General features: G+C 57.7%; 57 protein-coding genes and 1 pseudogene (2 of these 58 only partly in view). 34 read left to right on the top strand and 24 right to left on the bottom strand.

Going from position 1 to position 55,372, the window contains the following annotated elements:
* Positions 1 to 319, bottom strand: partial view of a response regulator gene (locus tag JQR86_RS19050; protein WP_434154081.1) — the 5' end (the start) only. The gene continues 407 nt to the left of window position 1, outside the view; 319 of the gene's 726 nt are visible here — the first part of the coding sequence; it begins with the start codon at positions 317 to 319; its stop codon lies beyond the left edge, outside the window.
* Positions 320 to 599: 280 nt separating this feature from the next.
* On the opposite strand from JQR86_RS19050, the gene JQR86_RS19055 reads away from it, so the two are divergent.
* Genes JQR86_RS19055 through JQR86_RS19095 form a run of 9 tightly spaced genes read left to right on the top strand, consistent with a single transcriptional unit; the run spans position 600 to position 8,352 of the window.
* Complete coding sequence (locus JQR86_RS19055) at positions 600 to 2,000, top strand: efflux transporter outer membrane subunit (RefSeq protein WP_434154082.1); 1,401 nt, start codon at positions 600 to 602, stop codon at positions 1,998 to 2,000.
* Positions 1,997 to 3,133 carry an ABC transporter permease gene (locus tag JQR86_RS19060; protein ID WP_122041162.1) on the top strand — a complete coding sequence of 379 codons (1,137 nt, stop codon included), beginning with the start codon at positions 1,997 to 1,999 and terminating at the stop codon, positions 3,131 to 3,133. Before JQR86_RS19055 ends, JQR86_RS19060 begins: the two co-directional genes overlap by 4 nt.
* A gap of 4 nt (positions 3,134 to 3,137) precedes the next feature.
* Positions 3,138 to 3,878 carry an ABC transporter ATP-binding protein gene (locus JQR86_RS19065; protein ID WP_010796416.1) on the top strand — a complete coding sequence of 247 codons (741 nt, stop codon included), beginning with the start codon at positions 3,138 to 3,140 and terminating at the stop codon, positions 3,876 to 3,878.
* The gene (locus JQR86_RS19070; protein ID WP_434154083.1) at positions 3,878 to 4,783 is read left to right on the top strand and encodes an efflux RND transporter periplasmic adaptor subunit; all 906 of its coding nucleotides are present in this window, start codon (positions 3,878 to 3,880) and stop codon (positions 4,781 to 4,783) included. Before JQR86_RS19065 ends, JQR86_RS19070 begins: the two co-directional genes overlap by 1 nt.
* On the top strand, positions 4,776 to 5,525 hold the full coding sequence (locus JQR86_RS19075; protein WP_083397800.1) for an MtnX-like HAD-IB family phosphatase: 750 nt from the start codon (positions 4,776 to 4,778) through the stop codon (positions 5,523 to 5,525). Before JQR86_RS19070 ends, JQR86_RS19075 begins: the two co-directional genes overlap by 8 nt.
* Positions 5,522 to 6,370, top strand: coding sequence for an alpha/beta hydrolase (locus tag JQR86_RS19080; RefSeq protein WP_434154084.1), 849 nt, complete (start codon positions 5,522 to 5,524; stop codon positions 6,368 to 6,370). The genes JQR86_RS19075 and JQR86_RS19080 overlap by 4 nt, the downstream gene beginning before the upstream one ends.
* On the top strand, positions 6,367 to 6,741 hold the full coding sequence (locus JQR86_RS19085) for an EamA family transporter (protein WP_286787297.1): 375 nt from the start codon (positions 6,367 to 6,369) through the stop codon (positions 6,739 to 6,741). The genes JQR86_RS19080 and JQR86_RS19085 overlap by 4 nt, the downstream gene beginning before the upstream one ends.
* Positions 6,738 to 7,121: a DMT family transporter gene (locus tag JQR86_RS19090; protein WP_010796411.1), complete on the top strand. Its 384-nt coding sequence runs from the start codon at positions 6,738 to 6,740 to the stop codon at positions 7,119 to 7,121. Before JQR86_RS19085 ends, JQR86_RS19090 begins: the two co-directional genes overlap by 4 nt.
* Positions 7,102 to 8,352 (top strand): DegT/DnrJ/EryC1/StrS family aminotransferase, encoded by a 1,251-nt coding sequence (locus tag JQR86_RS19095; RefSeq protein WP_434154085.1) that lies wholly within the window; start codon positions 7,102 to 7,104, stop codon positions 8,350 to 8,352. The genes JQR86_RS19090 and JQR86_RS19095 overlap by 20 nt, the downstream gene beginning before the upstream one ends.
* Here the strand turns inward: JQR86_RS19095 and JQR86_RS19100 are convergent.
* The 3 genes from JQR86_RS19100 to JQR86_RS19110 are packed head-to-tail and all read right to left on the bottom strand — an operon-like array spanning position 8,325 to position 11,683.
* Complete coding sequence (locus JQR86_RS19100) at positions 8,325 to 9,224, bottom strand: arginase family protein (RefSeq protein ID WP_434154086.1); 900 nt, start codon at positions 9,222 to 9,224, stop codon at positions 8,325 to 8,327. The genes JQR86_RS19095 and JQR86_RS19100 overlap by 28 nt on opposite strands.
* The gene (locus JQR86_RS19105) at positions 9,196 to 10,308 is read right to left on the bottom strand and encodes a GNAT family N-acetyltransferase (RefSeq protein WP_434154087.1); all 1,113 of its coding nucleotides are present in this window, start codon (positions 10,306 to 10,308) and stop codon (positions 9,196 to 9,198) included. Before JQR86_RS19105 ends, JQR86_RS19100 begins: the two co-directional genes overlap by 29 nt.
* 4 nt (positions 10,309 to 10,312) lie before the next feature.
* The gene (locus tag JQR86_RS19110; protein ID WP_312271225.1) at positions 10,313 to 11,683 is read right to left on the bottom strand and encodes an aspartate aminotransferase family protein; all 1,371 of its coding nucleotides are present in this window, start codon (positions 11,681 to 11,683) and stop codon (positions 10,313 to 10,315) included.
* Positions 11,684 to 11,901: 218 nt separating this feature from the next.
* On the opposite strand from JQR86_RS19110, the gene JQR86_RS19115 reads away from it, so the two are divergent.
* Both JQR86_RS19115 and JQR86_RS19120 read left to right on the top strand, forming a co-directional pair.
* Positions 11,902 to 12,384, top strand: coding sequence for a GNAT family N-acetyltransferase (locus JQR86_RS19115; protein WP_150348347.1), 483 nt, complete (start codon positions 11,902 to 11,904; stop codon positions 12,382 to 12,384).
* Positions 12,385 to 12,625: 241 nt separating this feature from the next.
* Positions 12,626 to 14,284, top strand: coding sequence for a diguanylate cyclase domain-containing protein (locus JQR86_RS19120; RefSeq protein ID WP_434154088.1), 1,659 nt, complete (start codon positions 12,626 to 12,628; stop codon positions 14,282 to 14,284).
* Positions 14,285 to 14,292: 8 nt separating this feature from the next.
* Here the strand turns inward: JQR86_RS19120 and JQR86_RS19125 are convergent, their stop codons facing one another.
* Entirely contained in the window at positions 14,293 to 14,916 is a 624-nt protein-coding gene (locus JQR86_RS19125) for a glutathione S-transferase family protein (RefSeq protein ID WP_404626852.1), read from the bottom strand.
* A 173-nt stretch (positions 14,917 to 15,089) separates the two neighbouring features.
* On the opposite strand from JQR86_RS19125, the gene JQR86_RS19130 reads away from it, so the two are divergent.
* A complete protein-coding gene (locus tag JQR86_RS19130) occupies positions 15,090 to 16,481 on the top strand; it encodes an aspartate aminotransferase family protein (RefSeq protein WP_434154089.1) in 1,392 nt (463 codons plus the stop codon).
* Between the two features lie 22 nt (positions 16,482 to 16,503).
* Positions 16,504 to 17,871, top strand: a complete 1,368-nt coding sequence (locus JQR86_RS19135; protein WP_434154090.1) for a glutamine synthetase family protein — start codon at positions 16,504 to 16,506, stop codon at positions 17,869 to 17,871.
* A gap of 201 nt (positions 17,872 to 18,072) precedes the next feature.
* Here JQR86_RS19135 and JQR86_RS19140 read toward each other — a convergent pair whose 3' ends face one another.
* The 4 genes from JQR86_RS19140 to JQR86_RS19155 form a co-directional block, all read right to left on the bottom strand.
* Entirely contained in the window at positions 18,073 to 18,615 is a 543-nt protein-coding gene (locus JQR86_RS19140; RefSeq protein ID WP_434154091.1) for a DUF6630 family protein, read from the bottom strand.
* 23 nt (positions 18,616 to 18,638) lie between these two features.
* The gene (locus JQR86_RS19145; RefSeq protein ID WP_407362608.1) at positions 18,639 to 18,842 is read right to left on the bottom strand and encodes a WGR domain-containing protein; all 204 of its coding nucleotides are present in this window, start codon (positions 18,840 to 18,842) and stop codon (positions 18,639 to 18,641) included.
* Between the two features lie 28 nt (positions 18,843 to 18,870).
* Positions 18,871 to 19,293 (bottom strand): hypothetical protein, encoded by a 423-nt coding sequence (locus tag JQR86_RS19150; protein WP_407362607.1) that lies wholly within the window; start codon positions 19,291 to 19,293, stop codon positions 18,871 to 18,873.
* 108 nt (positions 19,294 to 19,401) lie between these two features.
* Positions 19,402 to 20,160, bottom strand: a complete 759-nt coding sequence (locus tag JQR86_RS19155; RefSeq protein WP_197872439.1) for an SDR family oxidoreductase — start codon at positions 20,158 to 20,160, stop codon at positions 19,402 to 19,404.
* A gap of 97 nt (positions 20,161 to 20,257) precedes the next feature.
* On the opposite strand from JQR86_RS19155, the gene JQR86_RS19160 reads away from it, so the two are divergent.
* Positions 20,258 to 20,902 (top strand): HAD family hydrolase, encoded by a 645-nt coding sequence (locus tag JQR86_RS19160; RefSeq protein ID WP_434154092.1) that lies wholly within the window; start codon positions 20,258 to 20,260, stop codon positions 20,900 to 20,902.
* A 478-nt stretch (positions 20,903 to 21,380) separates the two neighbouring features.
* On the opposite strand, the gene JQR86_RS19165 is transcribed toward JQR86_RS19160, so the two are convergent.
* Together JQR86_RS19165 and betC are read right to left on the bottom strand one after the other, a co-directional pair.
* Complete coding sequence (locus JQR86_RS19165) at positions 21,381 to 22,301, bottom strand: choline ABC transporter substrate-binding protein (RefSeq protein WP_197872441.1); 921 nt, start codon at positions 22,299 to 22,301, stop codon at positions 21,381 to 21,383.
* 68 nt (positions 22,302 to 22,369) lie between these two features.
* Positions 22,370 to 23,881, bottom strand: a complete 1,512-nt coding sequence (betC, locus tag JQR86_RS19170) for a choline-sulfatase (RefSeq protein ID WP_434154093.1) — start codon at positions 23,879 to 23,881, stop codon at positions 22,370 to 22,372.
* Between the two features lie 112 nt (positions 23,882 to 23,993).
* Between betC and JQR86_RS19175 the strand changes: the two genes are divergently transcribed.
* The 3 genes and pseudogenes from JQR86_RS19175 to JQR86_RS19185 all read left to right on the top strand — a co-directional run bounded on the left by JQR86_RS19175 (position 23,994) and on the right by JQR86_RS19185 (position 26,663).
* Complete coding sequence (locus JQR86_RS19175; RefSeq protein WP_434154094.1) at positions 23,994 to 24,935, top strand: choline sulfate utilization transcriptional regulator; 942 nt, start codon at positions 23,994 to 23,996, stop codon at positions 24,933 to 24,935.
* A 156-nt stretch (positions 24,936 to 25,091) separates the two neighbouring features.
* A pseudogene (locus tag JQR86_RS19180) lies at positions 25,092 to 25,532 on the top strand (MCP four helix bundle domain-containing protein); the annotation flags it as partial.
* Between the two features lie 72 nt (positions 25,533 to 25,604).
* On the top strand, positions 25,605 to 26,663 hold the full coding sequence (locus JQR86_RS19185) for a methyl-accepting chemotaxis protein (protein WP_434154965.1): 1,059 nt from the start codon (positions 25,605 to 25,607) through the stop codon (positions 26,661 to 26,663).
* 64 nt (positions 26,664 to 26,727) lie between these two features.
* Here JQR86_RS19185 and gloA2 read toward each other — a convergent pair whose 3' ends face one another.
* Positions 26,728 to 27,111, bottom strand: a complete 384-nt coding sequence (gene gloA2 / locus JQR86_RS19190) for an SMU1112c/YaeR family gloxylase I-like metalloprotein (RefSeq protein ID WP_150348358.1) — start codon at positions 27,109 to 27,111, stop codon at positions 26,728 to 26,730.
* On the bottom strand, positions 27,111 to 28,280 hold the full coding sequence (locus JQR86_RS19195; protein ID WP_434154095.1) for a lactonase family protein: 1,170 nt from the start codon (positions 28,278 to 28,280) through the stop codon (positions 27,111 to 27,113). The genes gloA2 and JQR86_RS19195 overlap by 1 nt, the downstream gene beginning before the upstream one ends.
* Positions 28,281 to 28,474: 194 nt before the next feature.
* Here JQR86_RS19195 and JQR86_RS19200 point away from each other — a divergent pair, with 194 nt between their 5' ends.
* Together JQR86_RS19200 and JQR86_RS19205 are read left to right on the top strand one after the other, a co-directional pair.
* A complete protein-coding gene (locus JQR86_RS19200) occupies positions 28,475 to 29,491 on the top strand; it encodes a zinc-dependent alcohol dehydrogenase family protein (RefSeq protein WP_434154096.1) in 1,017 nt (338 codons plus the stop codon).
* Positions 29,492 to 29,494: 3 nt separating this feature from the next.
* Complete coding sequence (locus JQR86_RS19205; protein ID WP_010796390.1) at positions 29,495 to 29,854, top strand: DOPA 4,5-dioxygenase family protein; 360 nt, start codon at positions 29,495 to 29,497, stop codon at positions 29,852 to 29,854.
* A gap of 99 nt (positions 29,855 to 29,953) precedes the next feature.
* Here the strand turns inward: JQR86_RS19205 and JQR86_RS19210 are convergent, their stop codons facing one another.
* Positions 29,954 to 30,460, bottom strand: coding sequence for an anti-virulence regulator CigR family protein (locus tag JQR86_RS19210; protein WP_185749669.1), 507 nt, complete (start codon positions 30,458 to 30,460; stop codon positions 29,954 to 29,956).
* Between the two features lie 279 nt (positions 30,461 to 30,739).
* Between JQR86_RS19210 and pbpG the strand changes: the two genes are divergently transcribed.
* Positions 30,740 to 31,660 (top strand): D-alanyl-D-alanine endopeptidase, encoded by a 921-nt coding sequence (gene pbpG, locus JQR86_RS19215; RefSeq protein WP_074821005.1) that lies wholly within the window; start codon positions 30,740 to 30,742, stop codon positions 31,658 to 31,660.
* A gap of 179 nt (positions 31,661 to 31,839) precedes the next feature.
* Here pbpG and trpA read toward each other — a convergent pair whose 3' ends face one another.
* Positions 31,840 to 32,649: a tryptophan synthase subunit alpha gene (trpA, locus tag JQR86_RS19220; protein ID WP_010796387.1), complete on the bottom strand. Its 810-nt coding sequence runs from the start codon at positions 32,647 to 32,649 to the stop codon at positions 31,840 to 31,842.
* Positions 32,646 to 33,854, bottom strand: coding sequence for a tryptophan synthase subunit beta (trpB, locus tag JQR86_RS19225; protein ID WP_122041186.1), 1,209 nt, complete (start codon positions 33,852 to 33,854; stop codon positions 32,646 to 32,648). Before trpB ends, trpA begins: the two co-directional genes overlap by 4 nt.
* Before the next feature lie 99 nt (positions 33,855 to 33,953).
* On the opposite strand from trpB, the gene JQR86_RS19230 reads away from it, so the two are divergent.
* Positions 33,954 to 34,844 carry a LysR family transcriptional regulator gene (locus JQR86_RS19230; protein WP_037029877.1) on the top strand — a complete coding sequence of 297 codons (891 nt, stop codon included), beginning with the start codon at positions 33,954 to 33,956 and terminating at the stop codon, positions 34,842 to 34,844.
* Positions 34,845 to 34,893: 49 nt separating this feature from the next.
* On the opposite strand, the gene JQR86_RS19235 is transcribed toward JQR86_RS19230, so the two are convergent.
* Positions 34,894 to 35,214: a DUF883 family protein gene (locus JQR86_RS19235; RefSeq protein ID WP_010796384.1), complete on the bottom strand. Its 321-nt coding sequence runs from the start codon at positions 35,212 to 35,214 to the stop codon at positions 34,894 to 34,896.
* Positions 35,215 to 35,393: 179 nt separating this feature from the next.
* Here JQR86_RS19235 and JQR86_RS19240 point away from each other — a divergent pair, with 179 nt between their 5' ends.
* The 6 genes from JQR86_RS19240 to JQR86_RS19265 all read left to right on the top strand — a co-directional run bounded on the left by JQR86_RS19240 (position 35,394) and on the right by JQR86_RS19265 (position 40,457).
* Positions 35,394 to 35,609 carry a dodecin gene (locus JQR86_RS19240; RefSeq protein ID WP_010796383.1) on the top strand — a complete coding sequence of 72 codons (216 nt, stop codon included), beginning with the start codon at positions 35,394 to 35,396 and terminating at the stop codon, positions 35,607 to 35,609.
* Positions 35,610 to 36,016: 407 nt separating this feature from the next.
* Positions 36,017 to 36,625 (top strand): LemA family protein, encoded by a 609-nt coding sequence (locus tag JQR86_RS19245; RefSeq protein WP_112297976.1) that lies wholly within the window; start codon positions 36,017 to 36,019, stop codon positions 36,623 to 36,625.
* Positions 36,622 to 37,401: a TPM domain-containing protein gene (locus JQR86_RS19250; protein ID WP_312271838.1), complete on the top strand. Its 780-nt coding sequence runs from the start codon at positions 36,622 to 36,624 to the stop codon at positions 37,399 to 37,401. Before JQR86_RS19245 ends, JQR86_RS19250 begins: the two co-directional genes overlap by 4 nt.
* 15 nt (positions 37,402 to 37,416) lie before the next feature.
* Positions 37,417 to 38,034: a TPM domain-containing protein gene (locus JQR86_RS19255; protein WP_010796380.1), complete on the top strand. Its 618-nt coding sequence runs from the start codon at positions 37,417 to 37,419 to the stop codon at positions 38,032 to 38,034.
* 59 nt (positions 38,035 to 38,093) lie between these two features.
* On the top strand, positions 38,094 to 39,392 hold the full coding sequence (locus JQR86_RS19260; protein ID WP_434154097.1) for a multidrug effflux MFS transporter: 1,299 nt from the start codon (positions 38,094 to 38,096) through the stop codon (positions 39,390 to 39,392).
* Positions 39,393 to 39,440: 48 nt separating this feature from the next.
* Positions 39,441 to 40,457 (top strand): MerR family transcriptional regulator, encoded by a 1,017-nt coding sequence (locus JQR86_RS19265; RefSeq protein ID WP_407362596.1) that lies wholly within the window; start codon positions 39,441 to 39,443, stop codon positions 40,455 to 40,457.
* A gap of 23 nt (positions 40,458 to 40,480) precedes the next feature.
* Here the strand turns inward: JQR86_RS19265 and JQR86_RS19270 are convergent, their stop codons facing one another.
* Positions 40,481 to 41,002, bottom strand: a complete 522-nt coding sequence (locus tag JQR86_RS19270; protein ID WP_019366505.1) for a hypothetical protein — start codon at positions 41,000 to 41,002, stop codon at positions 40,481 to 40,483.
* A gap of 664 nt (positions 41,003 to 41,666) precedes the next feature.
* Here JQR86_RS19270 and JQR86_RS19275 point away from each other — a divergent pair.
* The gene (locus JQR86_RS19275) at positions 41,667 to 41,966 is read left to right on the top strand and encodes a hypothetical protein (protein ID WP_010796376.1); all 300 of its coding nucleotides are present in this window, start codon (positions 41,667 to 41,669) and stop codon (positions 41,964 to 41,966) included.
* 49 nt (positions 41,967 to 42,015) lie between these two features.
* On the opposite strand, the gene JQR86_RS19280 is transcribed toward JQR86_RS19275, so the two are convergent.
* Positions 42,016 to 42,309: a hypothetical protein gene (locus tag JQR86_RS19280; RefSeq protein WP_010796375.1), complete on the bottom strand. Its 294-nt coding sequence runs from the start codon at positions 42,307 to 42,309 to the stop codon at positions 42,016 to 42,018.
* A gap of 517 nt (positions 42,310 to 42,826) precedes the next feature.
* Here JQR86_RS19280 and JQR86_RS19285 point away from each other — a divergent pair.
* From JQR86_RS19285 to rfbD, 3 genes are all read left to right on the top strand, one after another.
* On the top strand, positions 42,827 to 43,501 hold the full coding sequence (locus JQR86_RS19285) for a 3-oxoacid CoA-transferase subunit A (protein ID WP_434154099.1): 675 nt from the start codon (positions 42,827 to 42,829) through the stop codon (positions 43,499 to 43,501).
* Positions 43,498 to 44,142, top strand: coding sequence for a 3-oxoacid CoA-transferase subunit B (locus tag JQR86_RS19290; protein WP_010796373.1), 645 nt, complete (start codon positions 43,498 to 43,500; stop codon positions 44,140 to 44,142). Before JQR86_RS19285 ends, JQR86_RS19290 begins: the two co-directional genes overlap by 4 nt.
* A gap of 495 nt (positions 44,143 to 44,637) precedes the next feature.
* Positions 44,638 to 45,516, top strand: a complete 879-nt coding sequence (gene rfbD, locus JQR86_RS19295; RefSeq protein WP_434154100.1) for a dTDP-4-dehydrorhamnose reductase — start codon at positions 44,638 to 44,640, stop codon at positions 45,514 to 45,516.
* A gap of 114 nt (positions 45,517 to 45,630) precedes the next feature.
* Here the strand turns inward: rfbD and JQR86_RS19300 are convergent, their stop codons facing one another.
* The 3 genes from JQR86_RS19300 to JQR86_RS19310 all read right to left on the bottom strand — a co-directional run bounded on the left by JQR86_RS19300 (position 45,631) and on the right by JQR86_RS19310 (position 48,201).
* On the bottom strand, positions 45,631 to 46,629 hold the full coding sequence (locus JQR86_RS19300) for an LLM class flavin-dependent oxidoreductase (RefSeq protein WP_019366499.1): 999 nt from the start codon (positions 46,627 to 46,629) through the stop codon (positions 45,631 to 45,633).
* Complete coding sequence (locus JQR86_RS19305) at positions 46,626 to 47,060, bottom strand: winged helix-turn-helix transcriptional regulator (protein WP_434154101.1); 435 nt, start codon at positions 47,058 to 47,060, stop codon at positions 46,626 to 46,628. The genes JQR86_RS19300 and JQR86_RS19305 overlap by 4 nt, the downstream gene beginning before the upstream one ends.
* A gap of 160 nt (positions 47,061 to 47,220) precedes the next feature.
* The gene (locus JQR86_RS19310) at positions 47,221 to 48,201 is read right to left on the bottom strand and encodes an aldo/keto reductase (RefSeq protein WP_434154102.1); all 981 of its coding nucleotides are present in this window, start codon (positions 48,199 to 48,201) and stop codon (positions 47,221 to 47,223) included.
* 196 nt (positions 48,202 to 48,397) lie between these two features.
* Here JQR86_RS19310 and JQR86_RS19315 point away from each other — a divergent pair, with 196 nt between their 5' ends.
* Positions 48,398 to 48,823: an OsmC family protein gene (locus tag JQR86_RS19315; protein WP_010796368.1), complete on the top strand. Its 426-nt coding sequence runs from the start codon at positions 48,398 to 48,400 to the stop codon at positions 48,821 to 48,823.
* A 349-nt stretch (positions 48,824 to 49,172) separates the two neighbouring features.
* On the opposite strand, the gene aroE is transcribed toward JQR86_RS19315, so the two are convergent.
* Positions 49,173 to 49,997, bottom strand: coding sequence for a shikimate dehydrogenase (aroE, locus tag JQR86_RS19320; protein ID WP_434154103.1), 825 nt, complete (start codon positions 49,995 to 49,997; stop codon positions 49,173 to 49,175).
* Between the two features lie 35 nt (positions 49,998 to 50,032).
* Positions 50,033 to 50,947 carry an oxygen-dependent coproporphyrinogen oxidase gene (gene hemF, locus JQR86_RS19325; protein WP_112297975.1) on the bottom strand — a complete coding sequence of 305 codons (915 nt, stop codon included), beginning with the start codon at positions 50,945 to 50,947 and terminating at the stop codon, positions 50,033 to 50,035.
* A gap of 132 nt (positions 50,948 to 51,079) precedes the next feature.
* Here hemF and JQR86_RS19330 point away from each other — a divergent pair, with 132 nt between their 5' ends.
* Entirely contained in the window at positions 51,080 to 52,066 is a 987-nt protein-coding gene (locus JQR86_RS19330) for an NADPH:quinone reductase (protein WP_434154104.1), read from the top strand.
* Between the two features lie 70 nt (positions 52,067 to 52,136).
* Positions 52,137 to 55,372 carry the 5' portion of a PAS domain S-box protein gene (locus JQR86_RS19335; protein ID WP_434154106.1) on the top strand. It continues 415 nt past the right edge of the window, so only the first 3,236 of its 3,651 coding nucleotides appear in the window; it begins with the start codon at positions 52,137 to 52,139; its stop codon lies off the right edge, out of view.

Genomic DNA, 55,372 nt, shown 5'->3' on the forward strand with positions numbered 1-55,372 from the left:
CATAGTCGTCGGCCCCCAGGCGGAGGCTGAGCATCTTGTCGAGATCGTCGGCCAGGGCGCTGACCATGATGACCGGCGTCTCGCTTTCGTTGCGGATGGTCTTGAGGATGTCTACGCCATCCATGCCGGGCAGACGGATATCAAGCAGTACGATATCCGGACGCAGCCGACGGAACAGCTGGAGGGCTTCGAGCCCGTCCGCCGTATGCACGGTACGCAAGCCGTCACGTTGCAGATAGGCCACCAGAATATCCGAGATGCTCGGCTCATCCTCCACGAACAAGACGAGAGGACCTGATGGCCGGGGGTCGTTACTCATACATAGCGCCTCTGAGTTCAATCCGAAGCAGTATACGGACCTGCTCACACCTCTACGAGGGTAGCCCGCGGACTACCAAACTAGCGCAAACCAAGCGTATCGACTTGGACTTCATGCCTGCGCGTTCATTCATCCGCACCGGACGTTCGCGTCTCCATCGTTCCTCCACAAAACCTGCAAAGCCACGCAAGTTTGACTTTGCACAATTTCCTCACGCCGTAGCCTCGGGCTACACAAACCTCTTTCGATTGGATACTCGCTGTCCAGGGTTCGCTGTCGTATGGTTCGCTTTCCGGTCAGTTTTTGCTCTACCTGCAGCCTGGCACTTACGGTGCTGGCGGGTTGCTCGCAGATCGATGCACCGGCGCTGCCCCAGACGCTGCCGGGCCAGTGGCAGCAACAGGTTGCCCAGCCTGCATCGGCAGCGCCGACCGTTGATCTGCACGGCTGGTGGAAGTCCTTCAACGACCCCGTACTGGATAAGCTGTTGGCACGTGCGGTATCCGATAACCTGACGCTGGCCCAAGCCTCGAGCCGTCTGAAGCAGGCCCGCGCGCTGACACGCCAGACTGACGCCGATTATCTGCCCCAACTGTCATTGGCAACCCGCAGCAGCGAGGAAGTCTCAGCCACGGATACCTTTTTCCAGATCAGCCTGGACGCGGTCTGGGACCTGGGATTGTTTGGCGCGCGTGAAGGTGCTGAAAAGCAGGCCAAAGCCAGGATAAAGCAGGCCAAAGCCGAGCAGCAGGCCGCCCAGGTCACTGTAGTTTCGGAAGTGGTGCGCCAGTACCTCGAACTGCGCGCCGCCCAGCAACAGATCCAGACGCTTGAAGCCCTGGCGGCGCTGGATCAGAAGGCCCTGGCCCTGCTGGATATCCGTATTCCCAGCCATCTGGCGTCGCCCGATCAGCGCCTGCAACTCCAGGCCCAACAGGCCGAGACCCTGGCACGCCTGGCGCAACCCCGCCAGGTCCAGGCACGAGCCCTGCAATCCCTGGCCGCCCTGCTGGGGCAGACCTCACCAGATGCCTCTTGGAATACGGTACAGCCGCTGCCGCGCATCAAGCAGGTCTCGGTGCAGCAGGTGCCCAGTGACCTCCTGCGTACGCGCCCCGATATCCAAAGGGCAGAAGCCGACGTCCTGCAGGCAGCCGGTGAGCTGGGCCTGGCCCATGCCAATCTCTATCCTCACGTCGCGCTGGGCACTTCCTATCTGTATGCCTACAACATGACAATGCACGAAAAGGTCCGCTCAAACAGCGTTCCCATGGTAGGTCCGATTATCGACCTGCCTATCTTCAATTGGGGCCAGCGCAAAGCCGCAGAGAAAGCCCAGAAGTACGCTATGAAGGCCGCCTTGCAGGGTTACCGCCAGGTCTTGCTCGATAGCGTTGCCCAGACCGAAGCGGCCCTGGCGGCCTTTGGCCAGGAGCAGGAGCGGGTCGAGCACCTGCAGCAGGCAGAAGCGGCACTGGACGAACGGGCGCAACACGGCCTGACCCTGACTCAACTAGGCCTGACCAGCCAATGGGAGCAGCTAGACGCCCAGCGTGACCAGTTGCAGGCCTCGCTTCAACTTACCACGGCCCAGGCTCGTCGAAGCCTGGCATTCGTGGCGCTCTATAAGGCGCTGGGCGGCGCACCGCTTCCTGCCGGAGCCGGGGAGAAGCACACATGATTGCCCTGGCCCGTAAGACACTGTTCCACGAGTGGCGCCGCTTTCTGCCAGCCATTCTGGCCATTGGCTTTTCCGGTGTGCTGCTGACGGTGCAGGCTGCACTGGTGCTGGGTATCTTTGGCAGCGCGGCGGTGTATGTCTCGTCCTCATCCGCCGATTTATGGGCGGGCTATCCAGGTACCCAGAGCGTCAACTTTGGTCGGACGATCAGTCCTGACGTGGAAATGCGCCTGCGCATGGACCCGGATGTTACCGATGTAGAACCCTATATCTGGGTGGAAGGCGACTGGCATGGCACCCATGAGAAAAGCGGTGGAGTCTCGGTCTTTGTATCGGGGATCAATCCGGGCCGCCAGGGCATGATGTTTTCCAGCCTGCTCTCCTCAGGACTGCGCCATCGCCTGGAAGAGCCCAACGCCGTCATCGTCGACCGCTCGGAACTGAATCAGCTGGGCGTCAGCCTGGATCAATCCGCATGGATCAATGGCCATCGCGTTCATGTCGTCGCGGCCATTGCCGGTCTGCGCGGCCTGGGTGGCGTCAACGTGCTGGCCTCACTGGACACAGCCCGCCTGCTGCAGGGGGATGACAATCCTGGCAGCGGACCGACCTATTACGTTGCCAAGGTGCGCAAGCCCAGCCATGTCGAGGCGGCCCAGGCCCGCCTGGTCGCCAACCCATCTTTCGGTCCCTTCGAGGTCTGGACAGCCAAGCAGTTTGCCTGGCGCTCCCAGCTTTACTGGATGTTCGATACCGGCGCGGGGGTAGCCGTACTGTTCATGGCAGGCATTGTCTGCCTGGTCGGCGGGGTGATCACCAGCCAGTCGCTGATGGCCATGGTAGCCGCCTCTGCCCGCGAATATGCGGTGCTCAACGCCTTGGGCGCCAGCTTCCGATCACTGTGTCAGGTGGTGCTTGAACAGTCCTGCTGGGTTGGCGGGCTCGGCTTGCTTGTTACCGGGCTTACCAGCACGGTCCTGCTAAGCGTCGCCGCCCGCCATGACGTCCCCGTGGCCATGAACACCCCGATCGCGTTGATTTGCGCTGCCCTGGTCCTGGGCCTTGCGCTCGTGTCCGGGCTCATTGCCATGCGCGGCCTGCTGCGCGCTGACCCTGCACTGCTGTTGAGGTAATGACATGACTCCTGTGAAGCGTCCCGCTCCCAGCCTGGAAGCCGATGAGGTCAGCAAATCCTTCCTCATGGGCATGGTTCGCCTGCACGTATTGCAACGGCTGTCCGTCTCCATCTATCCGGGTGAGCTGACCCTGATTTCAGGGCCTTCGGGCTGTGGGAAGAGCACCTTGCTGTCGCTGCTCAGTGGGTTGCAGGCGCCGGACGAAGGTGAGACCCGCGCTCTGGGCCAGAAGCTAGGTGGACTGGCCAAGCGTGCCCTTGAGCGCTTTCGTCTCAAGCACACCGGCTTTGTCTTTCAGGGCTTCAATCTGTTTCCGGCGCTGACCGCTACCGAGCAGGTGGCATTGCCGCTGGGCTATCTGGGCTTTTCCAACCAGGACGCCCTGGAGCGCGCCCGGCAGGTGCTCAAGGAAGTGGGGCTGGCTCACCGGCTCGACCTGCGCCCGGCTTCGCTGTCTGGCGGCGAGCGGCAGCGTGTGGCACTTGCCCGCGCCTTGGCCAAGCGCCCCCAACTGCTGTTTGCCGATGAGCCTACCAGTGCCCTGGATGCCGAAAACGGACAAAACGTCGCCCGGATGCTGCAACGCATCGCCCATGAGCAAGGCTCCACCGTGTTGTGCGTCAGCCACGATCCGCGCCTGATCCGTCATGCCGACCGGGTACTGGAGATGGAGGACGGACAGATTCAACGTGACTGGCGACCCTCCGAACAGGGCAGCCACGCCCGCAGGGAGTTTGCCTGATGAACATGCGTATTACCCACACTCTGCTGGCCGCCTTGATGATCGCGTCGGTCGTAGGCTGCTCGGACAAGAAACCTCCGCGACCGGCGAAACCGGCTGCGACCGAAGCCGCAAAATATGTAGCCATGGCGAGGGGCAAGGTAGAGGTGCAGGATGGACTGCTGGAGCTTAAATCCCTGCAGGCCGGCCGACTTGCACGCCTTACCGTGGCCGAAGGCGACACGGTCCAGCGCGGCGCCGAACTGGTAGCGCTGGACGACCGAAGCGCCCGTACCGAACTCAAGGCCTATGAAGCAGAGCTGGCGCAGGCGCAGGCCCGGCAGAAAGCGGCGGAGCAGCGTCTGCCGCCAGCACGCCAGCGCGCGCAGCAATTGCAGAAGGCCGCCCGTCAGGGTGCAGTGGACCCGCAACAGGCAACCGAGGCCCGGCAACAGGTTCAGCAGCTGGAGTCGGCACAGGCCGTTGCCAAGGCAGGGGTCGAGATTGCCCGCCAGCATGTCGCGCTGGCCAAGGATCGACTGGCCGAGCGCGTATTGCACGCACCGCAGGCCGGGACGGTAGTGCGCGTCAACGCCACCCAGGGTTCGCTCGTTTCGCCAGAGGATGCCAGGCCGCTGCTGGTAATTCTGCCGGAGCGCCCGCTGCAAATTCGCGCCGAGCTTAATGAAAGCTTTGTGCATCGTGTGAAGCCGGGCATGACGGCAGATGTTGTGCTGGAAGCCGAGCCCGGCCAGCCGCCCCTGAAGGCGCACGTCACGCGCCTGGGCGATCTCTTTGGCAGCAGCCACCTGGACGACGACAGCCAGGGACATCCCAACGTGCGAGTGGTCGACTGCCTGCTCGCGTTCGATCAGCCGCCGACGCTTCGTATCGGCCAGAATGTACGGGTGAATTTCCATGAATAATCTTTCACACTCCGTGCTCGACGAATCGCTCAGGCCCTATACGCCTGTCGTTCGCGAGGTTTTGCCGAACCCTTCGCAGCCCTGGATGATCCAGTGCGATTTCGACGGCACCATCAGCCAGGTCGATGTGATCGACTCCCTGCTCGAACGCTTTGGCCGCCCCGGCTGGCAAGAGCTGGAAGACGATTGGGAGGCCGGTCGGATCGGCTCCCGTGACTGCATGCAGGGCCAGGTGGCACTGCTGGACATGTCGCAGGAAGAGTTTCACGCACATCTTGACGGTATCGCCATCGATCCGGGCTTTCAGGCCTTCGTTGAGGCGGCCGGTGAGCGGGGCCTGTTGATTCAAGTCATCAGTGACGGGCTGGATTATGCGATCCGCTATATCCTGCGTCGCCACGGCCTGGGCGGGCTGCCCGTGCAGGCCAACTACCTGACCCAGACCGGCGAGCGCAGCTGGGAACTTGCCTCTCCCTTTGCCAGCCCGCACTGCCTTCGCGACAGCGGCACCTGCAAGTGCGAGCGGCTTGCCCTTCAGCACCAGCGCCAGCAACGCGTGTTATTCATTGGCGACAGCACTTCGGACTTCTGTGTCTCGGGCCGTGCCGACTTTGTGCTGGCCAAGTACAAGCTGATCGATCATTGCCGCCAGCGCGGCTACCCCTTCGCCCCGATTTCCACTTTCAACGACGCCCTGTCCTGGCTGGACGAGCTCGTTCCTCAAGAGCAACCCTCTCGATGACTGAACATGAATTTCTTCTGGAAGGCGGCCGCACCGGCGTCCTTCTGATCCACGGCTTGACCGGGACCCCTAATGAAATGCGCCTGTTCGGCCGCGGGTTGAACAAGGCTGGCTTCACGGTCTATGGTGTTCAACTGGCCGGCCACTGCGGCACAGCCGATGATCTGGTCGAAACACGCTGGCAGGACTGGTATGCCAGTGTTTGCGCTGCAGCGGACAAGCTGCGCGAGCAGGTCGATCATGTCTTCGTGGCGGGCCTGTCTATGGGCGCGCTACTGGCACTCAAGCTGGCAGCCGATCAGCCGGACCGGATTGCCGGCGTAGCCGCGCTGGCGACCATGTTCCGCCACGACGGCTGGAGCATGCCGTTCTACACCCGTTTCTGCTTCATCCTTCCGATCTGCAAGGCGCTGGGCATCGGTCGCAAGACCATGTTCATCGAGCAGCCGCCCTATGGCATCAAGGATGAAATGCTGCGCACCTATATCGTCGACCAGATGAATTCCGGCGACAGCGCCGCAGCAGGCTTGCCGGGCAATCCCTGGTGGGCCGTGGCAGAGATGTATGCCCTGGCTACCCAGGTACGCAAACAGCTCGGCGACATCGCCTCACCCTGTCTCGTGATGCACGCGACCCAGGACGACATTGCCAGCCTCGACTATAACGCGCGACTGGTAGAGCGCTCGGTCAAGGGACCGGTGACAACGGTCTGGCTGGAAGACAGCTATCACATGATCACAGTGGACCGTGAGCGGCGCAAGGTGGCCTCCGAAACGGTTGCGTTCATCAAGAGCGCGCTGGGCGAGCAGGCAGTATCGCCTGTGGCGGACAGGGTCACGGCATGACGGCCGAAACCTTTCCGGGGCTCGTCATCGTGCTGTGGATCGCCAATGTGGTGATCGACAGTGTCGGCCAGCTGGCGTTCAAGGCTGCAGCGACCGAGTCGGCGGACAAGGACGGAATTGCGCACTGGATAGAGATGAGCCGTCGCCCGTGGCTGTGGCTGGGAATCGGCTGCTACGTGATGGAGTTTGTCGTGTGGCTGGCGTTTCTGTCGTTGGTGCCGCTGTCCCAGGGTGTACTGCTGGGCTCGATCAATATTGTGGCCATCATGCTGGCGGGGCGCTTTTTCTTCGCTGAAAAGCTCACGCCATTGCGGGTGCTGGGCATCAGCCTCATTTCCATTGGCGTTGCCGTAGTGGGGATACAGGCATGAAGCGTTTCTACCTGATTGGTTTTCTGCTACTCATGGCGTTCGATACGCTGGCGCAGCTGAGCTTCAAATACGCCGCCATGCAGGCCGAACCCCTGTCGATGACCACCGAGTGGCTGTGGCGGGTATTCGGCCATCCATGGATCTACGGTGCGTTCGTAGGCTACATCGGCGCCTTTTTCTGCTGGATGACCCTGCTCAAGCACGTGCCGGTCGGCCCGGCCTTTGCGGCCTCGCACCTGGAGATCGTCTCCGTGATGCTGCTGTCCGTGTGGCTGTTCAACGAGCATCTGGGCTGGCCACAACTGCTGGCTGCCGGTTTGATCATCCTGGGCATCGTTTGCCTGGCCCTGAGTGAACACCGTGAAGCCGCTTCCTCGTAAAGCCTACTTCGACGCACCGCCCACAGCGGGCCTGCCCTTGCGGTTGCGCGACCTGCTGCCCGGCGGCGAGCGTAACCTGAGCACCGCCCTGGCGCGTTTTCTAGGCGTGGAGCATGTTCAGCTGGAAAGCTCTGGCACCGCGGCAATGGTCATTGCGCTTACAGCGCTGAAAAGGCTGTCACCTGCGCGTACGACCGTTATCGTTCCGGCCTATACCTGCCCGCTGGTGGCGCTGGCGGTTGTCCAGTGTGGGCTTGAGCTGCAACTCTGTGACCTCAAGCCGGACAGCCTCGACCTTGATCCATTAATGCTCGAGGCTTTGTGCAACGAGCAGACCCTGGCCGTCGTCCCAACCCACCTGTGCGGCCGGATCAGCGATATCGACCCAGCGCTTGAATGCGCCCGGGCGGTAGGCGCCTGGGTGATCGAGGATGCCGCCCAGGGCTTGGGCAGCCGTGTCGGTGGTCATAGCATCGGCATACGCAGCGACATTGCCTTTTTCAGCCTGGCAGTGGGCAAGGGGCTTACGATTTTTGAAGGCGGCGCCCTTATCGCCCGCGAGGAGACGATTCGTCAGGCCTTGCGTCATGCCAGTCAGGCGCTGGCGCAGCCAAAACCCTGGCTGGAATTCAAGCGCAGTGTTGAGCTATTGGGCTATGCCGCCCTCTATCGGCCTGCGGGTCTGCGGCTCGCTTACGGCCTGCCACTGCGGCGTGCGCTGAAGAAAGGGGATTGGGTGGCCGCTGCCGATGAATATTTTTCTCTGCCCATTACGTTGCATCAGGTTGGGTCTTGGCGGCAGGCCGTTGGGGTTCGCGCCCTGAAGCGCCTTCCCGACTTCCTCACACAACAGCGCATGCAGGCCGAATGCAGGCTCAAGCGCCTGCGCACCCTTTCTGGGCTGGTTCCCCTTGAAGGTCATGAGGGCGAGGGGAGCTGGCCCGTTTTATTAGTGCTCATGCCCAGCCGCGAGGCCCGTGACTCGGTACTGGAAGCACTCTGGGGAAATGGCTATGGTCTGAGCATTCCCTTCGTGCATGCCTTGCCGGATTACCACTATCTGAACACGACGCTTACCTACAAGTCGCCCGTTGAATGCCAGGAAGCCCGCCGGCTGGCGGGTCGAATCCTGGCTATCAGTAATAGCCCCTGGTTAAGCGAGGCTGATTTTGATGTGGTCTATGGGGTGATTGAAGAGGCTTGTCACGCCGAGCGCATGACGCGCTCATAGCCCTGCGCCGTGTTCAGCCGGCTAACCAAACGCTGATTGAGCACATGCTGCTCCACCTGCCAGGATTGTAAGGTCAAATCAGGTATTTCCAGCGTCTGGCCATCGCCGGCGCTTAGCCAGCGCTTCCAGGCGCTGGGGTGCCGATAGACCGAGACATCACCGGTGATATCACTGCCCAAGAGCTGCCCCTTCAAGGCCTCAATCGCCTGCATGACATGATGCTCAAGCATGACACCCTGATCCCAGTTGGTGCGGACGACCGAAGGACTGAAAACATCCTTGTCGATGGATAGGTACGTGGGGTGCTGCTCACGAATCAGGAGCTCACTCAGGGTATCAGCCAGGGTGTCGGCATCGGTAAAGTTGCGAAAGGCCGACTGCACACCCAGCCAACGCGCCCACCCCGTGTCTACGCCCAGGCTCCAGTAGCTCAGCTTACCGCTGCGCAGTGGCGTCAGGTAATTCTCCCAGGCATGCCCACGGCCGATGTCTGGCGAGGTGATACCCACCACATGAACGTGGCTGACCTGCGGCAACAGGGCGACACGACGCACCCAGGAACCGCAATGGATACCAAACAGATAACGCATGTTGTCCGGGTGATTATCGAACACTACGACCCGAACGCCCCGTGTACGGGACGTCTGCCGGGCAATGAGCGGCCAGCTCAAATGATGAAAATCACCACTACCCATTAGTACAGGGCCGTGGTTGACGGGTAGGCGGGCCACCACATCACGACCGAAGGCATCGAGAGTCGAGACGCGGCAGCCAAACCGCACCTGCGCCTGCCAGTCACGCAGGTCCAGGCGCAGGGCGTTGTCTACTGCACCGATAGAGCCATCAAGATCCAGAACGATAGGCTGGTTCACGGCTGTCACTCCATTGGCGGTCACTTTCAAAGTACCGGGAAAAGCGTCGCGCCAGGCCACGCAACAGGGCGTTGCGCACATAGACGGCGTGACAGGTGAAAGTAAAGGAAGCACCCAGGTAGGATTTGATTTCCGGGTCTGTCCAGCCGGCCACGTAATGGGTCAGGCCGTGGCTGAGGGCATAGTCCAGATTGATGAGCCAACTGATGAAGTACAGGTTGAACGATCGGGCTTCGGGATATTGCAGCCCGATGTACTTGTCGATCAGCTTGCCGTCATGCACGAAGCACACGTTATAGCCGATCAGACGATCTTCATGGCGATACTCGAATACCATTCCACCGCTGCCTGCATCTCGCAGCATCTGCTCGAAAAACCCTCGAGACAGACGATCGAAGTGAATCTCGCTCTGGTCGTACACATTCAGGTATAGCCGGTAATACTCGTCGATCAGCTCGTCACACAGGAACTGCGCATCGCCTGTCGGCACCTCACGAATCGTCAACGCCTCGCGCTTGCGCCATTTACGGCGAATATCCTTGCGGCGGCTCGACGAAAGACGGCCCAGGTATTCCTCCACAGAGGCGAAATCGATGGGTACATAGGCCAGCGCCTGACCTTCAACCAGAACGAAACTCTCTGCCTTGCAGGCCTCAAGCAGCCGCTCCGCATACAGGTTGGCCGAGTCGTCCAGCAGGGGGGAGTGTTGGGGAATATCCTTGATGATCATCATCGGATAGCACCACCCCAGCGCCTTACGCAGACGCTTGACCAGCGAGCGGGCCGACCAGGCTGCCGGGAAGAGGGCATATTCGGAAACCGTCGTGCCGATGAAGGCCGTACGGATACGCAGCCATTTGGACCAATGGCGATAAAGGGGAAGTGATTCAATCCTGCGCTTGAGCGATCCGTCTACTGTAGTCAGCAGATCGAACTCCGCCTCGAAGCCCGGTGTTGCCTGGGGCAGGCGCAGCACCTGAAACCCTTCGGGCGGATGGGCGCTGAACTTATCGATCAGCGCCCCAGGCTCGAGCTGATTGCCGTACAGCGGCCCGGCAGAGCCGGGCCTTTGTTCGAGCCCCACCGCGTCAGGCCTGCTTGGCGCGAGTGATCAACTGGTCAAGCAGTACCATCGCCTGATCGATCTCGGCGAAGGAGATTTCCAGCGACGGTGCAAACGTGATGACGTTCTTGTAGTAGCCGCCCACGTCCAGCACCAGACCGGTCTTCTTACCCTTGTATTCCAGATCGCCAGCCAGACCGATGTCGACCATCTTGTCTAGCAGCTCGCGGTTCGGGGTAAAGCCATCCTCGGTGCAGATCTCGGCGCGCAGGGCCAGACCCAGACCGTCAACATCACCGATTTCCTTGTGACGCTTCTGCAGGTCCTTCAGACCTTCGAGGAAGTACGCACCACGATCCATCACGTGCTTCTCGTAGTCCACTTCCGAGGTCATGCGCAGGGTTTCGAGGCCCAGCGCCGTACCCAAAGGGTTGGACGCGAAAGTGGAGTGCGTGGAGCCCGGCGGGAATACATCGGGGTTGATCAGCTCTTCGCGGGCCCACACACCACCTAGCGGGTTCATGCCGTTGGTGAGCGCCTTGCCGAAGACGATGATGTCCGGCTTCACACCGAAATGCTCAATCGACCACAGCTTGCCGGTACGGTAGAAGCCCATCTGGATCTCGTCGACCACCATCAGAATACCGTGGTCGTCCAAGACCTTTTTCAGGCCGGTGTAGTAGTTTTTCGGTGGAACGATATAGCCACCGGTGCCCTGGATAGCCTCGACGTAGAAGGCCGCATATTCCGACTCCTTGGCCTTGGGATCCCACACTGCGTGGTATTCGTTCTCGAACTTACGGGCAAAGTCCTTCACCAGGTGCTCGCCGTACTCTTCGGCCGTCATGCCTTTCGGGCGGCGGAAGGGATAGGGGAACGGCACGAAGTTGGCGCGCTCGCCAAAGTGGCCGTAACGGCGACGGTAGCGGTAGCTGGAGGTAATGCTCGATGCGCCCAGCGTACGGCCATGGTAGCCGCCTTCGAAGGCAAACATCAGGCTCTTGCCGCCGGTAGCGTTACGGACGATCTTGAGCGAATCCTCAACGGACTGCGAACCGCCAACGTTGAAATGCACGCGGCCCGGCAAACCAAACTTGCGCTCGGCGTCCTGAGCGATGGTCTTGGCCAACTCGATCTTGGTGGGGTGTAGATACTGGCTGGCAACCTGGGGCAGGACATCCAGCTGCTTGCGCATCACGGCGTCGAGACGCGGATTCTTGTAGCCGAAGTTGACGGCCGAGTACCACATCTGCAGGTCGAGGTAGGGTGTGCCCTCGGCGTCATACATGTAGCTGCCTTCGCAGCCAGTAAAAATCTTGGGCGGATTAACGTAGTGGACGGTGTCGCCAAAAGAACAGTATTTGGCTTCGTCAGCCAGCAAGGCTTCGTTGTTCATGGATTGCTCCAGACTGCGATTGGGTGAGGATCACCGTGGTCTACAGCAGACGCGCGATGACAACTGCCCTGCATTGTGCAAAGGCAACCTTGCTGGCCTGTCGAGGGATTGTGTGCAAAGTGTGGAGATGAAACAGAACGTTTCGCGAAGCGACAAACGTAACGTTTTCAGGCGTGAGCTGGCATTATCAAAGCCAGAACGAACGCAGGAGTACTCTTATGAATATTCGTCCCATTACCGCCGCTGACTTCGATCAGGTCTGGCCGATCATCCAGGCAGTCGTCCAAAGCCAGGAAACCTATGCGCTTGATCCGGCCATGGACCGTGACGCCGCCTGGAAGCTCTGGGTTGAGCTGCCCAAGGCCACCTTTGTCGCTGAGCGAGACGGGCAGATTCTGGGTACTTATTACATCAAGCCTAATGCCGCCGGGCCAGGCAGCCATGTGTGCAACTGCGGCTATATGACTGCCGAAGCTGCACGTGGGCAGGGCGTTGCCAGTGCCTTGTGCGCCCATTCGCTGGAAACAGGCCGCGAGCTGGGCTTTCTGGCGATGCAGTTCAACTCGGTGGTCTCCACCAATCAGGTGGCGGTTGCGCTGTGGAAAAAGCATGGCTTTGAGATCGTCGGCACGCTGCCCAAGGCCTACCGCCACCGCACCCAGGGGCTTGTGGACTGCTACGTGATGTTCCGCGCGTTGTAACAGTTAGTCTGCCTAAGCGAACCGCCCACGAAACGGTTAACGTCTATTGGCCGTTTCGCTTCATACCAGATAATTGTAGGCCTCCAGCACTTTTTTGATGGCCTACAGCTTTGCCACTAATGGCCGATAAGTCTCACACTTCCTCCCCTTAACAAGCCGCAGCGCTTCTTGTTGCTCTTGCACATGCAGTCCTGAACAAATGCTCATTTTCTCCAGTTTACGTACTCGATTCGCGTTAATTGTGGCGCTTCTCATTATTTCTCTAAGCTGGATCTTTGGCGCGCTCATCGGAACCGCCTCGGTCAACCGCTTGAGGGATCAGATCGGACGCGAACTGGCCGAATCGGCGCTCGACATGGTCGATCATCTCGACCGGGACATGGATGGCCGCGCCCGAGAGCTGACTGTATTGAGCCAGCTCCAGGCACTGCGCGATCCTAGTCACAACAAAGAGGCGAAGCGGCTACTTAATCACTTGCAGGAGCAGTTCCCCAGCATTGCCTGGATTGGGCTCACAGATGCCCAAGGAAACGTCATGGCATCCAATGACGGTATTCTGGAAGGCGCCAGCATCGCCAAGCGTCCGGTTTACTTGAACGCGCTGCAAGAGCCTTTTATAGGAGACGTGCACGAAGCTGTACTGCTGGCCAAACTTTTGCCTAACCCTACTGGTGAGGCAATGAAATTTGTGGATATAAGCCTGCCCATCAAGGACGACAATGGAAAATTGATTGGGGTATTGGCGTCGCATCTCTCCTGGGGCTGGGCTGATGAGGTGAGGCAGTCTTTGCTCAAGCCCATTCAGCAACGCTTGCCAGGGCTTGAGTTCATGGTGGTCAGCAAAGACCACACCATCCTCTTAGGCCCGAAGGAGATGATTGGCCAACAGCTGAACTTCAAATGGGACGCTATTGAGCAACAGTCTTGGTCGCTTCAACGTTGGCCGGATGGACAGGTTTACCTTACCGGCTTCGCAATGAGTGATGGGCACGGTGACTATCCCGGCCTGGGCTGGACTGTTGTAGCACGCCAACCACTGGACGCTGCATATGCCTCTGCCCATGAACTACAGACAGAAATACTCACAGGGGGCATTGTGCTGGCTGTGATATTTGCCGTCATCGGCTGGCTGCTGGCGGGGTTCATTACCAAACCGCTCAATCAAATCGTAACGGCCGCCAAGCGTCTCTCAGCCGGTGAAAACGTTGAGATTCCCGAATTGAAGGGAACTGTCGAAGTGCACAGCTTGAGCCAGGCCATTCGCCAACTCGTTCAGAGCCTGAGCCATCAGGGAGACCAACTGGATGCAATGGAAAGCATTGCCTACCAGGACACATTGACTGGTTTAGCCAATAGAGCTGCGCTTGAACGCTATCTACCGCAGGTTCAACAACATATCCAACAGCAGGGCGGTAGCCTTGCTTTGCTATGCCTGGACCTTGATGGGTTCAAGCCCGTCAATGACCGTTTCGGCCATGGTACGGGAGACCTGCTTCTGCAAGGCGTTGCACAACGATTGCTCACATGTTTTCGAGAGAATGATCTAGTTGTACGGCTAGGCGGTGACGAATTTCTGATGCTTGTACCGTTCGCTATCACCGATACGAAAGAGGTTATCGATGCCATTGCCCTGCGTATCATCCGTTCCCTTGATAACCCTTTCTTCTTGGCCAACGAAAAAATCAAGGTAGGGTGCAGCATAGGCGTAGCCCTGTGGCCACAGGATGCGATGGACATCGAAGAGGCTATAACCTTGGCTGACCAAGCGCTGTATAGCGCCAAGCGCGCCGGTAAAGGCCGGGCTCACTTCCATGAGTCAGCTGCCACCCAAATCACCCAGGACACAGCGCTCATAAAAGCGTCGGCCCTTAAGGCCCCGACTGAGCAGGACCTTTCCTAAGATCAAGCTCAGGCAGGGGTAGCCGTTGGCAGCTCTACATAACCCTTCAACGCCTGCACACGACGTAGCCATTTCTGAACGGCTACAAAGGGGGCAAGGTCAATGCCGCCTTCCGGCGCCATGGCGGTGTATGGGTAGCAGGCGATATCGGCAATCGTCGGGCCGCCGGCCTCCGGCACCAGCCACTCTTCGCCAGTCAGCTGTTTCTCCAGAACCTCTAGTCCAGCCAGACCCAAGGCCTGACAATCCGTCAGGTTGCCTGTACGCGCAAAGACCGACGTGTTGTTAAGACTGATCGACCGGGCACGGCCTAGTCCATAGCGACCTTCGTTCTGTTCGAAGGCCAGCCACTGCATCACCTTGGCCATGGTCACGGGATCGGTAGGCAGCCACAAGCCACGCCCGTACTGGCGAGCCAGATACACCAGGATCGAGGTGGAATCCCAGAGCGTCACGCTGTCATCCACCAGAACCGGAATCTGCCCCCGAGGGTTGATGGCCAGAAACTCCGGTTGCCGGTTCTCGCCGGCATTGAGATCGACCTTGACCCGCTGATAGTTCAACTCCAGCACGGACAGTAGCAGACGGATCTTGTAGCAATTACCGGATCGTTCCAGATCGTAGAGAATCAAGGCTGTAACCTCATACAGGAGTCAGGCCGCACGGCAGCAAAAACGTCATCTTACAATGTCCGGGACATGAACACGTTGTAAGGCCCTTCTAATAGAAAACGGCCTCTCGCCAACACCTTGCGTTTTACGCGGTTACTCATAGCATGAGGAGACGTCCAAGCGAGGTGATCGGCATGACCGCCAGTGGCATCCACCCATCTGCTGTAGAAACCTTTACCGCTCAAGAGCGCGAGCGTTTTCTCGCCAACAATCCGAATTCCGTGGCACTGGCCGAACGCGCCCGAAAGTCGCTTTACGGAGGCGTTCCCATGCACTGGATGGCCGACTGGTCGACACCGGTGCCCCTGTTCGTCGAACGCGCCAGGGGCGCACGTTTTTACGACGTGGATGGCCATCAATACATCGACTTCTGCCTGGGCGATACCGGCACCATGTTTGGTCACTCACCGGACCCCATTGCCAAGGCATTGGTCGAACAGGCGCCCAACGGCCTTACCACCATGTTACCGGGCAAGGATGCGGTCGTGTGCGGCGAGTTGCTGGCCGAACGCTTCGGCTTGCCGTATTGGCAGGTCACCGCCACGGCAACCGATGCCAATCGCTACGTGCTGCGCTGGGCGCGTGCCGTAACCGGGCGCAAGACGCTTCTGGTATTCGATGGCTGCTACCATGGCACGGTGGACGATGTGATGGTGCGCCACCGCAACGGTCGGACGGTGCCTCGTTCCGGCCTGATTGGCCAAGCGTATGACCTGACCGAATACAGCCGCGCTATTCCCTTCAACGATGTGGCAGCCCTGGAAGCGGCCCTGGCCGAAGGGGATGTCTGCGCGCTGTTATGCGAGCCCGCCATGACTAATATTGGCATGGTCCTACCAGAGGCGGGCTTTCTACAACAGTGTCGAGAGCTGACCCGCCAGTATGGCGCGCTGCTGATCATCGACGAAACCCATACCATCTCCACCGACGTTGGCGGCTGCACCCGCCTGTGGAACCTTGAGCCAGATTTTTTTGTGATGGGCAAACCCATCGCTGGCGGCGTACCCTGCGGCGTGTTTGGTTGCAGTGCGGAAATGGCCGAACGCATGCACACAGCGCGCGAACAGGCGCAGGCACATAGCCACGGACACGGCCACAGCGGCATGGGCACCACACTTTCCGCCAACGCCCTGGCCATGCACTGCATGCGCGCCAACCTGGAGCAGGTGATGACACCCGCTGCCTATGCCCACATGCTGCCGCTAGCCAAGCGCCTCGCTGATGGCTTCCGCCGGTTGATCGCCGGACATGACTTGAAGTGGTCTGTGACCGAGCTGGGCGCACGGTGCGAGTTTCAGTTCTGCCCAGTCCCGCCCAAGACAGGTGCCGAAGCCGAGGCAGCCTTTCATGATGAATTACAGATGGCGCTGCACCTGTATCTGATCAATCGCGGCATCCTGATCACGCCGTTTCACAACATGACGTTGTGCTGCCCCGACACCACCGAGGCAGACGTGGATCGTCTCATCGCCACGCTGGATAATGCCCTGATCGATCTGCTGGCCCTGCCCAACGCCCGCGAATAACCCAACAACAAGAGCCCTGATCATGACCTTTGCCGATCCCCAGGAAGCCCGCGATTTTCTTGCCCAGCACCCTGACGTGCGTAGCATCGAGCTGATATTGATCGACGCCAACGGTGTCCCACGCGGCAAGCTCCTGCATCGCGACGAACTACTGGCCATTTATGAAAATGGTCGCCCGCTGCCCAGCTCTATCCTGGCGCTGACCATCCAGGGGGAGGACGTTGACGAGACCGGGCTCGTCTGGGACGTGGCGGATGCCGACTGTTGGACATACCCACTGCCCGGCAGCCTGACGCTGCAACCCTGGCGCACCGTGCCCACCGGGCAGATGCAGGTCAGCATGCACCCGGAGAAGGGCCTGCCTGCCGCTCCGGCAGACCCTCGGCATGTGCTGGTGCGCGCCGTGGATCGACTCAAGGCGGACGGTTATCACCCGGTCATGGCGGTGGAGCTTGAGTTCTATCTGTTGGACAAGCAGCGCGACGCCCAGGGTCGCCCGCAGCCTGCCGTGCAAATGAATGGCATCCGCCCACAGGCCCCGCAGGTATACGGAGTGTATGAGCTGGAGCAGCTACAGCCGTTCCTGGATGACCTGTACGCCGCCTGCCAGGTGCAAGGGCTTCCGGTACGCACAGCCATCTCCGAATACGCTCCATCCCAGATTGAACTGACCCTGGAGCACCGCTTCGATGCGCTGCAGGCGGTAGATGAGGGCGTACGTTACAAGCGGCTGGTCCGTGGCGTAGCCAACCGGCACGGCTTGCAGGCCTGCTTTATGGCCAAACCTTTTGGTGATCTGGCGGGCAGCGGCCTGCATTTGCACGTGAGCCTGGCCGATGCCAACGGTAACAACCTTATGGCCAGCGAAGACCCACACGGTACGCCGTTACTGCGCCACAGTATTGGCGGCATGATGGCGACGCTGAATGACGCCTTGGCGATCTTCTGCCCCAACGCCAACTCGTTCCGTCGTTTCCAGGCCAACAGCTACGCCCCGCTGGCCAAGAGCTGGGGTGTAAACAACCGCACCGTGTCTTTCCGTGTTCCTGGCTGCCCGGCACACAGCCGCCATATCGAACACCGCATCTGCGGCGCCGACGCCAACCCGTACCTCGCCGCCGCCGCGATCCTCTCCGGTATGCATAAAGGGATTCGTGAAGAAATCGATCCCGGCGAGCCCATCACCGGCAATGGCTACCAACAAGCCCGCGAAACCCTGCCCACCGATTGGCTCACGGCGCTGCGTAGTCTGGAAACTTCAACTTGGGCACAGGATGTTTTAGGTGAGGAGTTCTTGAAGGTCTATCTTGCCATTAAATGGGCCGAGTACCGCCAGTTCATGGGGGAGGTAGGGGAGCAGGATTGGCGGTGGTATTTGATGCATGCTTGATATGGCTACCTAGAGCAGCTTGAGAAACGCATCTATTGAATCACTTTTTAGCCAAACTCCTTGAAATTAACAAAATTCCAAATAATGATTTACACAAATAACTAATTTTTTAAACTTTTTCTCCACCCGCAACGATGAGCACAAGGGTTTATTATTATTTCAATTTTTCAAAAACCACAAATATTAAAATTTCAAACTAAATTATGGAGAGCAAGAAATACTTAAATTTAAATCATTTGCCACTTTAAACATTGCCTGAGAGTCTTCTATTTTTGATATCCAACCTTGATAGCTATCTTCATCCGTATCCCAAGACCATACCTGCAACCCATGATACTTTAGCTGGTTATTGGCTATACCTATCAGCATTGAGACGGAGTTTTCCTCTATGCTCCCCTTATCCGGCCAATTAAGCTCAAAATTACAGCCTAGATTTTCAATGATTGCATCAAACATACTCACTATGGTTTCAGTATCTTTCCAATCGACCTTGTACAATAAACTGTATTCCGCCCCAAGGACTATGCAATAATTGAGCAGCGATTCAAAATCGCCCTCAAACTCTTCTTTTACATCTTCGTCATGTAGAGAGGACTTGAAAAACTGATAGCACTCTTCTGCTAAAACCTCATCATCAATAGAAATTAGCCTGTATAAGCTTTTTACGTCTCGAAGTGCTTTAAGATAACGAGGCTCACGCTTCTCAGCTTTACCTGGCTCAGCTGGTTGATAACCCTTCCCCAACTTTTCGCTTAATTTCTTCTCAATTATTTTTTAGCTTCTTCAGCTGTTTTAAAGCTAATTTTTTGAGACTGGCCATTTGTTCCAATGCGTCCATACCTTATACTTTTAAGAAAACTATCTAAATCCAACTCAAGCTCATAAAACTTGTGTTTTCCTGTGGAATCATCAGATAATTCAAGATAATGTTTACATATATTTATTTCTAAAGAATTAATTATTCCAATCATGACAAACTCAATAATTACCACTAGCGAATCATCGACCCAATATTAAATGCCCATTGTTAAAATTAAAATCTGTATTAAAAGAAATATCGTTAACAACCCACTCCTTATCCGGCTTATATAAAGTAAAAATAAAGGCTATAGGCTGCCTTTCAAAACCAATCAAATAGGAAACCCTCTTGAATCTTTCACCTACCCTCTGAGTTTCAATTAACTCGTGATATTTATAGCTACCTACGAACTCAATCTGATTAACTAACTTGTTTTTGAAATCTTGCAGGCCTTCTTTTTTCTCACCAGCCCATCTACTACTACCTAAGCTTAGATCAATCGCTTCATTATATTTTTTTTGCGCAATTAAATTTGCAAAATCTTCTGTAGCGTCAGGTTGCTCACCAGCAAAGGCAACACAACTAAATAAAGCCAGTGCAAAAACTAAAAAAATCCTTTTCATTTAAATTTCCCCTTGTAAACGTTAAAACTCTATACCATTAAAACGTATGGCTACTTTCATAAGAAAATTTATCTAACAAACGTTAATTTTTAGCTGACTTACGGTATTTCACCCCCGTCCCACATACGGCATCTTCGTTGCCATCACCGTCATAAACTGCACATTTGCCTCCAGCGGCAAACCGGCCATATAACGCACGGCGTCCGCTACATGCTGCACGTCCATTCGTGGCTCGATGGCTTTTTCGCCGTTGGCTTGCAAGATGCCTGTGCTCATGCGCTCGGTCATTTCGGTAGCGGCATTGCCGATGTCGATCTGGCTGCACGCGATGTCATAAGCGCGGCCATCGAGGGAGAGGGATTTGGTCAGGCCGGTAATGGCATGTTTGGTCGCGGTATAGGCTACGCTGAAAGGCCGTGGGGCGTGGGCGGAGATGGAGCCATTATTGATGATCCGACCGCCGCGGGGTGTCTGGTGGCGCATGAGGCGGAAGGCGGCGCGGCTGCACAGAAAGACGCCGGTCAGGTTGGTGTCGACCGTAGCACGCCAGGCACTGACGTCCAGCTCATCAATAGGTACGGCCTGGGCACCGATACCCGCATTGTTGAATAGGACGTCGAGCCGGCCATAAGTTGCGTTAATGCGCTCGAACAGGGCGTCTACGCTTTGCTCGTCCGTCACATCGCACACAACGGCCAGGGCCTCCTGACCTGCAGCCTTGGCTTCTTCCATAAACGCCTGCAACGGCGCTTCGCGACGGGCAGCGACTACGACGCGATACCCATCATTCAATAGCGCCTGGGCAACGGCCTTGCCGATTCCTTGGGAGGCCCCGGTGACAAGCGCGACTTTACCGGCTGCGTTCATGCGTGAATCCTTCTTCTTATTAGGTAAGGCCTGAGCCTAAACCAGCCCGCGCGGTTAGGGTAGGCTCTGTTATCCACAGCCTTGATGAGAAGACTTTATGCCTTATGCCAATCTCCTGTTCGATCTGGACGGCACACTGACCGATCCCAAGCTCGGCATCACACTGTCCATCCAATATGCACTGGCTCAGATGGGTATCAATGAGCCGGATCCAGACACGCTCACTCATTTTATCGGCCCGCCGCTGCACAGCGCCTTTATGGCATCTTATGGATTCGAAGATGCCCAGGCCTGGCAAGCCGTGGAGCACTATCGGGTGCGCTTTAAAGAGAAGGGCCTGTATGAAAACACGCCCTACCCAGGCATCCGCGAGACGTTGGCAGTGCTCAAAGAGAAGGGGTACAGCCTGTATGTGGTGACGTCCAAGCCTTGGGTGTTTGCTAATGAAATCGCGCGCCACTTTGAGCTGACGGGGTATTTCAAGGCCATTTATGGCAGCGAGCTGGATGGCACGCGTACGGATAAGGGCGAGCTGATCAAACATGTGCTGGAGACGGAAAAGCTGCAGCCCGAGACTTGCCTGATGATTGGGGACCGCAAACACGACCTCATAGGTGCTCGACGCAATGGTGTAGATGCAGCCGGTGTGAGCTACGGTTATGGAGGCCGTGCAGAGCTGGAAGCGGAAGGGCCGCGGTTTGTGTTTGAGACACTGGAGGCGTTGAAAGAAGCGCTGGTGTGATGAGCAGGATGGGTTGAGCTGCGCGATACCCATCATCAAAACATTCATGCCCACTGAATGCAGAGAAAAGCAGCAAATCGCTTCGCTCAATATGTTCCTTAACCGCCGATATTCCCTCCACTGTAGGCCGCGAAATCATGTGTAGCGCGCTCCAAAGCTCGCTACATGACCCGGTGAAGTTACTCATAACAGCCCCACTTCGTTAGCAATAGGTATGACTATTTATCTGGTGATTTTGCATAGCCTTTTAACTCATACGATGTCTGACGTATGACGTTTCATAAGCTCATGGAATACAGGAAATAAGGGGGGTGTAGCCGATAAGGGACATTTTTTGCCCGCTGCACACGGTGCGATAAAGGCTATCGCCGTGTTGTGACAGCCTGGTGAATATGGCTATCGATAGAGGCGGGTTCAGCCTGTAGCCGCAGGGAAAACGGGTTAGTGATACATCCCGTTTTCCCTACGCAATCATGTTCTACAACTTTGCCTTGACCGCGTCCAGACCGTCGTTGCCGTCCTTGGTTTTCACACCCTGCAGCCAGGGCTCAATGGCCTGTGGATTAGCCTTGAGCCAGTTCTGTACAGAGTCGGCATAACTGATCTTTTTCTCCACCACGTCGTTCATGATGGCGTTTTCCATATCCAGCGTGAACGCAAGGTTGGAGAGCAGCTTGCCTACGTTCGGGCACTGCTCGGCATACCCTTTACGTGTCAGCGTATGAACCGTGCCCGCCTCGCCAAAGTATTTCTCACCGCCGGTGAGGTACTTCATCTCGTAATTGATGTTCATGGGGTGGGGCGTCCAGCCCAGGAAGACCACCCACTGGTTGCGCTTCACAGAGCGGCCTACCTGCGCCAGCATGGCCTGCTCGCTCGATTCCACCAGTTGCCAGCCGCCCAGATCGAACTCGTTACCGTCGATCATCTTCTGGATCGACTGGTTACCCGGGGCACCCGAGCCGATGCCGTAGACCTTCTTGTTGAACTTGCCAGCATGCTTGGCCAGATCGCTGAAGTCTTTCACACCGGCGTCCCAGACATACTTGGGTACGGCCAGGGTGAATTCGGTCCCGTTCAGGTTTTCCCTGAGATCGGTCACCTGGCCGCTTGTAACGAATTGGTCGTAGTACCCTTGCTGCGCAGGCATCCAGTTGCCCAGGAAGGCGTCGATCTTGCCATCCTTCAAGCCGCCAAACACGATGGGGACGGAAAGCGTGTCGACCGTGCTCTGGTAGCCCAGCGATTCGAGCAGAAAGCCGGCAACGGCGTTGGTAGTGGATATATCGCTCCAACCCGGATCAGCCATACGAACAGTGCCGCAAGCGGCATCTTCAGCGTGAACCTGCGTACCAAACAGGGCGGCGCCAACCATCAAAAGCGTGGGTATTGGTTTCATCCGTGCGTCCTTCAGCGTGTGTTATCGGGTCTACAGTGGCCCGTCAGCATCCTTCGGGCAAGGGTTGATTACAGCGGCTGTGGATAACGGGCACGCCGCTCCAGATCATCCAGGTCGATGTGGTTGCGCATGTATTGCTGGCTCGCATCCACGAACGGCTGGTGATCCCATGCTGTACGTACGCCTTTATTCAGCGCCTCGGCGACAAAGCGGCGACGCCGCTGGCTGGCCAGCACATCGGCATGGATATGGGGTATGGACCATCGGGTACGGGCCTCCTGTACAAAGGTATCCAACACGCTCTGGTATTCACTGCTGGTTGCAAGGTTCTCCAGCTCCTGGGGATCATTGGCGAGATCAAACAGAAGCAGCGGGTCCTGCTCGGAGTAGATGAACTTGTAGCGGCCACGCCGAATCATCATCAGCGGGCTATGAGTACCTTCGGCCATGTATTCGCCGATCACTTCATCGTGGCCCTCACGGTTTTCCAGGTGCGGCAGCAGTGATCGACCATCCAGGGGCAGGCCGTCCTGCACACAGCCTCCGGCCAGCTCCACGAGGGTCGGCAAGAGGTCCATGGTGGAAACCGACGCACTGACGTGCCGCGCAGCAAACTGTTTGGGGGCGTGGATAAGCAGGGGTACACGGGCAGACATCTCGAACCAGTGCATCTTATACCAGAGGCCGCGCTCACCCAGCATGTCGCCATGATCGCCCGAGAAGACAATGATCGTATCCTCTGCAAGTCCGCATTCTTCCAGAGTCTTGAGCAGCTTGCCGATATTGGCATCCACATAGCTGCATGCCCCGTAGTAGGCGCGGCGCGCATCCCGAATCTTTTGCTCCGGTAACGGCTTATCCCACAGGTCGATGACCTTGAGCAGGCGCTGGCTGTGAGGGTCCTGCTCATCTTGGGACAACGTCACCTGTGGCAATTCGATGTCCGTTTCCTCATACAGATCCCAAAATTCCTTGGTAATCGTATAGGGGTCATGCGGGTGGGTCATGGAGACAGTCAGGCAGAAGGGCTGGTCATCCCCCCGGCGGACATGGTCGTAGAGGTATTGCCTGGCCTTGAAGACCACTTCCTCATCGAAGTCCAGCTGATTGGTGCGGATGGAAGGCCCGGCCTGCAGCACGGATGACATGTTGTGATACCAGCTTGCACGCACATCCGGCTCGTCCCAGTTCACCGCCCAGCCATAATCGGCAGGGTAGATGTCGCTGGTCAGACGCTCCTCGAAACCGTGGAGCTGGTCCGGTCCGCAGAAATGCATCTTGCCGGAGAGGGCAGTGCGATAGCCCAGGCGGCGCAGGTAATGGGCATAGGTCGGAACGTCCGCAGGAAAGTCAGCGGCGTTGTCGTAGGCCCCGATTCTGGAAGGCAATTGCCCACTCATCAGAACAAAGCGAGAGGGCGCACACAATGGGCTGTTGCAGTATGCCGAATCGAACACCACGGCCTGCTGTGCCAGACGCTCAAGATTGGGAACCTTGATGGGCGAGTCGGCACGGTGGAGCGGCAGCAGCGGCGCAGCCATCTGGTCCGCCATGATGAAAAGAATATTGGGTTGCTTCATTGCGGCGCGTCCTATGCTGGAAAGTTATGCGATAGTGCGTAAAACCATAGTCAACCCTACGAGATTGATGGGTAAACCACATGGAAACGCATAGGTTGGATAAGGAGGGCTTATGGCAGTAGCGGATGAGCCGTTATCGCTCGACTGCTTGCGACTCTTCGAGGCGGCGGCCCGGCACTTGAGTTTCACGGCGGCTGCGGCTGAGCTGGGCATGACACAGCCTGCCATCAGCCAGCAGATCAAGCGGCTGGAGCAACAACTGGCAGTGCGCCTGTTCGATCGTGTTTACCGAGGCATCACGCTGACTGCCGCTGGCGCACTACTCCTGGAGCATGTGCAGGCAGGGCTGGACAGTATCGACACAGGCATTGCGGCCATCACTCACCGGGCGCCCCATGAAATGTTGAACGTAGCCACTGACTTTGCCTTTGCGGCCTATTGGCTAATGCCTCGCTTGCCGCGCTTTCACGCATTGCATCCTGAATTGGACGTCAGCCTTATTACCAGCGACCGCATGCCAGGGCCTAATCTGCAAAATATCGATGTTGCCCTGACATTTGGCGATGGCCGCTTCAAGCACGGTGAATCGCTGGCATTGTTTCGGGAAGAAGTATTCCCCGTCTGTAGCCCCCGCCTGGTTCAGGGCATGGCGCTCCCCCTCCCCAAACAGACGCTGGCCGGCCTGCCCATGCTGCATTTGAAGCCGGAGCTGTCGAGCAAGTGGTTCGACTGGAAAGGGCTCTTCCAGGCGTTGGATATTCAGGCACCGCCTATTCCGGCGGTGTTGAGCTTTGATAACTACACTCTGGTCATTCAAGCCGCTATCGCCGGCCAAGGCGTTGCGATTGGCTGGCGGCATCTGGTGGACAATCTGGTCGAGCAAGGTTTGCTATGCCGCCCGATTGTCGAATGCGCCACGTCTGCCTATGGCTATCACGCGCTGATTCCCGAGCGGAAGCGGCGGGGCAGGTTGGTCGAGCAGTTCGTCGGATGGCTGCATAATGAGATCAACGGCGAAACCCTTGTGCTAGACCGCTTTCGCCTTAGTGTATGAAAACCCTTGTATTGCGATATGTAAAAAGCCTATCAAGCTAATAGCGCCCGGACCGATAGGACAAGCAAAGGCTTTTTGCCTATTGTTCCTGAGGATGGACTCATGGCGTTACGCACTCTGAAAATCGCTCCCCGCCTAGCCGTAGGCTTTGGCCTTATGGCACTCATCGTTCTAGGGCTCGGCCTGTTTTCAATGAGCCAGATGAGCAATATGCGGGAGCAGTCACGGCAGGTGGATACGCATTGGTTGCCGGCTATCAATGCGCTGGGTGAGATCAACATGGACATGATGCGTATCCGTGTCTTTACCTTGCGCCTGTTTACCGCGGATACGGCGCAGCGTCGCCAGGAAGATAGCCAGAAGGCAAGCGATATCAAGGCGAGTCTTCGCGATACTCAGGCCCGCTATGAAACGCTCCTGATACTGGACTCTGAAAAAGAGGCTTACGCTCACTTCAAGCAGTGGCAGGACAAATATTTTACCGATCAGGCTGAAGTGACACGCTTGGCGCTGGCGGGCGACATGCAATCAGCCTCGGCCATACTCAACAAGAGTCTGAACGAATACGCCAACCAGATGGCTACCCAGCTCAAGAAGCTGGCAGCGCTCAGCGCAGACGAATCCGGCAAGGCCGCCGACAAGGCGGAGGCAGCTTATAACGCCGGCAAGCTGGGCGTCGGCCTTGCCATCGCCCTGGCGTTTGCAATCACCGTATTGCTGGCCTGGATCATGAGTCGCAGCATCGTACGTCCGCTGGGCCAGGCTGTGAGCAGTGCACGCGCCGTAGCATCCGGCAACCTGAGCGTGCCGGTTCAGGTAGAAGGCAGGGATGAAGTAGGGCAGCTGCTCGAATCCCTCGCCGTCATGCAAGGTAACCTGCGCGATGCGATCGAACAGATCTCCTCGTCCTCCACACAACTGGCCTCTGCGGCAGAGGAGCTGAATCTGGTTACGGAAAGCTCATCCATGAACCTGACCCAGCAGAACCACGAGATCGAGCAGGCTGCAACTGCCGTGACCCAGATGAGCACCGCTGTCGAGGAAGTGGCCCGTAACGCCGTGTCCACCTCCGAGTCGTCCAAGCGCTCGGCGCAGGCCGCTCACGAAGGCCGCACTAAGGTCGACAACACAGTTACAGCCATTGAGCACATGGCCGGCGAGGTGGACAAGACGTCCACACTGGTCAGCGGACTGGCCGAACAGGCCCACGATATTGGCAAGGTGCTGGATGTAATTCGGGCCATTGCCGAGCAGACCAATCTGCTGGCCCTGAACGCGGCCATCGAGGCAGCACGGGCCGGTGAGGCGGGGCGCGGTTTTGCCGTGGTCGCGGATGAGGTGCGTGCCCTGGCCCACCGCACCCAGGAGTCCACCCGTGAAATCGAACAGATGATCAGCGCCATCCAGGGCGGTACGCAGGAAGCCGTAACATCCATGCAGAGCAGCGCCAGCCAAGCGCAAAACACGTTGGCGATTGCCCAGTCTGCCGGTGCGGCGCTTGAAGAAATCACCCAGCTCATTGCCGAGATCAACGAGCGCAACATCGTGATTGCCAGCGCGTCGGAAGAGCAGGCGCAGGTGTCTCGTGAAGTGGACCGTAACCTCGTCAATATCCGTGACCTGGCTTCCCAGTCCGCAACCGGTGCGGCCCAATGCAATGCTGCCAGTGCGGAACTGTCTCGCCTGGCGGTGGACCTGAACGGTCTGGTGAAACGTTTCGAGATCTAACGCTGACGCCTACGAAAAAGGCAGCTCCTAGAGCTGCCTTTTTTATTACCGCCGGGTATTGTCCTTAGCGCTCGTAGAGCTCAAGGGGCAGGTCGTCCGGATCGCTGAAAAAAGTGAAGCGTTTCTGCGTCAGCTCGTCTACCCGGATAGGCTCTACAGCAACGTCATGCTGCTTGAGATGAGCAACGGTAGCGTCCAAATCTTCCACGGCAAAGGACAGATGGCGCAGGCCTTGCGCTTCCGGCCGGGAAGGGCGCGGTGGCGCGTCCGGGAAGGAGAACAGCTCGAGCTGGGCGTGATCACCAACAGCCAGATCCAGCTTCCAGGACTGGCGCGCCTCACGAAAGGTCTCGGCTATCACCCTGAGTCCTAGTACCTCGGTATAAAAACGCTTGGACGTGGGGTAGTCGGAGCAGATCAGCGCCACATGGTGCAAACGGTCGAACATCAGGGCACCGCCACGAACTTCAGGTCGGACGGCATGGCTACGTCGATACTCTGCAGCTCTTCGCCCAGCTTGCCGGTTTGCGGATCGCGCGCGAACACCTTCAGCTGGCTGCTGCCCTGGTTGGCGACCAGCATGTAGCGTCCCGTCGGATCAATGCTGAACTCGCGGGGCTCGCGGCCGTTCACGGAGCGGCGGTCGACAAAGGTCAGCGTGCCTTCCACCGGATCGATGGCAAACACATCGATGTGGTTGTCATCGCCTCGGTTGGCAGCGTAGAGGAAGCGGCCATCGTTGGAGAGATGGATGGCGCCTGCTCCTACCTTGCCGCTGAAACCTTCCGGCGCCAAGGTGTAGACCTGTAACTGTCGCAGTGCACCGTTTTCGTGGGCGAACACCATGACCTGTCCGGTCAGCTCAAGGGTCAGGTAGGCGAAACGGCCGTCACCGCTAAAGACGATATGGCGCGGGCCGCTGCCTGATGGAACGGGCGTGTAGGGGGTTTCAGCCGGAGACAGCGGGCGCTCCTGTCGTGCAGGGTTGTAGCGATAGGCAAAAATCTTGTCAGCGCCGAGGTCTGGCGAGAACAGATACTGGCCGTCTGGCGTAAACGTCACCCCATGTACATGGCCGGACGTCTGCCGCTCCGGGTGATTATTACTGGCCTGGAAGAATTCGATCTGGGCAACCGGGCTCAGCACACCGTTGCTTTGCACCGGCAGCGCGGCCAGAGAGCCTTCGGGCTCGACGGAATAGTTGGCGACAAACAGGAACTGTCCGTCAGGGCTGAGCGTCGAGTGGGTTGGATGATCCCCCAGGGTCTTGACCTGGCTGATTTGTTGCAGCCGGCCGCTTTCTGGATCGAAGCGATAAGACGTGGCGCGGCCAATGTCATCGCCCTGGCTGCCACGACCGTTTTCATTGACGACAAATACGGTACGGCCGTCGCGCGCCAGTGTCAGATAGGACGGGTTGTGGGCTTTGACAACGCGCAGCGGTCCGGTGACCTGCCCGGCGCGGCTATCGAATCGGTAGACATAAAGCCCCTGGCTACTGCCGTTGGTGTAGGTCCCTACCAGCAGGTTATACAGTCCCGGCTCAGCGCTGGCGGTGGTCGCGATGCCGGTCAGTGGCGCGAGCAGGAACAGTGGTAGCAAAGAGGGCAGCTTCATGGCGTTTACTCATTCTGATCAGTGAGGCACGGGCAAAAAAGTTAGCTAACAGACCTGAACCGGTGATATCAGTTCGCTTTGTGACACATTCTGTTGAGCTTCATCGTTTCCATGCGGTCCGACCCAAGTGTAACGGTTTGAACCTTTTTCTGTGGCGGCCCTGAGCCCGCTCATTTCTCAAACAGGAGAGTACGATGCGTTTCTATTGCCTGCCTAAAGCCGAATCCTATGCAGACCTGACCCTGCGCGAGCGTGATACACCCAAGCCGGGACGCGGCCAGGTTCTGGTCAAGATGAAGGCCGCCTCGCTGAACTACCGCGACCTCATGGTCGCAACCGGCCGTTACGCACGTGGCGGTCTGCCCAAGGATCTGGTACCCCTGTCCGACGGTGCAGGCGAAGTGGTGGAGATTGGGGATGATGTCGACCGTGTGAAAGTAGGCGATCGCGTAGCCGGTATCTTCATGCAGACCTGGATTGGCGGCCATCTGGACCCCACCCACGGCGCCTCCGCCCTCGGTGGCGCCATCGACGGGGTGCTGTCCGAATACGTACTGTTCGACCAGAACGGCGTGGTTACGCTGCCGGAGCACCTGTCTTATGAGGCTGGCGCTACCTTGCCCTGCGCCGGTGTAACCGCCTGGCATGCACTGTTTGGCAGTGTTCAGCCATTGGTGGCTGGTCAGACCGTGCTGCTGCTGGGTACAGGCGGTGTGTCCATCTTTGGCCTCCAGTTCGCCCGTGCGGCCGGGGCGCGTACCATCATTACTTCATCCAGCGATGAGAAGCTGCAAAAGGCCAAGGCCTTGGGCGCTCACGAGACCGTGAATTACAAGCAGTATCCGGAGTGGCAGGAGCAGGTGCTAGGCCTGACTGAAGGGCTCGGCGTTGACCATGTGGTAGAAGTCGGCGGCGCCGGTACGCTGCCTCGCTCGCTGCGCTCGACTCGTCCGGGTGGTGCCACCCACCTGATCGGTGTGCTGACGGGCGGAGAGATCAACCCGGCAGCGCTGATCCAGCGCTCTGTCGTACTGGAGGGTATCTATGTCGGCTCACGCGAGATGTTCGATGCCATGAACCGTGCCATCGCCCTGCATCGCATCGAGCCGGTGATCGACAAAGTCTTCAGTTTCGACGAGGCCGAAGCGGCGTATCGCTACATGGACGGACAGAGCCATGTGGGCAAAGTCGTCATTCGCTTTGAAGGGTAAGACATGACAGCGGCTATCCAGGGCTACCATGCCCATGTCTATTTTGACGCCACGACATTGGAGCAGGCCAGGGCACTGTGCGAAGAGGCCGCGCGCCGCTTTGCCGTGACGATGGGCCGGGTTCACCAGCGACCGGTCGGCCCTCACCCGGACTGGAGTTGTCAGCTGTCGTTTCGTCCAGAGGTATTTGCGGACGTGGTGCCCTGGCTGGCGCTCAACCGGAACGGGCTGGTGATCTTTCTCCATCCCGTGACCGGCCATGATCGTGCCGATCACCGCGACCATGCCCTCTGGATGGGTGCGGTAAGGCCGCTTGACCTGTCCGTGCTACCCGAAGAACCCGTGCAATACGACTTTCAGTAAGCCCATGATGACGCACTGTACGGCGCCATGGGCTGCCTCAGTCTAGGCAAAGGCGCACTAACGCAGGGTTACTGCGCCACCACCCAAAGAATTGACCAATCAATCCAGCACGTTGTGCAGGACCTCATACACGATGCCGGTCGTGATAGCGATCAGCACCATGTCTGTGCCCAAGCGGCGCCATTCATAACCGTCATAGCGGGGCAGCTGCTTGGCGATGCCGGGTGGCAGCGGCTTGCCATACCCATGGGGTAGCGGCTTGCCCTTGGCGATCACCAGCCCCGGCGGAAGCGGTGAGCCGCGGCCGATCTCGCCCTTGTGGGCCCGTATGGTTTCACGTACCGGGCTGAAATCCTGCGGAGGTAACCGCTTGCCATGACCCTGGCTGGCCTGCGGACCGCCATGTCCTTGATTGCCCTGGTTACCCTTCGACTGGGCAGAACCGCCTTTATGGTCCTGGCCATGCGGCATTTGCGCGCCCTGACCGTGTCCCTTGCTGCCGCCCTGCGGCCCGTTCATTTGATCCGGCGGCGCAGCCAACGCAAGTGGCGATCCCACACACAACGTAACGCATACGCTGGCGATGGCTTTTTTCATGCGATTCATGGTGGTCTCCCACATGGCGATCCAGAGGATCCTGATTCAAAACAACCCGTTACCTACGGTATGGGCTGTTTTCAGTCTATCGTCATCCGCGTCGTCAGAGCGCTATGTCAGCAAACCTTTACCTTCGCGCCACGAAAAAACTTGAGTAAGGGGGTTCCATCGCCCGGGAGGATGCCCTTTATACTGCCGCTGCGCCGGACTCGGGACCTGCCAGAGTGCCTTTCGAGACGCCAGACAGGTCGAGTCTGCTATTTACCTCTTCAGCCGGACGATATTCACGTGAAATATCTTTCTCTCGTATTGAGTGCTGTATTGATCGGGGGCAGCCTGGGGGCTGCAAATGTCAGTGCAGCCGAGGCCAAGGCCACTGTACCGATGCGGCAAGAACTGGCATCGGGCAGCGCCCTGCTGGTCGACATGCAAACGGGCCAGCCCTTGTATTCCAGCAACCCCGACGTCGTGGCTCCCATTGCATCCGTCACTAAGCTTATGACTGCCATGGTCACCCTGGATGCCAAGCAACCCATGGATGAAATGCTGACCGTCAAGATTGACGATGTGCCGGAAATGCGCGGTGTGTATTCGCGTGTGCGTCTGGGCAGCGAGATCAGCCGTCATGACATGCTGTTGCTGGCGCTGATGTCCTCGGAAAACCGTGCTGCCACAAGTCTGGCCGAGCATTACCCGGGCGGTGTAAAGGCTTTTGTGGCCGCCATGAACGCCAAGGCGCGTGCGCTGGGCATGACCAATACCCACTATACCGAGCCGACAGGTCTGTCCCTGAACAACGTCTCGACCGCCCGTGACCTGGTCAAGCTGCTCCAGGCCACCCGCAATTACCCGCTGATTGGCCAGCTGAGCACCACGCAAGAGAAGACTGTGGCGTTCCGCAAGCCCAACTACACCCTGGGCTTCCACAACACCAATCACCTCGTGGGCAAGAGCGACTGGAATATTCAGGTCACCAAGACCGGCTTTACCAACGCAGCGGGTCATTGTCTGGTCATGCGTACGGTCATGAATAACCGCCCGGTTGCGTTCGTAGTACTGGATGCCTTTGGCAAATACACCCACATGGCTGATGCGAGTCGCCTGCGCAAGTGGATAGAAACCGGCCAGGTCACGCCTATCCCGGAAGTGGCCAAGGCCTACAAGCAGCAGCGCCATATGGCCGCTCGCCAGGCGGTTGCCGCGCAGTAAGACGCGGTATGTACGGGAATGATGGGTATCGCCAAGCTCAACCCATCCTGCAAAACAAAAGCCGCTGCAAATGCAGCGGCTTTTGTTTGAGGCGAGTGCGTTACGCGCAGTACCGGCAGGGTATTAGCCCATAGGATAGATTGAGCGAAGCGATATCCATCACTCAGGCCACTTATCTATCATCGCCTCGCGCTGCGTACCGCTTCCGCCAGACTGCCACACAGGCTCAATACACCCTCGACGGCCTCGGTGCTGCTTTGCGCCTTGGCGATCTGGTCGACCAAGGCGGAGCCCACTACCACCCCATCCGCCAGCTGAGCAACCACTCTGGCCTGCTCGGGCGTCCGGATACCAAAGCCTACGCACAACGGAAGCTGAGTGAACTGCCGCAGCCGCTCGACCGCATGCTCGATGTGTTCGTTCGTGGCCGAACCCGCCCCTGTCACACCCGCCACCGAGACGTAATATACAAAGCCTGAGCTGCTGTTCAGCACACGCGGCAGGCGGTTATTGTCTGTAGTAGGTGTCGTCAGCCGGATAAAGTCGATGCCTACGGCCTGAGCCGGGTCACACAGCTCGGCGTCGTGCTCGGGCGGCAGATCCACCACGATCAGGCCGTCTACACCGGCATCCCTGGCTTCGGTCAGGAAGCGTTCAACGCCATAACGGTGAATCGGATTGTAGTAACCCATCAGCACCAGGGGTGTTTCGGCTTCTTCCTGGCGAAACTCACGCACCATCTCCAGCGTTTTTGCCAGGGTCTGCCCGTTCTTCAACGCACGCAGGGCCGCAGCCTGGATGGCCGGGCCATCCGCCATGGGATCGGTGAAGGGCATGCCTAGCTCGATCACATCGGCACCCGCCTTGGGCAGGCCCTTGAGGATTGCCAGCGACGTAGCGTAATCCGGATCACCCCCGGTGGTATAGGTCACGAGCGCGGCGCGACCCTCTTGCTTTAACTGGGCGAAACGGGTTTCCAGACGACTCATAGCTTGTCTCCCAGATGGCTCATCACGGTTTGCATGTCCTTATCGCCGCGGCCGGAGAGGCAGACGATCATGATGTGATCCTTGGGCAGCGTAGGCGCGCGCTTGTAGGCTTCAGCCAGAGCGTGGGCGGATTCCAGCGCTGGAATGATGCCTTCCAGACGGCAGGTCTGGTGGAAAGCCGCCAGCGCCTCGTCGTCATTGATCGGCACATACTCCACGCGCTTCACATCATGCAACCAGGCGTGCTCCGGGCCGATGCCAGGATAGTCCAGGCCGGCGGAGATGGAATGCGCGTCGATGATCTGGCCGTCGTCGTCCTGTAGAAGAAACGTACGATTGCCATGCAGGACGCCAGGAACGCCACCGTTCAGGCTGGCGGCGTGCTTGTCGGTACTGACACCGTGGCCACCGGCTTCAACGCCAATGATCGCCACGTCCTTGTCGTCCACGAATTCATGGAACAGCCCCATGGCGTTTGATCCACCGCCCACACAGGCGATCAGGCTGTCAGGTAGACGACCCTCTTTCTCAAGAATCTGCGCCTTGGCCTCACGACCGATTACGGCCTGGAAATCACGAACCATGGCCGGGTAGGGGTGTGGACCGGCAACGGTGCCAATCAGGTAGAAGGTATCGGCGACATTGGTCACCCAATCACGTAGTGCCTCGTTCATCGCATCCTTGAGTGTGCCCGTACCGGCAGTGACCGGGATCACCGTCGCCCCCAGGAGCTTCATGCGAAAGACGTTGGCCTGTTGCCGGTCGATATCGGTGGTGCCCATGTAGATCACACAGGGCAGGCCGAAGCGGGCCGCTACGGTGGCAGTGGCCACGCCGTGCATGCCGGCGCCAGTCTCCGCAATGATGCGGGTCTTGCCCATACGCTTGGCCAGGAGAATCTGGCCGATGCAGTTGTTGATCTTGTGCGCGCCGGTGTGGTTTAGCTCTTCGCGCTTCAGATAGATCTTGGCGCCACCAAAATGCTCGGTCAGGCGCTCGGCGAAATACAGCGGATTGGGGCGGCCAATGTAGTCGCGCTGGAAATAGGCCAGCTCATCCAGAAACGCCTGATCCTTCATCGCGGCGGTGTACTCACGCTCGAGATCCAGAATCAGCGGCATCAGGGTTTCGGCCACGTAGCGGCCACCAAACTGGCCGAACATGCCCTGAGCATCAGGGCCTTGGCTGTAGGTCATGTCTGTCATGGGAGAGCTCCCTGTGAATATGGTTTTACACTAACCGGTTGCTGGACAGGAATAAATCGATAAGATCGCCTGTATCTGTCAGGAAAACTCACAGGTCGGATAATGAACGATCTTCCTCCTTTAAATGCTCTGCGTGCCTTTGAGGCAGCGGCACGCCTGGGAAGCGTCAGCAAGGCAGGAGCGGAGCTGTTCGTTACCCATGGCGCGGTAAGCCGTCAGATTCGTGCATTGGAGGAACAGCTGGGCGTGGTGCTGTTCGTCAGGGAAGGGCGGGGCCTTGCGCTAACCGAAGCGGGTCTTCGACTGCGGGACGCCAGTGCCGAAGCGTTCGAGCGGCTGCGCAGCGTCTGCGCCGATCTCAAACGCGGCGCCAGCGATGCCCCCTTTGTTCTGGGGTGTTCGGGCAGCCTTCTGGCTCGCTGGTTCATTCCGCGGCTGGATCGACTCAACCGTGAATTGCCTGAACTACGGCTGAGCCTGTCCACCAGCGAGGGAGAGCTCGATCCCCGCCGTCCCGGCCTCAACGCCACACTTTTGTTTGCCGAGCCAACTGCACCGCCGGACATGCACGTACACGTACTGGCCCCTGAATGTATCGGCCCGGTCGTCAGTCCCCGGTATGCCAATGCGTCCCTGTTTCAGAACGCACCACCTACGGCATTACTGGGCGAGCCACTATTGCATACGGCTTCCCGCCCGCAGGCCTGGCCTGCGTGGGCGCAACGCCATGGTCTGCCAGCTGACAGCCTGACGGTTGGCGCAGGCTTCGAGCACCTGTATTACCTATTGGAAGCGGCAGTGGCCGGGTTAGGGGTCGCCATTGCGCCTAAACCCCTAGTGGCAGGAGATCTGGCGGCAGGACGGCTGATAGCACCGTGGGGATTCGTTGAGACCGAAGCGGTTTTGGCATTATGGGTGCCGGGGCGGCTGGCGGACCAGCGAGCACAGCGGCTTGCACAGTGGCTGCGAGCAGCGCTGGCAGAAGACTAGGAAGGATCATCGCCGCCCGGCAAGGCGAGCGGCGAAAAAGGCGACATTATTATTCGTCGCGCAACAGCCACCAGCCTGCCAGTACAGTCAGACCGGCCACCACGCCTACAGTAGCCCAAGGGTGCTTGCGCACACTTGTACCGGCTATTTTGCTGGCTTCTAGTGCCAGTACACGTGCTTCGTCATAAAAATCTTCCAGGCTCTCACCCGAGCGGTGCAGCGCGTGGCTGGTGTTGTCCTTGAACGACTTCAACGAATGACGGGACTCCGCCGAAGCACTGCGCTTCAAGGAGGAGAGAGAATCTTTCAGTGTCTGAATCTGGTCTTCAAGATTTTCAAGGGTTGCCTGATAGGAACTGTTACGAGCCATGGCGTGAACCTCCTGTTTCATTGGGTGTTCCGGGTCTGACTTCACCCGGCAGCGAAAGTGCGACACAAACTTGATCAACACTTGTACACACTGAACTAATCCTCGTTTTGATGAGACTCATTAAACAAGCGGTTTTTTCCTTGGCCAGATGATTGGCCAACTACAACCAGGAGGTTTACATGTCTGATCATCACACGTACAAGAAGCTGGAAATTGTCGGCTCCTCCACCACCAGCGTCGAAGATGCCATCAACAACGCCCTGGCGGAGACCAGCAAGTCCATCAAGAACATGGAGTGGTTTGAAGTCGCCGAGACCCGCGGTCATATTCAAGACGGCAAGGTGGCGCACTATCAGGTAACGCTAAAAATCGGTTTTCGTATCGAAAACAGCTGATCTGATAAAAGAGATTTCGCAGTGAACCAATAAGCGGCGAAACGCTCTATTGCTGCGAGAACTTCCTAGAGCTGCCCGGCAGGTGATAGCGCAGCGGCCTTTGCGCCGATCCGCTATCAACCCCCGCGCAGCTCCGTAATCCCATTCCTCTGCATTTCCCCTCTCGTTATCCCATCTGCAACAAAAACCTAACGCCTGTTCCGGGCAGTTCCGTCTGCTAGATAATGAGCCTCGCTCAGCCTTACCTCAATGGGCAGTGGTTGCGATTTTCGTGACAACATCGGAGGCGATTGGCCTGAACTCTTGCGGGGTCGCGCTATCCGTATTTATACGCACGCTTCGTCATCACGAAGCCATGACTGCCACCCATATTCAGGTATACAAACGGAGAGTTACACGCAATGCATATGACCCAGGGACTACGCTTGAGCTGGAAGATTGCGGTCTTCGCCGTGCTGGCTTCGCTCTTGAGCGGCTGCGGCATCAACACTATTCCTACCTATGACGAGCAAGTGAAGTCGGCCTGGGCGCAGGTGGAAAACCAGTATCAGCGCCGTGCCGATCTCATCCCGAATCTGGTTGAGACCGTAAAGGGTTACGCCAAGCAGGAGCAGGACACCCTCACCGCCGTGATCGAGGCCCGCGCCAAGGCAACCTCCATTCAGGTCGACGCGAGCACGCTTAACGATCCCCAGAAACTCCAGCAGTTCGATCAGGCCCAGCAGCAGCTGAGTGGTGCCCTGAGCCGGTTGATGGTGGTGTCCGAGCGTTATCCGGATCTGAAGTCCAATCAAAACTTCATGGCCCTGCAATCCCAGCTGGAAGGTACTGAAAACCGTATCGCCGTGGCCCGCCGTGACTTCATCGCCTCGGTCGAGCGCTATAACACCGAAATCCGCACTTTCCCGGGCAGCATCTGGCACAAGATCTTCTATAGCGACCTGCCGGTTCGCGAGAACTTCAAAGCCACGACGCCCAACGCTGATCAGGCACCCAAGGTCAACTTCAATCAATGATTGATCGCCCGGTGTTTCGCGCCTTTGCACTATGGGTCCTGTTCTGGGCTTGTGCAGCAGTGGCACAGGCCCAGCAGGCTCCTGGTTTCCCACCCTTGACCGGACGGGTCGTTGATCAGGCCGGAATGCTGGACGCTCAGACCAAGGCTCGGCTGGAACAGATGCTCAAGGCCCATGAGCAGGCGACGAGCGAACAGGTAGTGGTCGCTACCATTCCCAGCCTGCAAGGCCGTTCCATTGAGGAGTATGGCTATCAGCTCGGTCGCCATTGGGGGATCGGGCAGAAAGGCAAAGACAATGGTGCGTTACTTCTTGTCTCGCGTGACGACCGCAAGGTGCGAATCGAAGTCGGCTATGGTCTGGAGGATCGTCTGACGGATGCACAGTCCTTCCTGATCATCAATCAGGTGATCGTTCCCGCGTTCCGGCAGGGTCAGTTTGCCCAAGGCATCAGCGAGGGAGCCAGTGCCATGCTCAAGGTGCTGGGCGGCGATCCGCTGGCACGCCCGGCACAGGATGATACATATCACGGCAGTGAAGATCGTCCTACCCCGATTCTGTTCATCGTCCTGTTCGTCATCATCCTGTTCATGATGAAAGGTGGCGGAGGCGGGCGTGGTGGACGTGGCGGGCGAGGCAACTCGGTGCTAACCGGCGCAATCCTTGGCAGTGTTCTCGGCGGTGGTGGCCGCTCGGGAGGAGGTGGCCTTGGAGGAGGTGGTTTTGGTGGGGGCGGCGGCAGCTTTGGCGGCGGCGGGGCTTCAGGTGATTGGTAAGGAGAGCGGACCTCTATGACATTACTCAACGAGCACGAGCAGCGACAGGTCGCTGAAGCCATCTCTCGCGTTGAACGCGATACCGATGCAGAGCTGGTCACGGTGCTGGCCGCACGGGCCGATGATTACACCTATATCCCGTTACTCTGGGCGAGCCTCATTGCATTGATCGTTCCAGGCGCGATCAATTACTACCCAGGTTGGTTGAGCCCCCATGAACTCCTGCTAGTCCAGTGGGGCACGTTGATTGCGCTGAGTTTGATCTTCCGCATTCCAGCCATCACGACGCGTCTGATTCCACGCCAGGTGCGTTGCTGGCGCGCGTCCAACCTGGCACGCCGTCAGTTTCTCGAGCACAACCTTCACCACACACAGGCGGAAACTGGCATGCTGATCTTTGTATCGGAAGCCGAACGCTATGTGGAAATCCTCGTAGACCGAGGTATTTCGCAAAAGCTGAGTGACGAAACCTGGCAGTCGATCATCGCAACCTTTACACAGCAGGTTCGTCGTGGCGAAACCTTGCAGGGCTTTCTGACCTGTATCGACGCATGCGGTGAGCACCTGAAGCAACACCTGCCGGCAACCCATACGCGTAACGAGCTACCGGACCGGCTGATCATCCTGCCCTGAGGGGTAGGCGTTTCCCTTGTTTGACGCGGGCCACTGTGGCCCGTGACAGGTTATTCCCCTTGCAAACGACCACCACCTCTATTCCTCGCTATCCCGTGATGGTGCTGATCCTCGGCGCCCTGGCCTGTATCGGTCCCATGTCGATTGATGCCTACCTGCCGGCCTTTGGCGCCATCGGCCGAGATTTTCAGCTGACACCTGAAAAGACCCAACTGACGCTCGGCCTGTATATGCTGGCGTTCGCATTCATGACGCTTCTGCATGGCACCCTGTCCGACTCGTTCGGCCGCCGGCGGGTTATTCTTTCGGCCCTGGCGGTGTACATCGCCGGCTCGCTGATCGCGGCGCTCGGCCCGAGCTTCGACTGGCTGCTGGCAGGCCGTGTCTGCCAGGGCCTGTCCGCTGGTGCAGGAATGGTAGTGGGACAGGCCATCGTGACGGACTGTTACAAGGGTCCGGTGGCCCAGAAAACCATGTCCTACATCATCATGGTCTTCAGCGTGTCCCCAGCCTTTGCGCCGATTATTGGCGGCTACCTGTCAGAACACACCGGTTGGCGCGGCGTGTTCTTTTTCCTGGCGGCGCTTGCCGTTTTCAGCGCCTCGCTCTGCGCGTTCCTGATGCCCGAAACCCTGGCGCCAGAACGCAGGCAAGCCTTCGATCTGAGCGTCCTGTCGCGCAATTACGGACGAGTCATGCGGGACGGGCAGTTCATGGCACGCGCCGTGGTCTTCGGCGCCCTGTTTGGCGGCTTCGCCTTCCTGATCGGCGCCGCCCCGGATTTTGTCACCCAGGTACTGGGGCTGGCCGAAACCGACTTTGGCTATCTGTTCATCCCCATCGTGATCGGATTGACCAGCGGGTCCTTCCTGGCAGCACGGCTTTCCTCACAATTGCCTTCCGGTCGACTGATCGGCTTTGCCTACGCCATGCTTGGTCTGAGCTGCCTGATCAACCTGACCTATACAGGTCTGGCTACCGACCTGAATGTCTATGCGGCCGTTATCCCCGCACGGGCTGTTCGTCTTCGGCCTGTCGCTGGGCATTCCTACCATGACGCTACGCATCCTCGAACGCGTACCGGAGCTGTCCGGCACCGCCGCGTCAGTCCTGGGGTTTGTCCAGATGATCTTCTTTTCCATCGTCAGCGGCTGGCTTGCACCGCTGGTGTACGGCAGCGCCTTCCGCCTGGCCGTGGCCCTGTCCATTGGAGTCGTGGTAAGTGGCTTGGGTTGGGCGCTGGTCACGCGTCTTTCCTCATCGGCCGAGCCCGCCTCAACGCGGTAATGTCTTTCCGGGCTGGCCATTTAAATAGCCAGCCCGCGTCTTTGTTCACAGCCCCCTTGACCCTATCGTAACGTGAGGCCTCAGGATCAATTCCGCACGTGGAAGAAAGGAGCAATTCGATGCTATTGAAAGTGGGCGAACTGGCTAAGCAGTCGGGTCTTACGATTCGGGCTCTTCACCATTACGACAGCATCGGCCTGCTCACACCCTCCGCGCGTTCCGATGCCGGCTACCGACTGTACAACCGGGCCGATATTGCCCGGCTGCACCAGATCCAGGCCCTGCGTGGCATGGGCCTGTCGCTGGCCGAGATCGGAGCCCGTCTGGCGCGGCCAGACGTTGCGCTCCTGACCATCACCGAGCAGCAGATCCGCCGGCTGGACCGACAGATTACTCAGCAAACCAATCTGCGTAATCGCCTGGCAGACCTGCATCGCCAACTCAGTGAAGGAGAGGAGCCTGACCTGGCCGATTGGTTAAAAACCTTGGAATTGATGACCATGTACGAACAGCATTTCGCCCCTGAAGACCTGAATGATCTGCCTTTCTACACTCCCGCCAACCAGCAGGCTTGGCGCGCACTGGTACAGGAAGCCCATCAGCTCCTCCAACAAGGACTCCCCCCTGAGTCCGTTCAAGCACAGTCGCTGGCACGGCGCTGGATGACGCTCCTGGAGCGCAATACATCAACCAACCCGGCCCTGGCCGTACGGCTCAACGAGCTGTTCCGCCAGGAGGCCCCGCTACAGGAGCAGACGGGTGTCACCACCGAGATGACCCGCTTTATCCTGAAGGCCTTCACGGCCGGCAAGCTTGCGATCTATGAACGGTATCTCACACCCGAAGAGTTCGCCTTCATGCAGGCAAACTATGGCGAGCAGGTCCCGAAATGGCTACCGCTTCTGGCCGATCTACGCCGCATTATGGATAACGGACTGCCTCCCCACTCTCCAGAGGCGCTGCAGCTGGCGCAACGCTGGACCGCATTGTTTACCGCCTATGCAGGCACAAATCCCGAGACCCACCATAAACTGCGTCAGGCCCATGCCTGCGAGCCGCAGCTGGCTGAGGGCACCTGGATGACAGACGATATCCAACGCTATCTCGGTCAGGCCATGGCAGCACTGCGCACCTAGCCCTGCAAGCCCTGATTCTGTGATCAGGGCTTGGCAAATGAGAGAGACAGCGAGGGCAGCTCCAGTGGAGGCTTGGTCAACCAGGCCTCCTCTTCCGCCTGGGTCGGCACGAACCGGCCTCCTGTCGCCTCTTGTGGCACCTGACCGGCCAAGGCGAAGGAGCCCATGCCGAGCGTACAGGCCGAACTTGGATAGTGACTGGAGATGGCATAGTCATCCGTCAGGGCATGGGCACTCATTGCACCGTTCTGCGCAAGCACGGCCTCGACTACGGCCTGCTGCTGATACTCGGTAAGCGTGACCGTCAGGACAGTCGAGTGCTGGGTAATGGCCTCGCGCGCGGGCTCATCATCGGCCAAGTCGAAAAGCGAACAGAAGAAATGGCTGATTCGTTCACCCAACGAACCTGTAGAAGAACCTGCCGTCTCATTTCGAGAGGCTGAAAGTGAGATATGCCGACCGGCTACACCTTTTGCGATCAACTCATGTCGGACATGCTCGGCTTCGCTTAGGCAGCCGAAGGCTGCTTTGAGAATGTGCTCCATCGCTACCACCCTTTTTAGTTATTGTGTTCACAGCCCGCTTAGCCGGGCCTGTCGCTAAAGGCAGACAGCGCCACCTGAAGGGAAAGGGCTCATCTGCCTGCCAGGGGATTCTGCAACAAGGTAAAAAAGGTGGGTGAGAGCATTTCGTCCGCCCGGCACATGCCGATGGGAAGCAATACGACTAGGACTGGACAGATCCAAATAACCTCACTGACGGAGTCACTTTGAGCCGCTGCGCTGGAGTGCCTCTACTGAAACCATTCCAGCGAAACCGCTTCGATGGGCAGGGAGAAGAAGGCTCGTTTCGGAACGCACCCGTAAGCGTTGAGTCACCTTATATGTTTTTAGACGAAAGGCTATGCCAGCATATCCTGGCGTACGGCAGGGACGAACAATACCGTGACTGACATTCTGACGCAGGGCTGCTCCAGCCAGGGCCACAAGATGTGATAAGACCAGAAACGATCGGCAGCCCGGAGGGACCTATCCGTTCGAAAAGACAGTCCAGGCACTTGAGCTAACGGCCTGTGGCTTTAGCACAAACCCATGCTTATTTACATGAACCTGCTCACAGCTCTGCACGGCAGCTCCCCATTTTCTTCGGAGCGCGCGTAGGATTTCAGGATGCAGTTAACCTGCCTGACTGCTTGAAAAGGAATTCAGCATGAAATGCCCCCACTGCAAACAAAGCATCAGCGCCTTCCACGCTGCAGTCTTCGGTCCTCCTGAATCGGATGGAAGCCGATTATGTCCCGAATGCCACAAACCTTTTACCTTGAAGCTTGATGTGTTCAGAGCTATCCCAGCAGCAGCCAGCGGTGCCGCCGCCGCCCTGTTGATTGCCTTCAGGATTCCCTATGTCGGCTTTCTTCTGGGTGCCTTCGTCCTGGTATTTTCGCTATATCTGACCTCAATGCGCCTGACCAAACCTGCATCGGCTGAAGAAGAGGCGGTTTCACCATGAGCGTCCGGCTGCCACATCAGGCGGGCAGCCCAGAAAGGAGAGGGGTACGTCAGGACTTGGGCATGCCTTCCAGCATGTACTTCTCAAGCTCGACCCGGCACGTAAGGCGGGTGCAGGCAAAAACTCGGTCATTCCAGTCGGCCAGTTCCGGATAGTCATTCTGTTCGAGCGTATCCAGAAAGCCCTTGAGGCGGTATGCCTCGCTTGCGCCAAGGCGCATTAAATCAAAGCCGTGACTGATCGCAACGATCTGCAGCAGCTCGCTGACTCGCTCACCCCAAAAGACATGCTGCTCTTTGGGTACAAAACGTCCAATACTGGGCGCGGAGTGAAGATAGCTCATTCAGTGTTTCCTGAAGAATATTCATTCAAATCCCTTGTGTTGATAGCGTTAGCGCGAAAGCCGAATTTCCTGTGGCCTCTTTAATAAGTCGACACAGTAAAAGGAAACTTTAGGATCACAATGCTTTTTGCTTAACCGATTCTCCCATGTTCAGGAATGATTCAGATTTCCCTACAATACCGTGAGTTAGTGCACACAAATATTTGGTTAACCTAATCGCCAATGCTTGACCTAGAGCCTTTTGCCATCATCGCATTTGTGTAAGTCATTAAAATGACCAGCGCTGTGCCGGTTAATTCTCCAAAGGCCGTATTGAAATGCTGAGATGGTCTACTTGCCTTACAACGGCGTACTAATACGGGTGCCGATCGATAAACGCACATATGAAGCGTTTTGTGTCCGATTATCGGACACAACCACCTTTTTCAAGGGATGCAATCGCATATGCTCGGTGCATGCGGCTTACCTCCTCGGCTGGTGCATGAGCAACAGCGAGACCCTTGAATGAGGACATACAATGATCAACAAGATTGTCGAGAGCCTGAGCCAGGCGGTGGAAGACATCCACGATGGTGCCACCGTAATGATTGGCGGCTTCGGCCCATCCGGACAGCCTTCTGAGCTGATTGATGCGTTGATAGCGCACGGTGCGAAAGATCTCACCATCATTAACAACAATGCGGGCAATGGCGATATAGGCCTGGCAGCCCTGCTCAAGGCAGGTCAGGTTCGCAAAATCATCTGTTCATTTCCACGCCAGACCGACTCCTATGTATTCGACGAGCTTTACCGTGCCGGCAAAATTGAACTGGAGTTAGTGCCGCAAGGCAATTTGGCCGAGCGCATCCGCGCTGCGGGTGCCGGTATCGGCGCCTTTTTCACGCCGACCAGCTACGGCACGATTCTGGCCGAAGGCGTGGAAACACGTGAAATCAACGGCAAGCACTACGTTATCCAATATCCCATTCATGCCGACTTTGCTCTGATTCGCGCGGACCGTGCCGACCGTTGGGGCAACCTGACCTACCGCAAGGCTGCCCGCAATTTTGGTCCCATCATGGCGACGGCTGCAAAGACTACCATCGTGCAAACCCGTGAAATTGTGGAGCTGGGCGAGATCGATCCGGAAATCATCGTTACGCCAGGCATTTTTGTGCAACGTGTCGTTCGTGTTTCAGGAGATCAGGAATGAACAGACTCAACCGCAACCAGATCGCTGCCCGAGTCGCCCAGGACATCCCAGAAGGGGCCTACGTCAATCTGGGGATTGGACTGCCGACGCTAGTGGCCAACCACCTGCCGGCTGACCGCGAAATTTTTCTGCACAGCGAGAACGGCATACTGGGCATGGGTCCGGCGCCAGAGGAGGGTAAGGAAGATTCTGATCTGATCAACGCTGGCAAGCAGCCTGTTACCCTGCTGCCAGGCGGTGCGTTTTTTCACCATGCGGATTCGTTTGCAATGATGCGCGGCGGCCATTTGGATATCTGCGTGCTCGGCGCTTTCCAGGTATCCGTCACAGGCGATCTGGCCAACTGGCACACCGGCGAGCCTGATGCGATTCCTGCCGTAGGGGGTGCTATGGACCTTGCAATAGGTGCCAAGCAGGTCTTTGTCATGATGGATCTCATGACCAAAGCCGGGCAAAGCAAGCTGGTCGAGCACTGTACCTACCCGCTGACGGGCGTAGGCTGCGTATCTCGTGTGTATACCGATCTGGCTATTTTCGATATTGCTAACGGCCGCGTGTATGCCAGCGAACTTGTCGAAGGCCTCACACTTGAAAGTCTTCAGGAAATGACTGGCCTTGCACTGGTACAAAAGCCGGTTTGACCCCTATCAAAGAAGAGCGGCCTTGCCATGGAACTCACAAGCCTCAAGGTACTAGGCCCGCTTCTTCTGCCAACTTCATGGCCTTTCAACAGCCTCTGTAAAGGTTTGTCTGTCTTGAAACAACTTTGCTGACAAACCGTCACAAAGGTGTGTTAGTGTTCGCCGACTAAGCACGCTGTTATTGGCACGTTTTATGACCAATCTCCTTTTCTGGCTGCCCACGCCGCCATAGCGCTCCGCCCCGCCTCTGGCCTTGCCCGTACAGGCAGGCACACTATCGCCCTGGTTTTTTATAAACTGCGGTGCTCTGTGTTTTTCGCTTTATTTAAAGTTTGCTTAACTTTTAAACGCGTTCAACATAGCGACCATCACATTGATTTACTGTTGGGTAATGATTGAGCATCAGTCGCTCATTATTAAACCAACCACTATCGGGTTCTTAATCAACTAGCTCACTGCTTTTTGGTTAATGCCGCTCGATCAGGCTGGAGAAATATGAAAATTTTAATTACAGGTCGAAGCGGTCAGGTCTCTCAAGCGCTGCAAAGAAGCCTTAAAACCGATCATGAACTTGTTGTTCTGGGTCGTGATGCCATGGATCTTGCAAATGAAGAGGCCATTCGTGAAACCGTTCGACGTGTGCAGCCAGACCTGATTATCAATGCTGCTGCGTATACGGCTGTGGACAAGGCCGAGACCGACGCCGAGATGGCTTTCAAGGTAAACGCAGAGGCACCGCGGATTCTGGCGGAGGAGGCCGTGGCACGGGCCATTCCGTTCATCCACTATTCGACCGACTATGTGTTTGATGGTGACAAGAACGAGCCCTACAGTGAAGAGGATGCCACCCACCCCACCAGCGTGTATGGCAAAAGCAAGCTGGCTGGCGAACAGGCGGTTCAGGCCGTAGGCGGACAGTATCTGATTCTGCGAACCAGTTGGGTTTACTCCCAGGATGGTCACAACTTTGTTCGTACCATGCATCGCCTGCTGCAGGAAAAAGACGAATTGCGCGTTGTAGATGATCAGATCGGCATACCGACTTGGTCCGATACGATTGCCTCAGCCACTAGCCACATCGTAGATCGCATTACCATGGGCAACCCAGGCCCCTGGGGTATTTACCACCTTACCTCGACAGGCAAGACATCCTGGTTTGGCTTTACCGAAACGATCGCTCAAAAACTTGAAGAGCAAGGCCGTTTACGTGCCCGGCTTTATCCTATTGCCACGTATGAGTATCCCACTCCAGCGAAACGTCCAGCTAATTCACGAATGGATTGCTCACGTATTCAGACCAACTGGGGCGTGCAATTACCCGAGTGGAAAGAAGCCTTCGAACAATTCTGGCAACAGAACTTTGCAGATAAATAGCCCGCCAATAAATTAATATTAATTTAATAGCTGATTGATATCTCTTTAGAATGCGCTGATATCAGCATTATTAGTTTAACGTTATAAAAAGGGCGCCGTAGCGCCCTTTTTATATCAGCCTTTAAGTTCGGCCAGAATCTGATACGACCTGAGTCGATCAGCATGTTCATACACATCGCAGGTGAAAATCAATTCATCGGCGTCGGTCTTCTCAAGCAGCAAATCGACCCGCTCGCGTACCTTGTCTGGTCCTCCAATGATCGCCATGCCCAGCATGTTCAGCACAGCGTCTTTTTCATGGGGCAACCATTCAGGACTCATGTTTCGAACCGGCGGGCGAAGCACCAGGCTTTGGCCACGCATCAATGCCAGGACGCGCTGATAAACCGTGCTGGCCAGGTAATTGGCTTCCTCGTCGCTGTCTGCTGCAACCAGCGGAACACCCAGCATGACATAGGGCTTGTCCAGCACCTCGGAAGGGCGGAAGTTTTCACGGTACAGACGAATCGCTTCATGCATATAGCGTGGCGCAAAATGGGATGCAAAGGCATACGGTAAACCTTTGGCAGCCGCTAGCTGAGCACTGAACAGGCTCGATCCCAACAGCCAGATCGGTATGTTGCTATCGACACCCGGCACGGCGATTACCCGCTGTTCTTCCTGTCGTGGACCCAGGAAGTACTGCAGCTCCTCTACGTCGGAAGGGAAGTCATCGGCACTTCCCAAACGATCGCGACGCAGCGCATGGGCGGTCATCTGATCGGACCCGGGCGCACGGCCAAGCCCCAGATCGATACGGCCCGGATACAGGGCATCCAGCGTGCCGAACTGCTCGGCCACAACAAGAGGGGCATGGTTAGGCAGCATGATGCCACCGGAGCCGATGCGGATCGTGGATGTACCACCCGCCAGGTATCCGAGCAGAACGGCCGTGGCCGAGCTGGCGATACCGTCCATGTTGTGATGCTCAGCGACCCAGAATCGGTTATAGCCCAGCCGCTCCGCATGGCGAGCAAGGTCGAGTGAGTTGTGCAGAGCCTGGGCGGCGTTGCCATCGTCCCGTACCGGCGCCAAGTCCAGAACGGAAATGGCAGTGTCTTTGAGTTGAGTCATGCAGAAGTCTCCTCGTTAGCCGCGGCAGGCTCTTCAATTTGCCGCTGCCGCACGGCCAGATCGTAGGTATCGCGCGCCTGCTGAATGATCGGCTGCGATTGAGCGGCCCAATCGGCCAAGGCTCTGATGGGAATGACCAGGCTTTGCCCGATCCCGGTCAGGGCGTATTCCACCTGGGGCGGCGTTGAGGGAATGACCGTTCGGGTAATCAATCCATCGCGCTCCAGGTTGCGCAACGTGACGGTCAGCATTCGTTGGGAAATGCCATCGATCTGACGCTTGAGTTCATTGAAACGCAGTGGTCCGCTGTCCAGCTTGAAAACAGCCAGTGCCGACCAGGCATCGCCTACACGGTCCAGCACATCACGGATAGGGCAGTCGTGGTTTTTCAGTCGGCGGCGCCCGGTAGCGGACTTGTTAGAATCGTCCATGGCAACCTCGCTGAGCGTGATTACATCAAGAAACTCACTCTACGCCTTTAAGGCAGTTATTAAAAGTAACCTGGCTCTTTTTAGTGACTATGAAACCGATAGGGTGAGGTAATGACGCGGTAGGTCCGGTACGACAGGTGTCGTACCGGAAAAACCGTGATCAGGCAAAACCGACCACACCATGAGGGACGTAAGGTTCCTCAAGGCGGGCGATCTCTTCGGCGGTCAGGTTGAGCGAGAGGGCGGCCACAGCGTCTTCGAGGTGCTGCGGTTTGGACGCACCAATGATAGGTGCACTGATGCCCGGTTTTTGCACAACCCAGGCCAGTGCCACCTGCGCGCGCGGTACGCCACGCTCGTTGGCAATTTCGGCCACACGCTCAACCACACGGCGGTCGGCATCGGCCGTATTGGCATACAGGCTCTTGCCAAACTCGTCACTCTCAACGCGTGCGCTGCTGGTATCCCAATCTCGGGTCAGCCTTCCACGTGCCATGGGGCTCCAGGGAATGACCCCTATGCCTTCGTCACGGCAGAGCGGCAGCATTTCGCGCTCTTCTTCGCGATACAGCAGGTTCACATAATTCTGCATGGTGACGAAACGGGTCCAACCATTTTGATCTGCCACGTGCAGAGCCTTGGCAAATTGCCAGGCGTACATGCTGGACGCACCGATATGCAGCGCTTTACCCGCCTTCACCACATCGTGCAGCGCATCCATGGTTTCTTCGATAGGCGTTTCATAATCCCAGCGGTGGATCTGGTACAGGTCCACGTAGTCAGTGCCCAAGCGCTTGAGGCTGGCATTGATACTGGCAAAGATCGCCTTACGTGACAGGCCGCCCACGTTGGGCTTGTTGCGCATCGGAAAATAGACCTTGGTGGCCAGCACAATCTCGTCACGCTGGGCAAAATCCTTCAGCGCCCGACCGACGATTTCCTCACTGGTACCATCGGAATAGGCGTTGGCGGTATCAAAGAAGTTAATGCCCATGTCGAGGGCTTTCTTGAGTAGCGGGCGACTCTCTTCTTCGCCCATCGTCCATGGATGATTACCACGTTCAGGCACACCGTAGGTCATACAGCCCAGGCACAGCGGAGAAATTTTCAGGCCCGTAGACCCGAGGTTCTTATAGTCCATGACGACTCCTTGAAATAAATCGGACCGGAGAAAAGGCAGGTCATAGGCTGACCACAACCCTGGCCATTTGCTCCGGCCTTTTTACCTTACCCTGATGAACACCACCTGTACGCCTTACGTTTCGCCGCACCCTCCAACGAACTTTGCCCAGCATCCGATTTCACATATAACTCGAGTCATCCACAGGAGAGGAACCATGAAAAAGACAGCATCTGCTGTATGGCAAGGTGGTTTGAAGGACGGTAAAGGTACGATTTCCACAGGCAGCGGCGCGCTGAAGGAAAATCCCTACGGTTTCAACACTCGCTTCGAAGACCAGCCCGGCACTAACCCCGAGGAGCTGATTGGCGCAGCGCATGCGGGCTGCTTCTCCATGGCCTTTTCCATGATGCTGGGGATGGAGAACTTCACAGCCGAGCGTATCGAAACCAAGGCAGTGGTTACGCTCGATAAGGTAGGCGAAGGCTTCGAAATCACGACGATTGATTTGACCATGTCGGCCAAGATCCCAGGCATCGACAACGACCAATTCCAGGCCATCGCCAACAAGGCGAAGGAAGGCTGCCCAGTCTCCAAGGTACTGAACGCCAAGATCAGCCTGGATGCCACCTTGCTGAACTGATATTCAACTCAGTGCCTGGCTACGCTGCCGGGCACTGTTTGCCGCAAATACCTTCCAGCGTCCTTCTTCAAGCGTAGATAAAGACAACATGAAGCCTGTGGATATCTCCCTAATTATGCACAGGAGCTGAATCTTATCCACATGCGCTATAGCAAACTCCATTGCTACTTCGTCTTAATACGCCTGTCTTTTGCCTTCAAGCCATAAATTCTGTTAGTCAAAACAGGCCTACTGCAATATCCATTTTCAGCGTGGACAATATTCGAATCTTTTTGTACAGGCATTACTTATCCACATGCGTCAGTAGCAGGTCTCCTAATAAAGCTATCCAGAGGACGCAATGCTCTAATCAGGACGCCGCCAGCTGCTGTCTGAGTTCATGCAATACCGGGCTGCTCTCCGGCCGTATGCCGCGCCAGAGGTAAAATGCTTCGGCAGCCTGCTCAACCAGCATACCCAGACCATCCAGGGCTTGTACTGCGCCGTGTGTGGTTGACCAACAACAGAAGGGCGTTGGCTCCTTGCTGTACATCATGTCGTAGGTAACAGTTACACCAACGCGGACCAGGGCAGGGGTGATAGGGGGAACATCGCCGGAGAGGCTGGCAGCAGTGCCATTGATGATCAGGTCAAACGGCTCCGCTTCAAGGCTGAACGCTGCCGCCTCGATCATTCCCAGCGCTGAAAATTCACGCGCCAGCTGTATGGCCTTGCTCTCGGTCCGATTGGCAATGACCAGGGCCGCAGGCCGCTCCGCCAGAATGGGCTCCAACACGCCACGTACGGCGCCACCAGCGCCCAGGATGAGGATACGCTTGCCAGTCAGGGACAGGCCTGCATTGACCGTCAGATCACGAACCAGTCCGGCACCGTCAGTGTTGTCGCCCAGAAAGGTCCCGTCTTCCCGCTTCTTTAGCGTATTGACCGCACCGGCACGTCGGGCACGCTCGGTCAGCTCATCGGCAAATCGAAAGGCATCCTCTTTGAACGGGACCGTCACATTAGCGCCTGCTGCATTGGCAAAAAACTCACGCGCGCTGCGCTCGAACTCGCCAAGCGGCGCAAGCCAGGTGTCGTAGCGCATGGCCTGTCCTGTCTGCTCGGCAAAGCGGCTATGAATGGCAGGCGACTTGCTATGGGCGACAGGGTTGCCAATGACGGCATAACGGTCCATGGAATGTCCTTGAAGCAAAGATCAATGGGTCGGTATCAGGTATCAGCCAACCAGTCACGGTCGGTCAGGAAGTACTCGGTCAAACGAGCCTCTTCGCTACCGGGCGCCGGCTTCCAGTCATATCCCCAACGCACGATGGGTGGCAGGGACATCAGGATCGACTCGGTACGGCCGCCCGATTGCAGACCGAACAGGGTGCCGCGGTCATAGACCAGGTTGAACTCCACGTAGCGGCCGCGACGATAGGCCTGGAACTCGCGCTGTGCTTCGGTAAAAGGCTCGTTCCGACGACGCTGTACAATCGGCAGGTAGGCGTTCAGGTAGGCATCGCCAATAGCCCGCAGAAAGGCAAAGCTGGTCTCGAAGTCCCACTCGTTCAGATCATCGAAGAACAGGCCACCGATTCCACGCGGCTCGTTTCGATGCTTGATCTGGAAGTAACGATCACACCAGGCTTTGTAACGCGGGTAGACGTCTTCACCGAATGGTGCACAGGCATCCCGTGCCACCCGGTGCCAGTGGATACAGTCTTCCTCGTTACCATAATAAGGCGTCAGATCCAAACCGCCACCAAACCACCAGACCGGTTCTTCACCGTCTTTTTCAGCGATGAAGAAACGCACATTGGCGTGGGAGGTGGGTACATTCGGGTTTTCAGGGTGGATCACCAGCGAGACGCCCATGGCCTCGAAACTACGGCCTGCCAGCTCAGGACGATGGGCGCTGGCCGAAGGCGGCATGCTGTCGCCGTGGACATGAGAAAAGTTCACACCGCCTTTTTCGATGACGGCACCTTCACCAATCACACGCGTACGACCACCGCCGCCGGTAGGGCGTGTCCATGCCTCCTCCATGAACCGGGCATGACCATCCTCCGCTTCCAAGGACTGGCAGATGCGATCCTGTAGATCGAGCAGGTATGCCTTTACGGCTTCGATTCGGTCTTTCACGGTCATCACCTGGAGTAGGGCAGGGTAAAGAAAGTCCTGAATCATACCACCGGAGGGTGCTTTGCCGGTTGACGCAGGCCTCTGCAAGGGATTGGATTAAGGTTCAGCCACTATTCTTACAAGGAAATCCCCATGGCAAAACGTATCCAGTTCAGCCGCACCGGCGGCCCGGAAGTGCTCGAATATGTCGATTTCACACCTGCCGAACCAGGGTCGAACGAGGTACGTGTCCGCAATGAGGCCATCGGGCTCAACTTTATCGATACCTACTACCGGGGCGGCCTGTATCCCCTTGGTACTTTGCCATCCGGGCTGGGCAGTGAAGGCGCAGGGATTGTCGAATCCATCGGCAGTGGCGTAACGCGGTTCAAGGTTGGAGATCGGGTTGCCTATGCCACCGGCCCGCTGGGCGCCTATGCCGAGGTCCATTCCCTGCCGGAGCGTAATCTGGTTCACCTGCCTGCAAGCGTCAGCTTTGAGCAGGCGGCAGCGGTCATGCTCAAGGGGCTGACCGTCCAGTACCTGCTGCGCCAGACCTATCGTGTCGAAGCGGGCGAAACCATCCTGTTTCATGCCGCTGCGGGCGGCGTCGGCTCCCTGGCCTGTCAGTGGGCAAAATCGCTGGGCGTGCGCGTGATCGGCACTGTGGGCTCTGCGGCCAAGGCCGAACATGCCCGTCGCCTGGGCGCCTGGGAGACAATCAATTACAAGGAAGAGGATATCGCCAAGCGAGTCCTTGAGCTGACCAATGGCAGGAAGTGTCCGGTCGTTTATGACAGTGTCGGCAAGGATACCTGGGAGGCGTCGCTGGACTGCATCTCACCGCGTGGCCTGATGGTCAGTTTTGGAAATTCGTCTGGCGCTGTGACAGGGGTCAACCTGGCGATCTTGAACCAGAAAGGCTCGCTGTTTGTCACACGTCCGTCCCTGGCAGGCTATGCCGATACGCCAGAACGGCTGCAATCCATGGCAGACGAACTATTTGGCCTGGTCGCCAACGGTACGCTCAAGATCGAGATCAACCAACGCTACCCGTTATCCGAAGCCGCCCAGGCGCAACGTGCCCTGGCAGGCCGTGAAACAACGGGGTCAACCGTTCTGATCCTGGAACGGTCATAATTGCAGGAAAGGAGGCAAGCCTAGCTTGCCTCCTCCGTAGTACCGCTGATTTGGAGCCTGTGTCGATCGTATGCCTCATCAAGCCCTTCTCGCTGCGATCCTCGACAGCGCTACGGATTACGCCATCATTACCACGGACCTGGACGGGCGACTGACCAGCTGGAATGCCGGTGCCCAGACGCTGTTCGGCTGGAGCGAGGCCGAGGCGGTCGGGAAGACCGTCGAGTTCCTGCTCAACGCCGAAGACCTCATCGGTCCCATTCTTCATCAGGAACGGCAAACGGCCCGAGCGAAAGGTCATGTGAACAGCCAGCGCTGGTATGTACGCCGCGACGGCACGCAGTTCTGGGGAAGTGCGCGAACCGTACCGCTCATGAAAGACGACCTTCATCTCGGCTTTCTGCTGACCCTGCGGGATCGAACCCAATCCCTGCATACCGAGCGCGACCGCGATCATCTGACTGACACGCTCAGCCGCCGCGTGACCCAGCTCAAGGCATTGGCCGAAGCAACGCGAGCGATTACCTCGGCACCCGACATGAAAACCACCGTGGACGCCATTACCGAGCAGGCCCGCCTGATCGTAGGGGCTCACCAATCCGTAGTCAGCATGACCCAGGGTGAAGACTGGAGCCAATCCATCACCAGCGTGTCGCTTTCCGAGAAATACGCAAAGTGGCGCCATCTCGACGCCCTGCCCAGTGGCGGCGGCATCTATGCCATGGTCTGCGAGACCAATCAGCCCGTGCGCATGACCCAGGCCGAGTTGGAAGCGCATACGCGCTGGAAGAACTTTGGCACCTATGTCAATGAACATCCACCCATGCGCGGTTGGCTGGCGGTCCCGTTGATCAGCCATCAGGGCACCAATCTGGGCCTGATCCAGCTTTCGGATAAGTTCACGGGTGAGTTCGATGAGGCGGACGAAGCCATTGTGGTGCAGTTGGCGCAGTTCGCGTCGGTCGCCATCGAAAAGGCCAGGGCACAGGATCAACTTCACCAAAGCCAAGCCCGGCTACAGCTCGAAAGTGGCTTGCTGACCAGCGTCCTGGAGCAGGCCCCTCTGGGTATTTCTATCTCCGAAGCGGGCACCGGGCGCTCATTGATGCTGAACAAGCAGATTCAGAACCAACTTGGCATTACACCGGGCGGGGAGAGTCTGCATCGCTACAAGCATCTGGGAGCGGTTCATTCTGATGGCCGACCCTACGCCATTGAGGACTACCCGACGGTACGAGCGCTTTCCTCTGGAAATCCCATCCCACCGGAGCCCATGATCTATCGGCGCGCGGACGGGACCGTTCGCACATTTGAAGTTTCCAGCGCGCCCGTGCGTAATTCCGAAGGCGAGGTCATCGCCTCGGTGACTGTTTCCATCGATATCGAAGATCGGCTTCAGGCTGAAGCCACCCTGCAGGACCGTACCAACCGCCTGTTCACGTTGATCAACCAGGCTGCGGTCGGTATCTGCCAGACGGACCTCAATGGCACGATCGTGCTCGTCAATGCACGCTATTGCGATATTCTCGGGCGCTCCGAAGAAGAGTTGATCGGCAGCAATGTCGATGCACTGACGCATCCGTCAGATCGCCAGACCAGCAAGGTGCTGACCCAACAGATGTTCAAGACGGGGGAGTCCTATCTGGTCGACAAGCGCTATATGCGGCCGGATGGCTCCCATGTCTGGACCAGCCTGCATGTCTCGCTGGCCCACGATGCGGAGGGCATGCCTCAGTATGTCAGTGCCGTGGTTGTGGACATTACCCAGCGCAAGCAGGCCGAAGCGTCGCTGCACCTGTCCAACCAGCGGTTCCGCGCCGCGGTCGATGCGGTTCAGGGGGTGCTGTGGACCAACAACGCCAAGGGCCGCATGATTGGAGAACAGCCAGCCTGGAGTGCTCTGACGGGCCAGACGTATGAGGAATATCAGGGCACGGGCTGGACCCGCGCGCTGCATCCCGAAGATGCGCCTCGCTCGCTCAAGCGGTGGCGTGCTGCTCTACGTGGACGCAAGACCTTTCACGACGAACAGCGCGTGCGTTGCCAGAACGGCAAGTGGCGGATCTTTTCGGTCCGGGCAATTCCGGTCATCGAAGAGGGCGTTATTGTCGAATGGGTAGGCGTACACACAGACATCACCGAGATTCGCCAGGTCGAGCAGCGTTTGCGCCAGCTGAACGAAACCCTGGAGCAACGGGTTGCCGAACGAACCGCCGAGCGCGACCGCACCTGGGCACTGTCTGACGATCTCTTGGGTGTGTTCGCGCGTGAGCGCTGGCAAAGCCTGAACCCGGCCTGGACGCGCCAGCTGGGCTGGTCCCAATCGGAGCTGCTGGCATTTGAGCCTTCCCGTCTCGAGTATCCCGACGATCCATCGCCCACACAGCATTTTAGACAGCTCCCGATCGGCGAGACGATCAATGGCCTTCGCAGCCGCTACCGAGCCCGCTCAGGCGAATGGCATTGGATCGATTGGAAGGCCACGGCCGACAAGGATGGACAGGTTTATGTCTTTGCGCGGGATGTCACGGCTGAAGTGGAGGCGGCGGTCATGCTCAAGCAGACCGAGGAAGCCCTACGCCAGTCGCAGAAGATGGAAGCAGTCGGGCAACTCACCGGCGGTATTGCCCATGACTTTAATAACCTGCTGACCGGCATCATTGGTTCGCTTGAAATCATGAAGCGCCGAATTGGCAGCCAGCAGCTTCAAGGGCTGGAGCGCTACATGGAGGCCGCCAGTGTCTCGGCTCATCGTGCTGCCACATTGACGCAGCGCCTGCTGGCCTTTGCTCGTCGTCAGACACTCGATCCTCAACCCATCGATCTGAATGCCCTCGTCACTTCACTGGAAGATCTGGTCCGGCGAACCCTCGGCGAGCACATCGAAATCATCACCCAACTGCATCCCCATCTCTGGCATGCCCTATCGGATACCAACCAGCTGGAAAACGCCCTGTTGAACCTGGTCATCAACGCGCGCGACGCAATGCCTGACGGGGGTACCCTGGTACTCAAGACAGGTCATTTTTTCAATGAGGCAACCCATCCGCTGGAAGATCTGAATCCAGGTCACTACGTCACGCTAACAGTACGGGACAGCGGTACCGGTATGAGTCCGGAGGTCGTAGCCAAGGCCTTCGACCCGTTCTTTACCACCAAGCCCATCGGGCAGGGCACAGGCCTGGGTCTGTCGATGATCTATGGTTTCGTCAAACAGTCCGGCGGCCATGTCACCTTGCAAAGCGAAGTAGGGCAAGGCACAACGATTACCCTGTATTTCCCCCGTGCACTTCAAGCCGAGTCTCT

It is taken from the genome of Pseudomonas sp. JZ134, assembly GCF_051027695.1.
Taxonomy (GTDB): domain Bacteria; phylum Pseudomonadota; class Gammaproteobacteria; order Pseudomonadales; family Pseudomonadaceae; genus Chryseomonas; species Chryseomonas luteola.

Excerpts from the sequence above, each read along its gene's own strand:
- JQR86_RS19285 (WP_434154099.1), top strand. The coding sequence starts at position 42,827 with ATGATCAACAAGATTGTCGAGAGCCTGAGCCAGGCGGTGGAAGACATC.
- JQR86_RS19150 (WP_407362607.1), bottom strand. The coding sequence starts at position 19,293 with ATGAAAAGGATTTTTTTAGTTTTTGCACTGGCTTTATTTAGTTGTGTT.
- JQR86_RS19205 (WP_010796390.1), top strand. The coding sequence starts at position 29,495 with ATGACAGCGGCTATCCAGGGCTACCATGCCCATGTCTATTTTGACGCC.
- JQR86_RS19330 (WP_434154104.1), top strand. The coding sequence starts at position 51,080 with ATGGCAAAACGTATCCAGTTCAGCCGCACCGGCGGCCCGGAAGTGCTC.
- JQR86_RS19300 (WP_019366499.1), bottom strand. The coding sequence starts at position 46,629 with ATGACTCAACTCAAAGACACTGCCATTTCCGTTCTGGACTTGGCGCCG.
- JQR86_RS19195 (WP_434154095.1), bottom strand. The coding sequence starts at position 28,280 with ATGAAGCTGCCCTCTTTGCTACCACTGTTCCTGCTCGCGCCACTGACC.
- JQR86_RS19055 (WP_434154082.1), top strand. The coding sequence starts at position 600 with ATGGTTCGCTTTCCGGTCAGTTTTTGCTCTACCTGCAGCCTGGCACTT.
- betC (WP_434154093.1), bottom strand. The coding sequence starts at position 23,881 with ATGAAGCAACCCAATATTCTTTTCATCATGGCGGACCAGATGGCTGCG.
- JQR86_RS19210 (WP_185749669.1), bottom strand. The coding sequence starts at position 30,460 with ATGAATCGCATGAAAAAAGCCATCGCCAGCGTATGCGTTACGTTGTGT.
- JQR86_RS19250 (WP_312271838.1), top strand. The coding sequence starts at position 36,622 with ATGATTGATCGCCCGGTGTTTCGCGCCTTTGCACTATGGGTCCTGTTC.
- JQR86_RS19315 (WP_010796368.1), top strand. The coding sequence starts at position 48,398 with ATGAAAAAGACAGCATCTGCTGTATGGCAAGGTGGTTTGAAGGACGGT.
- JQR86_RS19155 (WP_197872439.1), bottom strand. The coding sequence starts at position 20,160 with ATGAACGCAGCCGGTAAAGTCGCGCTTGTCACCGGGGCCTCCCAAGGA.
- JQR86_RS19160 (WP_434154092.1), top strand. The coding sequence starts at position 20,258 with ATGCCTTATGCCAATCTCCTGTTCGATCTGGACGGCACACTGACCGAT.
- JQR86_RS19060 (WP_122041162.1), top strand. The coding sequence starts at position 1,997 with ATGATTGCCCTGGCCCGTAAGACACTGTTCCACGAGTGGCGCCGCTTT.
- JQR86_RS19065 (WP_010796416.1), top strand. The coding sequence starts at position 3,138 with ATGACTCCTGTGAAGCGTCCCGCTCCCAGCCTGGAAGCCGATGAGGTC.
- JQR86_RS19115 (WP_150348347.1), top strand. The coding sequence starts at position 11,902 with ATGAATATTCGTCCCATTACCGCCGCTGACTTCGATCAGGTCTGGCCG.
- JQR86_RS19275 (WP_010796376.1), top strand. The coding sequence starts at position 41,667 with ATGAAATGCCCCCACTGCAAACAAAGCATCAGCGCCTTCCACGCTGCA.
- JQR86_RS19305 (WP_434154101.1), bottom strand. The coding sequence starts at position 47,060 with ATGGACGATTCTAACAAGTCCGCTACCGGGCGCCGCCGACTGAAAAAC.
- JQR86_RS19085 (WP_286787297.1), top strand. The coding sequence starts at position 6,367 with ATGACGGCCGAAACCTTTCCGGGGCTCGTCATCGTGCTGTGGATCGCC.
- JQR86_RS19270 (WP_019366505.1), bottom strand. The coding sequence starts at position 41,002 with ATGGAGCACATTCTCAAAGCAGCCTTCGGCTGCCTAAGCGAAGCCGAG.
- trpB (WP_122041186.1), bottom strand. The coding sequence starts at position 33,854 with ATGACAGACATGACCTACAGCCAAGGCCCTGATGCTCAGGGCATGTTC.
- JQR86_RS19080 (WP_434154084.1), top strand. The coding sequence starts at position 5,522 with ATGACTGAACATGAATTTCTTCTGGAAGGCGGCCGCACCGGCGTCCTT.
- JQR86_RS19290 (WP_010796373.1), top strand. The coding sequence starts at position 43,498 with ATGAACAGACTCAACCGCAACCAGATCGCTGCCCGAGTCGCCCAGGAC.
- gloA2 (WP_150348358.1), bottom strand. The coding sequence starts at position 27,111 with ATGTTCGACCGTTTGCACCATGTGGCGCTGATCTGCTCCGACTACCCC.
- JQR86_RS19265 (WP_407362596.1), top strand. The coding sequence starts at position 39,441 with ATGCTATTGAAAGTGGGCGAACTGGCTAAGCAGTCGGGTCTTACGATT.
- JQR86_RS19255 (WP_010796380.1), top strand. The coding sequence starts at position 37,417 with ATGACATTACTCAACGAGCACGAGCAGCGACAGGTCGCTGAAGCCATC.
- JQR86_RS19280 (WP_010796375.1), bottom strand. The coding sequence starts at position 42,309 with ATGAGCTATCTTCACTCCGCGCCCAGTATTGGACGTTTTGTACCCAAA.
- JQR86_RS19245 (WP_112297976.1), top strand. The coding sequence starts at position 36,017 with ATGACCCAGGGACTACGCTTGAGCTGGAAGATTGCGGTCTTCGCCGTG.
- JQR86_RS19075 (WP_083397800.1), top strand. The coding sequence starts at position 4,776 with ATGAATAATCTTTCACACTCCGTGCTCGACGAATCGCTCAGGCCCTAT.
- aroE (WP_434154103.1), bottom strand. The coding sequence starts at position 49,997 with ATGGACCGTTATGCCGTCATTGGCAACCCTGTCGCCCATAGCAAGTCG.
- JQR86_RS19310 (WP_434154102.1), bottom strand. The coding sequence starts at position 48,201 with ATGGACTATAAGAACCTCGGGTCTACGGGCCTGAAAATTTCTCCGCTG.
- JQR86_RS19145 (WP_407362608.1), bottom strand. The coding sequence starts at position 18,842 with ATGATTGGAATAATTAATTCTTTAGAAATAAATATATGTAAACATTAT.
- JQR86_RS19175 (WP_434154094.1), top strand. The coding sequence starts at position 23,994 with ATGGCAGTAGCGGATGAGCCGTTATCGCTCGACTGCTTGCGACTCTTC.
- JQR86_RS19135 (WP_434154090.1), top strand. The coding sequence starts at position 16,504 with ATGACCTTTGCCGATCCCCAGGAAGCCCGCGATTTTCTTGCCCAGCAC.
- JQR86_RS19200 (WP_434154096.1), top strand. The coding sequence starts at position 28,475 with ATGCGTTTCTATTGCCTGCCTAAAGCCGAATCCTATGCAGACCTGACC.
- JQR86_RS19130 (WP_434154089.1), top strand. The coding sequence starts at position 15,090 with ATGACCGCCAGTGGCATCCACCCATCTGCTGTAGAAACCTTTACCGCT.
- rfbD (WP_434154100.1), top strand. The coding sequence starts at position 44,638 with ATGAAAATTTTAATTACAGGTCGAAGCGGTCAGGTCTCTCAAGCGCTG.
- JQR86_RS19240 (WP_010796383.1), top strand. The coding sequence starts at position 35,394 with ATGTCTGATCATCACACGTACAAGAAGCTGGAAATTGTCGGCTCCTCC.
- JQR86_RS19165 (WP_197872441.1), bottom strand. The coding sequence starts at position 22,301 with ATGAAACCAATACCCACGCTTTTGATGGTTGGCGCCGCCCTGTTTGGT.
- JQR86_RS19070 (WP_434154083.1), top strand. The coding sequence starts at position 3,878 with ATGAACATGCGTATTACCCACACTCTGCTGGCCGCCTTGATGATCGCG.
- JQR86_RS19090 (WP_010796411.1), top strand. The coding sequence starts at position 6,738 with ATGAAGCGTTTCTACCTGATTGGTTTTCTGCTACTCATGGCGTTCGAT.
- JQR86_RS19110 (WP_312271225.1), bottom strand. The coding sequence starts at position 11,683 with ATGAACAACGAAGCCTTGCTGGCTGACGAAGCCAAATACTGTTCTTTT.
- trpA (WP_010796387.1), bottom strand. The coding sequence starts at position 32,649 with ATGAGTCGTCTGGAAACCCGTTTCGCCCAGTTAAAGCAAGAGGGTCGC.
- JQR86_RS19235 (WP_010796384.1), bottom strand. The coding sequence starts at position 35,214 with ATGGCTCGTAACAGTTCCTATCAGGCAACCCTTGAAAATCTTGAAGAC.